This is a genomic window from Microbacterium mitrae, assembly GCF_008017445.1.
GTDB lineage: Bacteria > Actinomycetota > Actinomycetes > Actinomycetales > Microbacteriaceae > Microbacterium > Microbacterium mitrae.
The window spans coordinates 1087686-1145356 of sequence record NZ_VRSW01000001.1 but is presented as its reverse complement, the minus strand read 5'-3'; the positions used below and the strand labels follow the sequence as shown (position 1 = coordinate 1145356).

Sequence of the window (57671 nt, the reverse complement as noted above, 5' to 3'; positions counted from 1 at the left end):
CCTTCGTGGTGATTCGCGTGCGCGCCATGATGAAGGCGCGTCGCGAAGGCCCGCAGACTGTCGTCGAAGACCCCGACGAGACCGCGTCGGCACCGACCGACGAGAACGTCTCAGCACCGGCCGTCGAGAACGCCTCAGCGCCGGCCGTCGAGACCGCTGACTGACCCGCTCCCGGTAAACCCTCAGGGGGTATTCAGATACCTCCAACGTAGACTGATCACGTGCCCGCTGATCGAATTCATCTCGTGCGCCACGGCGAGGTTTTTAACCCCGACGGCGTGCTCTATGGCCGCCTTCCAGGATACCGGTTGAGCGAGAGCGGGCGCGAGATGGCGCAGGCCGCCGCCGACTATCTAGTTGCCGAAGGCCGAAACGTCACGGCGCTGATCTGCTCGCCGCTGCAGCGCACGCAGGAGTCGGCAGAGCCGTGGGCTACGGCCTATCGATTGACCCCTGTGATTGACGAACGCGTCATCGAGCCGACCAACGTTTTTGAGGGCACCCAGATGCGCAAGGCGCTGAAGAACCCGCTCAACTGGCGTCACCTGCTGCGGCCCTCCGTGCCCAGCTGGGGAGAGCCATTCCGCTCCATCGCCGACCGCATGCTTTCTGCCATTGACGATGCCTGGCAGAGCGTCGATGGCGGCGATGTCGTCATCGTTTCGCACCAGGCGCCGATCTGGGTCACCCATCTTGCCGTCGCCGGCGAAAAGCTCGCGCACGACCCGCGCTCGCGCCGGTGCGCGCTGTCGAGCGTGACCTCGTTTGAGCGCCGCGGAACCACGTGGCGCGAAGTTGCATATGCGGAACCTGCGGCGACGGGTTCGGCTGTGGATGTAGGAGCGGTATGACCTCGCGCATGAAGAAGACGTTCGCCTCGATCATGGTGGCGGGCGTCGCGTTAGCGTTGAGCGCGTGCGCGCCAGCAGACCCCGCGACCGAGCAGTTCTTGAACGGCGAAAACTCCGGGTACATCTCTGACACGTACCAGGTGGTTCCCATCGACGAAGCCGACCGTGGCGAGCCGATTGTCTTCGAGGGTGAGACCGAATACGGTGACGCGCTCGCCTCAGAAGACCTGCTCGGCGAGGTTGTCGTCGTAAACTTCTGGTACGCGGCGTGCGGACCATGCCGGGTCGAGGCGCCGATTCTGGAAGAGATCTACCAGGAGTACAAAGACGCCGGCGCGACCTTTGTCGGCGTGAACACGAGCGATCTGGCCGACACCGCCATCTCGTTCGCCGACACCTACGGCGTGACCTACCCGAGCATCATGGACGTGAAGTCAGGTGAGGTTGAGCTGGCGTTTGCCGCGGCCGCGCCGATGACAGCGACGCCGACCACCATCATTCTCGACAAGCAGGGCCGCGCCGCCGTGCGCATTATCGGCGCTGTTCCGGAGGCTTCCATCCTCGGCACGCTCGTGCGCGAGCTGACGGAAGAATCGTGACTCCCGAGGGGATCGTCCTCACCGGAACGCTGTGGGCGGCACTGCCACTCGCGCTTCTTGCCGGGCTGATCTCGTTTCTCTCTCCGTGCGTGCTGCCTATTGTTCCCGGCTATCTCGGCTACATTTCCGGTGCCGTTGCCGCCGATGACGATGGCAAGACCCGGCGGGGGCGGTTGCTGCTCGGTGTGATGCTATTCATTCTTGGCTTCACCGTCGTGTTCGTCGCTCTCGTCACGCTCACCGGCGTCGCCGCACAAAACTTCGTGCGCTACGCCGATATCGCGACCCGCATTCTTGGCGTCGTGGTCATCATCATGGGCCTGGTGTTTATCGGGTTCTTCGGGCTGTTCCAGCGCACGGTCAAGCCGATGCCGCAAAAGCAGATGGGGTTGTGGGGAGCGCCGCTGCTGGGTGTTGCTATCGGCGTCGGTTGGTCACCGTGCATGGGGCCGACGCTGGGTGCGATCATGGCGCTGTCATGGAACGTTGGTGACCCTGGTCGCGCAGCGCTGCTTGGCGTGGTGTACTCGCTCGGCCTCGGCATCCCGTTCATTCTGTTGGCGCTCGGCTTTGGCTGGGCGACCAAGGTGGTCGGCTTCTTCCGCCGCCACATTCGCGCCGTCAACATTGCGGGCGGCGTGCTCCTCATCATCATGGGTGTGCTCATGGTCTCTGGCCTGTGGACGCTCTTGATGACTCGACTCGGATCGGTGATGGAAAGTGTCCAGCTCCCCCTCTAACGCCAGCGCGACGGATCCGCTCCGTCCTGCTGACCACATTGACTCAGACGGAACCATTGCGGCGCCCGCGCTGGGCTTTGTCGGTTGGATGCGGTGGGGTTGGCGGCAGCTAACCAGCATGCGAACGGCCATCGTGCTGCTGCTGATGATGGCGCTCGCCGCGATTCCGGGCTCAATCTTCCCGCAGCGTTCGGCTGACCCCAACGGCGTGGTGCAGTACCAGCAAAACGACCCGCAGCTCTTTGCGGTGCTCGATTGGTTCCAACTCTTTGACGTGTACGCGTCGCCGTGGTTCTCGGCGATCTACATTCTGCTGTTTGTGTCGCTGATCGGCTGCATCATTCCGCGCATGAAGCACCACGCCAAGGCGTTGCGTGCCCGCCCGCCGCGCACTCCGGTGCGCCTGGCGCGCCTGGAAGACTATCGCGAAGACCTGTTTGAGGCACCGGGTGAGCCGTCACAGGCAGCGGCCGAGGCGGTCGATCTCGCCGAGAAGCAGCTGAAGTCCTCCGGCTATCGCGTTGAGCGCTACGACGGTAAGGGCTCGTTCTCCGTCTCGGCCGAGCGCGGATACATGCGTGAGACCGGCAACCTGCTGTTTCACCTGTCGCTGGTTGGCGTGCTCATCGCCGTTGGCATTGGCGGCGGGGTGACCTACAACGGCCAGACCGTGATTCGCGAGGGGGAGACGTTTGTCAACTCCCTGCTGAGCTACAACACCATGACCAAGGGTCGGTTCGTCAACGACGAGGCGCTGACGCCCTACGCCATGACTCTCGAGTCGTTTGACGTGACGTACCACGACAGCGGAATGGCCGGTGATTTTGCCGCCAACCTCAGCGTGAAGCGCCCGGGTGAAGAGCCGACGCAGCAGACCATTCGCGTCAACCATCCGCTCGGCTTCGAGGGCGACCGCATCTTCTTGATGGGTAACGGCTATGCGCCCACCATCACGGTGCGAAATGCCGATGGCGATGTCATCTTCACCGACGATGTTCCGTTCTTGCCGCAAGACAACAACATGACCTCTACCGGGGTCGTGAAAATCACCGACGGGCTTGATGAACAGCTCGGCCTGCAGGGATTCTTCTATCCGACCGTCGCGCAGCTCGACTCGGGTGCGCTCACCTCGGGATTCCCCGACCTGTACGCACCGGTTCTTACCCTCGACGTCTACCAGGGCGATCTCGGTATCGACGACGGCACCCCGCGCAATGTCTACACCCTCAACGTCGAAGAAATGGTGAAGCTGACAGGCCGCAACAGCGAATTCGGTGTCGAGTCCATTCAGCTGATGCCGGGCGAGACGGCAGATCTGCCCAATGGGCTCGGAACCATCAGCTTTGATGCGAAAGACCCGGCGGCTGTGGCGGCGGGAGACTACTCAGAGTCGGTCACCCGCTATGTGTCGCTGTCCACGCATCACGACCCCACCACCACCTACGTGCTGTTGTTTGCGCTGCTTGCGCTGACCGGCCTCGGTATGGCGCTGTTCATTCCGCGACGCCGCGTGTGGGTTAAGGCCACACCCGACGGTGAGCACGTGAAGCTGGAATACGCGGGACTTGCCCGAGGCGAAGACCCGCAACTTGCCTCCGTTGTCACCCAGCTTGCCGAAAAGCACCAAACCGCCCTGACCTCGTCGAAAGTAAACTGAGACCATGCCGTCGACCGTTGTAGAACTGGACAACTATTCCGTCCTGATGATTTGGACCGCTATCGCGATTTATGCGGCGGCGTTCCTGGTCTACGTTTTTGACCTCGCGCGTCGCGCACAGGTCTCGGCCGACGCACAGCTGGCGCGCACCAAGCAACGCGAAGCCGTGCTGGTTGGTGCTGGCGGCGACGCGCTCGCAGACGCTGGGTCAGAAGATGCTGGTTCCGCAGCCCGTGGTTCCGCAGCCCCTGGTTCCACCGCTGAGGCGAAGCCCGCCGTCAACCGCCTTGCGCGCGTTGCGACGGCGTTGACGACGCTGGCCGTGCTGTTTCACATTGCCGGTGTCGTGCTGCGCGGTATCGCCGCCGAGCGCGTGCCGTGGTCGAACATGTATGAGTTCGCGATGACCGGCACCGTGCTGATCACCATCGTGTATCTGCTGGTCAACATCAAGTACGACCTGAAGTTTCTCGGAACCTTCATCACGGGCCTGGTGGTCGTGTTGCTTGGTGGCTCGGCCGTCGCGTTCTACGTGACGGTTGCGCCGCTTGCTGACCCGCTGCGCTCGGTATGGCTCGTCATTCACGTGTTTGTCGCGACGCTGGCGACGGCCTTTCTCGCGCTGGCCTGCAGCCTGTCGATTCTGCAGCTGATGCAGTCTCGTCGCGAAACCAAGAAGCTCAACCCCGACGCCACGCTCAAGAAGTCCTTCCTTGACACGCTGCCGTCGGCAGAAAACCTGGAGGGCCTCGCCTACCGCTTCTCGATCATCGGGTTCATCCTCTGGACCTTCACGCTGATCGCCGGCTCTATCTGGGCAAACGACGCGTGGGGCCGCTACTGGGGCTTTGACACGAAGGAAGTGTGGACCTTCGTGATTTGGGTGCTGTACGCGGGCTACATTCACGCTCGCGCAACGCGCGGCTGGCGTGGCAACCGCTCCGCCTGGCTCTCGATCGTCGGCTTCAGCGCAGTGCTGTTCAACTTCACGATCGTGAACATTTTCTTCAAGGGTCTACACGCCTACTCCGGTCTCACGACCGCAGGCTGATCCTGATCGGCTCGGCCGGCTGATCCCGCCCGATGGTCTGCTTAGCCGCCGCCGTTGGAGCACGCGTTGTCGGCGGGGGTGAAGCCGGTGACCGTTTGCGGTAGCAGTACCGCGGCGCCTGGCTCATCCGCAGGCGCTGCCGATGGCGTCGGAACCTCGGTGCCGGTAGTCGAGTCGTCGGGTTCGGCATCGATGACCGCGCCGCCGTAGTCGCCGCCGTCGTTCTGCACGATCAACGGTCGGTTCTCGGTGATCGCTTGAAACAAGATCGCGGCGTCGTCTTCGAGCGGAACGAGGCGGTCAGAGTCCCATTGCGCGTCGGCGACCGGATACTTCACGAAGGTGAAGTCTTGAAGCGGTACGTCTTTCATCGCAAGCGCCAGCTGCACGATGGTGGCAGGATTTGCCAGCGCCGTCGTTGGTGTGACCGCGTCAATCGTGGTCTGCGCGAGACGAAGCAGGGTCGGTAGGTCGCCCAGCACCTGTTCGCTCATGATCTTGCGCACCAGCGCCGACATGTAGACCTGCTGGTTGCCGACGCGCGCCACATCGCTCTCACCGACGAGGCCATGCCGGGTGCGCAAGAATTGCAGCGCTTCGTATCCGGCAAGGGTGTGGGTTCCGGCGGGAATATCGAGGCCCGTGTGCGGGTCTCGAATGCGCTCGGCAACGCACACTTCAACGCCGCCGACCGCGCTCGTCAGCTCAATGACCCCTTGCCACGTGATCATGGCGCCGAACTGAATATCGAGTGCGCCGCCGGAGAGCGACTCGATGGTTTGCGCAACGCACGAGATGCCGCCGTACTCGTAAAGCGAGTTGATCATGACGCCGTCTTGAGCGGGCAACACGTCACCGCGCGGAGTCGTGCACTCGGGGGAGTCGATCACCAGGTCGCGCGGAAAGGTAATCACCACAACCCGTCGCGGCGGCTCACTAATGTGCACGACGATATTCACGTCGTTGAGCGTCGCCTCCGACTCGGGGTTCTTGCAGCGATCACCAAACAGGTCTTTGATTTCGTCTTCGCACGCGTCGACGCCCATCAATAGAATGTTGGCGCCGCCCTCGAGCTGAGCGATATCGGGCGCGACTTCGGGTTCGCCCGCGAGCACGACCGCGCTCGTGCTCAGTTTGGTGACCCACGTGCTCGCAATGGTGGCCGCGACGCCGCCCGCCGCAACGAGCACCGTCACGATCACGACCGCCAGCAGTCGAAACAGCCGCGGAACCACGGTGCGGCGAGCGAAGTGCGTGTGCTGTGCGAGGGGAGCGCGCCGTCGCCGTCGGCGTCGCTTCGGTGCCGCGGCGATGGTTCCGCGGTCAACGATGTCACTCCACTCGGCGGCCACCGGCGCTAACTCTCGGTGCCAGCACCCTCGAGCACGCGGTAGCAGCGCTCGATTCGTGCCCGCCACCAGGCGGCGCGGTCATCGTCGGCGGCATGAGTTTCGAGCGCTGCTGCGTCAGGAACCAGACGTTCGGCGGAGAGCATTCCGCCGCGGGGGCGCGAGTCGCCCACATCGGCGCGGAACAATGATGCGGTGCCAAGGCCGCAGTCGTAGTCGAGTTGGGGGAGGGAGGCGGCGAGCGCCGCGCCCATGCGCAGGCCGATGGCGGTGTCGAGCGCCGAGGAGACGACGGCCGCCAACCCCGTCTCGGCAACGATGTCAAGGGCGCGATGCACGCCGCCGAGGGGCTGCGCCTTGATGATGATGAGGTCGGCGGCGCCCGCGCGCGCGACCGCGAGAGTGTCGGCGGCCTTGCGCACGCTCTCATCGGCGGCAATCGGGATTCCGGCGTACTTTACGCGCTTACGAATGTCTTTCAACTCGTCGACGGTGGCGCAGGGCTGCTCCACATACTCCAGGTCGTACTCGGCGAGGGCGTGAATGGCGCGTTCGGCCTGGTCAACGTTCCATCCGGCGTTGGCGTCGATGCGGATACGACCGTCTGGGCCCATCTCCTCGCGCACCGCCCGCACTCGGGCGATATCGTCGGCGAGAGTTTGGCCTGCCTCGGCGACCTTCACCTTCGCCGTGCGGCAGCCGTCGAAGCGGGCAAGCACCGCCGCAACCTGGTCGGCTGAAACCGCGGGCACCGTCGCGTTGACCGGCACCTGGTTCCGTCGTTGCGGCGGCAATACCCGCCACCCGTAGTCGATCGCCCCGGCCAGCCACGTTGCCGACTCATCGTCGTCGTATTCGACGAACGGGCTGAACTCGGTCCACCCCTGCGGCCCCTCAAATAGTGCGGCTTCTCGCACATCAACGCCGCGAAACCGCACGGCCAGGGGCAGGGCGACGACGCGCAGCGAGCCGAGAATGTCGTCGAGCGGTGGCAGAGTCATGGCTCCATTGTGTCGCTCGCGGTGGTGATTCGGTGAGAACTCGTCAGAGTCGCCGTTTCGTCAGGCAATAGGCTGGAGATGGCGCACATGCCGTGGGAGGTAGAGATGACGAATAACGTGTCAGACCTGTTTGATGCAGACCAGTGGCGGCTTGCGCCCGGGGCGGAGAACTTCACCGACATCACGGCGCATGTGTCAAACGACGGAACCATCGCGCGCATCGCGTTTAATCGGCCCGAGGTGCGCAACGCGTTTCGTCCGCACACGGTCGATGAGTTGTACCGTGCCCTCGACAGTGCAAGGCAAGACCCGCGCATCGGCGCGGTGCTACTCACCGGCAACGGCCCCAGCCCCAAAGACGGTGGCTGGGCGTTTTGCTCGGGTGGCGACCAACGCATTCGCGGCCGCGACGGGTACAAGTACTCAGACGACGAAACCACGGTGCAAGACTCAGCGCGCGCCGGACGCCTACACATTCTTGAGGTACAGCGACTGATTCGCTTCATGCCGAAGGTCGTCATCGCCGTGATTCCGGGTTGGGCTGCCGGCGGCGGCCACTCCCTGCACATCGTGTGCGACCTGTCGATCGCCTCGGCTGAGCACGGCAAGTTCAAGCAGACCGATGCCGATGTTGGCTCGTTCGATGCCGGTTACGGATCGGCGTATATGGCGCGGCAAGTGGGGCAGAAAGTTGCTCGCGAGGTGTTCTTCTTGGCGGAGGAGTATTCGGCACAGCGCGCCTACGACATGGGCGCCGTCAACAAGGTCGTGCCGCACGCCGAGCTTGAGGTCGAGGCCATCAAGATGGCTCGCACGATTCTCACCAAGTCGCCCACCGCGATTCGTATGCTGAAGTTCGCCTTCAACGCGGTTGATGATGGCATGGTCGGCCAGCAGGTGTTCGCCGGCGAGGCCACGCGGCTGGCCTACGGAACCGACGAGGCCGTTGAGGGGCGCGACAGCTTCTTGCAGAAGCGCGAACCCGACTGGTCTGCCTACCCGTACCACTTCTGACGTGCCCCGCTGTGACGTGGCGGATCCTGGTTCCGGGGCGGTGATGAGATGACCGTTGAGGTTTTCGACACGGGTGCTGACCCCCGTGCGGTGTATGCCGCTGTGAAGTGCGCGTTCAACGGGTCTGGCGGGCCGGTGGCGCTGGGCGGTGCGATTGAGCATGCCGAGGAGTTGCCGGCCGGAACCATCGCGGTCGTCACGACGTCGGGGTCGACGGGGGTGCCGAAGAGCGTGGTGCTGTCACGCGCCGCGCTCACCGCGTCGGCGATGGCGACTATGGCGCGGGTGGGTGAAGGGGCATGGCTGTTGGCATTGCCTGCCACCTACGTTGCCGGACTTCAGGTGCTGGCGCGATCGGTGATCGCCGGCCACGAGCCGACGTATTTGGATGGGCGTTTCACCACAGACGCGTTTATTCGCGCGGCAGCGCAGATGTCACTCGTCGCTCCGGGCGTTGCCCGCTATACCTCGTTGGTTCCGGCGCAGTTGCTGACACTGTTGGATGAGGCCGAAGACCCGGCCGTTGTCGGCGCCGCACGATCGTTTGCCGCGATTCTCGTAGGCGGGCAGGCGCTGCCGGAGGCGGTTCTCGTGCGAGCGACCGAGTTGGGGCTTCGTATCGTTACGACTTATGGCTCATCGGAGACAGCCGGCGGCTGCGTGTACGACAACGTGCCGCTGCCGCACGTTCGGGTGCGCACGGTCGAGGGTGAATTGCAGATTTCAGGGCCGGTGCTGGCCGACGGGTATTGGGGTCAGCAGGCGCTGACCGACGCGACGTTCGTGCGTGATGACGACGGCACCCGCTGGTACCGCACCGGAGATGCCGGCGATGTGATCGACGACCTCGTTACCGTGACGGGGCGCATCGACAATGTGCTGATCTCGGGCGGCGTCAACGTGTCGCTTGACGCGGTTGAGCGCGCGGTTCGCGGCGTTACTGGCGGCGAAGGTGGCGTGATTGTTGCCGTCGCTGACCCCCGCTGGGGGCAGGTTCCGGTGCTGGTGGTGGAGGCCGATCGCGACGGCCTGCTTGCCGAAGCGCGCGCCGCTGCCGAAGCCGCGGTCGGCGTTGCCGGCCGCCCCGCGCGCGTGGTGGTGATGGTTCCGCTGCCGACCCTGGCGTCTGGCAAGCCCGACCGCCGCGCAATAGCCGCCCGCCTGTAACGGGGCTTCCGGGTTCTGGGGTTTCTGGGCTTTGGGGCTTTGGGGCTTCGGGGCTTCGGGGCTTCTGGGTCGGGTTCCCGGTTGCGGGCTTGGGGGTCTTGGTGTGGTTGATGTTCCGCTACCGGAGCTCCTCGCGACCGTTCTGCACGATCGAAAACGATGTGCACGCAATATTCGCCTCATGAGCCACATGAGTCACTCCAGTCACAGCACTGCGTGCATAACGGCTGTGTCTGGTGGGAACCAGGAACCAGGAACCAGGAACCGGGAACCGGGAACCGGGAACTTCGGAACCGGGGTTGCGCCGCTATACACTCGGTGTATACGCTGAGTGTATGGATAGCGCGAAGGCTCTGTTGGGGCTCTTGGGGGTGCGGGCCAGCTACGGGTATGACCTGAAGCATGACTACGACCGCCTGTTCGGTGCCCGCAAGCCCCTCGCGTTTGGGCAGGTGTACGCGACGCTCGCGCGACTGCTGCGCGACGGCAAGATCGAACCCGTTGGCGATGAGGCGGGCGATGGGCCCGACCGTAAAAAGTACGCGGTGACCGACGCCGGGCGCGAGACGATTCGCGAATGGATCAGCACCCCGGATGTACCCAACGAGTCGATGCAGTCCAACCTGTTCGCCAAGACCGTCATCGCAATCATCAACGGTGACGACGCGCAACAGATTCTTGACGCGCAGCGCGTGGCACACATGGCCCGCATGCGCGACCTCACCAGGGCCAAGCTCGGCGCCGATATCGGCACCACGCTGCTGGCCGACTACACGCTCTTTCACATCGAAGCGGATCTCCGCTGGATCGACATCACCACCGCCCGACTGGGCGAACTTCGCATGGAGGTAACGGCATGAACCGCGTTCCGCTTCTCACGGCCACGGGCATCACGAAATCGTTCGGCCCGCAGCCGGCACTGCAGGGCGTCGACCTCACGATCTACGCGGGCGAGGCGGTTGCCATCATGGGGCCGAGCGGATCGGGCAAGTCCACGCTGCTTCACGCGCTCGCCGGGGTTGTCGGAATCGACGGCGGCGAGGTGCGCTTTCACGGCAATCGCATCGATAACCTGCCGGAGTCTGACCGCGCCAAGCTGCGCTTGGATGCGTTCGGTTTTGTGTTTCAGTTTGGCCAGCTGATTCCTGACGTGACGGCGTTGGAGAATGTTGCCCTCCCGCTGTTGCTTCGTGGCGCGAGCCGCGCAGAGGCCGAGGCGCAAGCCCTCATCCACCTCGAAATGCTGGACGTTGCCGACAACAGCCACGAGGTTCCGGCGTTGCTGTCTGGCGGCCAGGCGCAGCGCGTCGCGATCGCTCGTGCGATGGCTGGATCGCCCGGCGTCATCTTCGCTGATGAGCCCACCGGCGCCCTCGACACCCTCACCTCAGAGAAGGTGATGACGGCGCTTATGCAGGTGGTGCGCGACGCCGGAACCACGCTGATTATTGTCACGCACGACCCGCGTACCGCGGCGTTTGCGGATCGCGAGGTCATCGTGCGCGACGGCCGCGTGGCGAGCGACTCGGGCGGAGACCAAGCATGACCGTGCGTTCTGCGCTGCGGATTGCCGTGGCACCTGGTCCTGCCGATCGCCGCCGACTGCTCGGCATGGCGGCCGGCGTCGCCGTAGGCGTCATGCTTGCGGCGCTGCTGTGGGCGGGCTTCACCGGCCTCGGTGATCGTAGTGAGCGTTCCACGTGGGTTCAGCCTCAAACCATGTCGAGCGGACAGATGTGGGAACCGGGGCGCACCCTCGCGGATGACGAGATTGCCGCCCGCGGGCTGAGCACAGTCTTTGCCGGCCACGCCATTGACGTGCTCTATGTCTACGGGGCGGAGAGCCCCGCCATGGACATCCCGGGAACCCGCGAGGGCGTGCCTGCCGGAACCTCGTGGGTTTCGCCCGCGCTGGCGTCGCTGATCGAGCAGTACCCCCGTGATGAACTCGGGGACCGGTTTGGTACGGTGCGCGGCGAACTGCCCGATCGGGTACTCGCAGGCCCCGACGCGTTGGTCGCGGTCGTTGGCGTCGATGAGAGTCAGGTCAACGAGCAGTTCATCGTCGTCTCTGAGCTCACCGGATACCGGTACACCTCCGAGACCTACGAGATTCTTGCGGTGCTGGGAGCCGTCGCGGTGCTAATTCCAGTGGCCATGCTGCTGGGCGTCGTCACGTCTTTCGGGTCGGTTGACCGTAGCGCCCGCATGCGTGCGTTTCACCTACTGGGGGCGACCGCCGCCGACCGCGCGCGTTTCGCCGCGGTCGAAGCGGGAGGGGTGGGGCTTGTCGGAACCATCGTCGGGCTACTGCTGGCGTGGGTTGCGGCAATTCCCGTCTCGTTCGTGACCATCAATGGTTCGCGCCTATTCCCGAGTGACCTTCGTCTCGAACCGGGGGAGCTCCTGGTAGCCGTAGTCGTGGTTCCGCTCATCTTCGCCGCGGTCGCCGCGATCCGCGCGGCGCGTGCCGACGCGCAACCCTCCTCGGTGCGTGACCGGCAGGAGAAGCCCCTCGGGGTGTGGCGCGTGTTCGTCCTTGCTGCCGGGGTGTTGCTGTTATGGGCATCCTTCAGCGGTATTGTGCCGATGTTTTACGGGCTCGTCGCCGGCTTCGTTCTGACCGCGATGGGAATCGTGGCGGTGGGGCCGATGATCACGCACGGCATCGCGCGCATCGCGCACAAGCGTGCCCGAAGCGCCGAAGGACTCATGGCGTATGCGCGAATTCAGCGCCACCCGCGTCAGATTTTTCGCGCGGTGAGTGGTGTCGTCATCGCGGTCTTTCTGGTCTCGCTGTTCATGGCCGGGGTGACGTCGGTACGTGAGGGCGCTGTCGTGCGGGGCGAGGGTGAACTCGCCAGCGATGTGCTGATCGTCGGACTCGACAATCCGGCAACGACCGGAACCATCAGCGCTGCGCAAGAGGCGGCGCTCGTCGATGCGGTGGCGGCTGTTGAGCAGGTGCCCGGTGTGACCGGGCTCGCACGCATCTACCTCGGCAGCGAATATCAGGGGCTGAGCACCAAAGCCGACCTCGCCTCCGTGGGCGTGGAGTCGACGGCTGACGTTTCGGTTGTGAAGGCTTTTCCGAGCGATGGGCCGGTGGTAATGGGGGCGAGTGACGAATCCGTCGCCGGGCTCCTCCCCAGTAGCCTGTTCGTCGCAACGGCCGATGCCACCGCGCGCGAGCGGGTGCGCACCGTGCTTTCTGAGCACGCCAATGTGGTGAATTCCGGCGTGACGCTCACAGAGTTTGAGGCGATCAGCGATACCCAAGCCCGCGAATATCGAACGCTCGCGATCCTCGGTGTTCTGGTGGCAGCGGGAGTCTCGGCGGTCGCGCTCGCGGCAGCCACCGTGTCTGCGGTGCGCGACCGTCGCCGAACCCTCGGGCTCATGCGCCTGACGGGCATGCCATTTCGAACGCTCAAGGGCATCATGTTTCGCGAGGCCGTGGTTCCGCTCGCCGCAGCCGTCGCCCTTGCGGCCATCATCGGATACGGCGTCGGCGCCATGATCATCTTCGGGTTGAGTTCGGGTGGGCGCAGCGTCACGCCGCCCCCGCTCGAGTACTACGTCGTGATTGTCGCGACGCTGGCGATGTCACTGCTCGCCGTCGTTGCCGCATTCCCCGCCGCCCGCCGCGCCACCTCCGGCGAGGTGACCCGCTTCGAGTAGCCCACCCCTTCACCCTTTCACCATCACCAGGGCGAGACACATTCTGGTCGGCGAGACACACCCCGGGAGCGTGTGTCTCGCCGACCAAAGTGTGTTTCACGGGAAACACGCCACAAGCGCCGTAGGATCATCGATTGTGAGCACCCAGAAGAAGACCCGTAAGCCGCGCTCCGGAGTTTCCGGAAACCCCGCCAAGCGCGGCGTAATGCGGGCGCACACCGCACACCTGGAGCAGCGTCGTGCAACGCCGCGCGACTGGATCGCGGGTGCTCGGCTTCGTACCCTGCCGCTGAGCATCGCGCCGGTCGTTGCAGGTAGCGGTGCGGCCATGCTGGTGAGCCGCGAATTTCACTGGGTTATCGCGCTGGCGTGCCTCGCGGTCGCGGTGTTTTTGCAGATCGGTGTCAACTACGCCAACGATTACAGCGACGGCATCCGCGGCACGGATCGGTTTCGGGTTGGGCCCGGCCGCCTCGTCGGCTCTGGCAAGGCGACGGCGAAGAGCGTGCTGACGGTCGCGCTGGTGTTCTTTGCGCTCGCCGCCATCGCGGGCCTCGCGATCACGATTCGCACGCAGCAGTGGTGGTTCCTTGCCATCGGCGCGGTCGCCATCATTGCGGCCTGGTTCTACACCGGCGGCAAGCGCCCCTACGGCTACAACGCGTTGGGCGAAGTGTTCGTCTTCATCTTCTTCGGGCTGGTCGCGACGCTCGGAACCACGTGGGCGCAAGTGCAATACCTGCCGCAGGAGGCGTGGTTCTCAGCAATCGCCATCGGCTTCTTGGCGTGCGCGGTGCTGCTCGCCAACAACCTGCGCGACATCGATCAGGATCGTGAGGCGGGCAAGCGCACCCTCACCGTGCTGATCGGCAAACTGCCGACGCAGATTCTGTTCACGCTGTTCTTGCTGCTGCCGTTTGGTCTGAGCGTCTGGTTTGCGGTGTTCTATCCGGTCGCGTGGCTCTCGCTCATGGCGCTGCTGTCGGCGCTGCCGGCACTGCTCATCATGTGGACGTACCGCACCCCGCGTGAACTGGTCACGTGCCTCGCGCTGACGTCACTGACCGCGCTTATTTGGGCGATCTTCATCGCATGGGCCTTCTTCGGTGGCCCGATCGCCGTCGTCGGCTAGCGGCTAGCTGGGCCTTGCGGCTAGCGCTGGGCGTTAGGGCTTGCGCTGGGCCTTGAGGCCAGCCGGGCCTTGCGGCTAGCGCTGGGCGTTAGGGCTTGGGCTGGGCGTCAGCGGTCGATGCGTTTGATGCCTCGACGGCCTCGTCTTCAATGTCTTCGTCGCGCACGACCGCGTGCTTGCGGCGGGCGCCGAGTTGGGCCGAAGCCTCGGCGAGCGGCTTACGCAAGAACAGAATTGACAGCGCCAGGCCGATCAGGGTCGCGAAGATCGCGGTGAGCCACCACAGCTCCCGGAACACCGCAAATTGCCACATGATCACAAACGGAACCACAAACGCGGCGAGACGGAGCAGGGAGTACACGAGCAGCTTCACATCACCAGTCTACTTTCGTGGCTGTTGGCGCGCTGTGAGTGACCGGGGCGACCTACCAGGGTATGCGCCTAGGATGGTGCCATGAGGTTTCTCCTGATCGGTATCGTGATCGCGGTCATCTTCTGGGTGATCAGCATCGTCGATTGCGCGGTCCAGCCGGAGAACCGTCACCGTGGCGTGGGCAAGAAGGCGTGGATGGCGATTGTCGTTCTGCTGCCGGTCATCGGCGGTGCGCTGTGGTTTGCCGTGGGTCGCACCTCGAAACATGCGGGCCGCGCGCCGGTGGCGCCCGACGACAACCCGGAGTTCTTGTCGACCCTCGGTGCGACCTACGACCAGAACGAGCGCATCCGTCGCATCGAAGAGGAGCTTGCTCGTCTCGACGCAGAAGACACCGAGGCGCCAACCCCGAAGCCCGACACCAAGCCTCAGGCCGATCCCGATCTCCCGGTTGACGGTGACGACTCGGCTCCGCGCGGCTCCACCGGCGCCACTAGCTAAAGTGTCTGACTCGCGTCGCCTGGCGTCGGCGGCAACCGACGCCGCTCACGCCCTGCTTGACGAACTCATCGCACTCGGTGTGCGTGACATCGTGGTGTGCCCGGGTTCACGCTCGCAGGCGCTCGCTCTCGCCGCCGCGACCGAAGCGCGCGCAGACCGCATCCGCTTGCATGTGCGCATCGACGAGCGCGTTGCCGGATTCACGGCCCTGGGCCTTGCGCGAGAAACCGGAGTGCCGGCAGCCGTCGTTGTTACCAGTGGCACCGGCGTTGCCAACCTTGCCCCCGCGGTGTGGGAGGCGCATCACAGCGCTGTTGGGTTGCTTTTGCTCACCGCCGATCGCCCCGATGAGCTACGCGGAATCGGTGCCAACCAGGCGACCGTGCAACCCGGCGCGTTTGCCGGATTTGTGCGCGGCGAGTGGGATGCGCCCACCCCCACCGATCTCGACAACGATGGTGCTGGTTCCGCAGCGGTGCGCGCACTCGCCCGTGCCGCCTTCGCCGCAGCGACCGGCACGACCACGCAAGAAGCTGCCGCCGACGCAACCACGGGTATCGCGGGTGACGGAACCACGGGTTCCGCGGGTGACGGAACCACGAGTGCTGATGCCGCAGGCGATGCGCCACAGGCGCCCGCTGGTTCCGCGCCGCAAAGCCCGGCCACCCAGCTGCCGACGCCCGGCCCCGTGCACCTCAACCTGCCGTACCGTGACCCGCTGTCTGGCGAGCCACCCGCGTGGGTGCGTGAGGCGCGCGTGAGTGCCGACGTTGCGCCCGCCGAGCGCGCGCCGCGCCATCTGATGGAGCTGGCACGCGGGCCGCGAACCGTCGTCATCGCCGGTGCCGGGGCGGGGGCCGAGGCTGAGGAGATTTCTCACGCGGGTTCGTGGCCGCTTATTGCGGAGGTCGTCAGCGGCGCTCGATTCGGGCGCTTGCTGGTGCACGGCTACCGCGCGGTGCTGCGCGACCCCGAGCTGGGTGGGCGCATCGAGCGGGCGGTGGTGTTTGGGCACCCGACCCTGTCGCGTGAAGTTTCGCGCCTGCTGAGCGATCCGAACGTCGAGGTGATTGCCGTGCGCAGCGGCGGCGTGCCCCTCAATCTCAACGGCCGCACGCGTCACGCCGATGCCGTCCGCGTTGCCGCGGGGGATGCCGACCGCGACTGGCTTGGCGCGGTCATGACGACCTCGCGCGAGCAGATCGTTGACCTGTCGACGCCCGCCCCCGACGTTGACGGGCTCTCCTCCCTCAGCGGCAGCGCCCGACGCCAGGCACTCGATGCCGAACTCGCCGCCGTGCGCGAGCCGCTCACCCGTGAGCTCATCGCCGACGCGGTGTGGCGGGCGACATGGCCCCACGACCGCCTCGTGTTCGGCTCGTCACGACTCGTGCGAGTGGCTGATGCTGTGCTTGGCGGCAAAAAGGTTCCGGTGCACGCCAATCGAGGGCTCGCCGGAATCGACGGAACCATCGCGACCGCACTCGGCATCGCGATCGCCAGCCAAGCGGAGGGTGCGCGCGGCATCACGCGGGTATTGCTTGGCGACCTGACGTTTTTGCACGACGTCGGCGCGCTGCTGATGCCGGCTGATGAGGCGCAACCGCGCATTCAATTGATCGTCGGTAATGACGGCGGCGGAACCATCTTTGACGGCCTTGAGGTCGCCTCGGTTGCGAGCGCGGACGACATGACCCGCGTGCAGTACACCCCGCAGCATGTCAGCCTGGAGCATCTGGCCGCAGCGTACGGCTGGGGTTACCAGCGGGTGGCAACCCGGTCGGAGATCGACCAGGCACTGACCACCCACACCACCAACCGTCAGATCATCGAAGTGGTTCTGCCCCGAGCCTAGGCATGGGAGCTCGTCGATGCCAGAATGGGCGCCATGACGAGGACGACACAACCTTCTTGGACAGCCGAACCCGCCACGTGCCTACGCGTTACCGACGGGTTTCGTCTGGCCGACGTTGACCCGCGGGCAACGACCGGATTCGACGGCGACAAGGAGACGGGTGAGGTTGCGCTGAAGTCGGGATTGGTCGAGCTCAGCCATCTGCAAGAGCGACTGTTCGCCGCGAGCCGTGGCGGTGATTCGCGCGACTCGGTCTTGCTCGTGCTGCAGGCAATGGACTCCGCGGGCAAGGGTGGCATTGTTCGGCACGTCGTCGGCGGAGTTGACCCGCAGGGCGTACTGATCACCTCGTTCAAGAAGCCAACACCGCTGGAATTAGAGCACGACTTTCTGTGGCGCATCGAGCGCCGCCTGCCGGGCGCCGGCATGATCGGCGTGTTTGATCGCTCCCACTATGAAGACGTCTTGGTTGGCAAGGTTCGCGCCCTCGCGACTCCCGACGAAATTGAGCGTCGCTTTTCGGCCATCAACGATTTTGAACGACGCATCGCGCAGCACGGCACCCGCATTCTGAAGGTGATGCTGCACATCTCATACGAAGAACAGCGTGAACGGCTGATGGAGCGACTGGATCGCACCGACAAACACTGGAAGTACAACCCGGGAGATGTTGATGAACGTCAGCTGTGGCCCGAGTATCAGGATGCCTACCAAACCGTTTTCGAGCGCACCGCTACCGACATTGCGCCCTGGTACGTGGTTCCGGCTGATCGCAAATGGTTCGCACGATTGGCTGTTCAGGAGCTGCTTTTGAACGTCTTGGAAGGCATCAACCCGCAGTGGCCCGTTGCACAATTTGATGTTGCTGAAGAAAAGCAGCGTCTCGCCGCCACCTGATCTGCGGCCACGTAGGCTTGAGGTATGGCCACCACTTCACGCGCCAGCGTCGAGGCGCTCCGCACCCGCCCCACGGCTGACTACGTTGTGATCGGCGGTGGTATCAACGGCGTCGGTATCTTCCGCGATCTCGTGCTGCAGGGTGCCGACGTCGTGCTTGTTGAGCGTGCCGATTACGCGTCGGGGGCGTCGAGCGCGTCGAGCCACATGATTCACGGCGGCGTTCGCTACCTCGAAAACGGCGAGCTGCGCCTGGTGAAAGAGTCGGTCGTTGAGCGCAACGGGCTGTTGAAGATCGCCGCGCACGTGGTCAAGCCGCTGCCGACGGTCATTCCGATTTTCTCCACCTTCTCCGGCCTGTTTTCGGCACCACTGCGGTTGCTCACCCACAAGGCAGGCAAGCCGAAGGAGCGCGGCGCGTTTCTCATCAAGGTGGGCCTGATCATTTACGACTTTTTCTCGCGCGATGGTGGTTCCGTGCCCCGTCACGTGTTTCACGGTCGTAAGAAGTCGCTCGCCGCGCGCCCCGATTTTCCGCCGAACATTAAGTACACGGCGACCTATTACGACGCCTCGGTGCACGACCCCGAGCGGCTGGTGATCGATGCGCTCTCGGACGGCATCGACCACGGCGGGCGCGCGAGCAACTACCTCGCGGCCGTCGGCTTTGCCGATGGTTCCGTCACGGTGCGCGACGAGGTGACCGGCGACACGTTTGACATCGCCGCGAAGACAGTGATCAACGTGTCTGGCTCGTGGACCGACCTCACCAACGATGCACTCGGCACCCCGACCGCCTACATGGGCGGCACGAAGGGCTCGCACATCATTCTCGACAATCCCGAGTTGCTTAAGGCCACCGGCAAGAGCGAGATTTTCTTCGAGAACAGCGATGGCCGCATCGTGTTGATCTATCCGTTCCGTGATCGGGTGATGGTGGGCACCACCGATCTCGACGCCGACCCGCGCGAGGTCATGCGCTGCACCGAGGCCGAGGTTGACTACTTCATCGGACTCGTTGCCAAGGTGTTTCCCACCATCGCGGTTGATCGCTCGCAAATTGTGTACCGCTTCAGCGGCATTCGTCCGTTGCCCCGTCACGGCGATCTGGAGCCCGGCTTCGTCTCTCGCGACTATCGCGTCGTCGAATCAGCCCTTGGTTCCGTGCCCCTGCTCAGTGTTGTCGGCGGCAAGCTGACGACCTTCCGCGCGCTTGCCGAGCACGTTTCGCGCGATGCGCTGGCGCTGCAGGGCAAGGAGCGCGTCGTCACGACCACCCGCATGCCCATCGGTGGCGCACGCGATTTTCCGCGTGACGACGAGGGCAAGGCGCAGTGGGCGCGGCAGCATGGTTCCGTTGTGGGCGAAGCGCGCGCCGACCGGCTGTTGCGTCGCTACGGAACCACGGCCGCGGCGTTTATTGCGACCGTGACGGCGCCCGAGACGATGCTGACCTCGACCGACAAGTATTCGCGCGAAGAGCTGGCGTGGCTCGCGCGCACCTACCAGGTGGTGCGGCTGGTTGACATGATTCAGCGGCGCACCTCGATCGCGATGGCGGGGCGCGCCACCGATGACGTGCTTGTTGAGGTTGCCGACGTTGTCGCCGAGGCGCTGGGCTGGAGCGACGGTGAGCGCGAGGCGCAGCTCGCATTTGCGCGCGACTATCTCGCCGATGTGCACGGGCTGACCGCCCTCGTCTCAGTGTCGTAACCCTCAGGTATTTCTCACCCGGCGTGACACCCCGGTGGGGGCGGACGCAACCGCCCGGTCTTTCTGACGTTCCGTGCCCGTGGTTCCGGAACCACGAGGCCCTGGCGAGCGAGCCGAGGGCTGAGCGAATTGGAGCCGGGTCCCGGGCGCACGGCGCTGGCTGTGGGGGCGGCGCGCTGCCCAAATGTCGGAGCATTTGGAGCGACACGCCGGTGGCGGCGCGAGTGGGGCGGCATCTGATGCCGAGGTTCCGACATTTGGGAACGGTCCGCCCGGGTGCCGTCGGCCCGCGCACCGACATATTTGCGGCCGCCCGGCTGTTCCGACGTGCGGTGCTCGTGGTTCCGGAACCACGAGGCCCTGGCGAGCGAGCCGAGGGCTGAGCGAATTGGAGCCGGGTCCCGGGCGCACGGCGCCGGCGATGGGGGCTGCGGGCTTCCCAAATGTCGGACAGTTTGGGGTGACACGCCGGTGAGGGTGCCGGTGGGGCGGCTGCTGGTGGCGAGGTTCCGACATTTGGGAACGCTTCGCCGAGTGCCGTCGGCCCGCGCACCGACTTATTTGCGGCCGCCCGGCTGTTCCGACGTGCGGTGCACGTGGTTCCGGAACCACGTGGCCGTGGCCGTGGCGAAGGCGAGGCGGGTTGTGCGAATTGGAGCCGGTGCCGGGTAATTGGTGTCGGGAGCCGGCGATGGGGGCTGCGGGCTTCCCAAATGTCGGACAGTTTGGGGTGACACGCCGGTGAGGGTGCCGGTGGGGCGGCTGCTGGCGCCGGGGCTCCGACATTTGGGAACGCTCCGCGGGTTGGGGCGGGTTATGAGGGCTGCCCCCGAACCCCGACGTGCGGGAGCACGAGAAGCCGGAACCAGGGTGCGGGACAGTCACGCTGGTTCCGGATTCGCCGTCGCGGGCATCGCGGCCGCCGAACGAAGCACCACGGCCGAACGAAGCACCACGGCCGAACGCTCCGCGGCCGCCGAACGAACCACCTCCGCCGTGCGGCCGCGGAAGGGCGAGTGCTAGCTGACGGCCTTTTTCACGAGGGCGATGAGCTTCTCTTCGACCTCTGGGGTGATTTCGGTCACGGCGTAGCTGGTGGCCCAGAACGTTCCGTCATCGAGGTTGGTGTTGTCTTGAAACCCGAGGGTCGCGTAGCGGGCCTCGAACTTCGCGGCGGGTTGGAAGAAGATCATGACCTTGCCGTCGCGGGCGTACGCCGGAAACGAGTACCACGTCTTCGGGTCGAGTTCGGGGGGCATGCTCCGACACGATCTCGTGAATCTTCTCGGCGAGAACGCGGTCCGGCGGTGGCATCTCCGCGACCTTCTCAAGCAGATCCTTCAGACCAGCTTCACGCTTGCCGGCGTTGCGGGCCTGACGCTTGAGCTCGGCGGCGCGCTCTTTGAGAGCCTGCTTTTCGAAGTCACTGAGCACGTCGCTCGATTTCTTGTCAGCCATGACTAGCCTTTCTGCTGCATGCGGATGAGGTTGCCCGCGGGGTCACGAAATGCCGCGTCGCGCACGCCGTAATCCTGATCGATGGGTTCTTGTACGACCTCGGCGCCGAGTCCCGCGATGCGCTCGAAGTCGGCATCAAGGTCGGAGCTTTGGAGGTTAATGGCGAAGTAGCTGCCCTTCGCGATGATCTGCTCGAGCACGGCAGACTCTTCGTCGGTGAGTCCGGTGCCAGAGACGGTTGCCGGGTGCAGCACGATCGCGGTGTCTTGACCGCGTGCGCCAACGGTGATCCAACGCATATCGGCGTACCCCACATCGAGGCGCACCTCGAACCCGAGCACATCGCGGTAGAACGCGAGCGACGCCTCGGCGTCGGTGTGCGGCAGGAAACTGGTGTGAATGCTGATGGTCATGATCACACGCTACGACCCCGTGACCGGCGTCGCTTCTTGATTTCTGATCGGTCTGCTGACGTGCTTCGCAATGCAGGGCAGCATGCCCGGAACCACGCTCGCGCCGCGCTCGCGATACGCGCTCGGAGACACGCCAACCAGTTCGGTAAACCGCGTGCTGAACGTGCCAAGCGACGACGAACCGACAGCGAAACAAATCTCCGTCACGGTGAGATCGGTGGTGCGCAACAGGCTCATCGCCCGCTCAATGCGCCGCGTCATCAGGTACGAGTACGGGCTCTCGCCAAACGCCAGCTTGAACTGACGACTGAAATGCCCGGACGACATCAGCGCGCCCCGCGCCAACTGCTCAACGTCGAGCGGCTGCGCAAACTCCCGATCGATGCGATCGCGAGCACGACGCAGCAACACCAGAGTTCCGAGGTCACCGCTCACGTCGGCCATCGTCCCACGCGCGCCGCCACCGTGGCTAGCGGAACACCGCAGAGGGTGACGAGCGGAACCACCGGCACAGAACCGACGCACCCGCGCGATGACAGAATCTACGCGATGGCGTCGATGATGGGGCGAAACTTCACCCGGGTCTCGAGCATTTCTTTTTCGGGATCGCTGCCGGCCACAATGCCCGCACCGGCGTGCGCCGTCACCGCGATGTGATCGTCGGCCGGCTCGAACTGTGCGCATCGCAGGGCGATGGCCCATTCGCCGTCGCCGGCGGCATCGATCCACCCGACCGGCCCGGCATATCGGTGGCGATCAAACGGCTCGATGTCTCGAATGACCTGCAATGCGGCGGCCGTTGGCGTGCCCGCCACCGCGGCCGTCGGGTGCAGCACCGCCACCAGGTCAAGGCTGGACTCGCTCTCGCCGAGGGTCGCCTCAATATCGGTAGCAAGGTGCCACACATTGGGCAGTTTGAGCATGAACGGCTGCTCGCTCGCCGCGAGCGCCGTCGTGTGCGCGGCGAGCGCTGTCGTGACGCTGGCTACCGCGTAGCGATGCTCGTCCTGATCTTTTTGTGACGTCGCCAGCGCGGTGGCAGCTGCGGTATCGGCGTCGGCGTCAGCGCCGCGCGACGCGGTTCCGGCAAGCACGCGCGCCGTCAACCGCCCCTTCGACACGGTCACGAGCGTCTCGGGTGATGCGCCGATGAGGCCATCGACGGCAAAGTTCCAGCAGTCCGGGTACCCAGCCTGCAACGCGCGCGACAGGCGGCGAAGGTCTGCGTCCGCGGGGATGGTTCCAACGATGTCTCGCGCCAATACGACCTTGCCAACAACGCCTTCGGCGATGGCGGTGAGCCCATCGCGCACGGCTTGCTGATAGCCCTCGGGGGTGAGTAGGCCCGGGCCGAGCGTCGCTGGCCAGTAGTCGCCAAATGGCGTCTCGACCGGAACCTGTGCTGCAGCGCCGTGGGGAGTGACGGTGGTGATCCACGCGATGTCACCGCGCTGGCCGACGATCACGCGCGGGACAATGAGCGTGCTCTGCGCCGCTGATTCATCGTCAAACGCAATCGCACCAAATGCGACGAGGCCAGAACCGGCAACCCCGACAGCGTCGTCAACCTCGGCCGTCGCGACGTACTCGCGCCACAGCCGTGCGAGCTCACGCGTGCGCTGCGGTCCGGTGGCGGTGAGCGTCGCAGCCACCCCGAACCCCACGAAGCCGTCGCCGCGCCGCCACCATGAGAGCGGCGCGTCGGGGGCGGTCAGGGTGAGCAGTTCATCTACCCGCATCGTCGGTCGAGAAACGACGCGCACGAGGGCAGGCGAATCCGCAGCAGTCACCCCACCAGCCTACCGCCGTGCGCTGCACAGGCCGCCGAACGATCAGCCCGGCCTATGCGTCGCCGCGTTAGCGCCAGGAAGCAATCAGATCGGTCAGCTCCGTCACAAACTGGGGCGTCTCGGCGCCGCATGTTTCGGTCTGCAACAGCTCCCTGGTTCCGTCTGACCATTCCAGCTCCAGGCGTGTGCTGATGCCGCCCGGGCAGGGCTCGCCCGAGGCCGCGGCCGGGTCGTACTTCTCCAGCAGAGTTTGCAACTCGGCTAGTCTCCCCGGGTCGGTCTCGACCTGTTCCGAGTCATCGAAGTCGGGAAGAGCCTGGTACTGCGTGTGCGTGGCTTGCGTGAGGGTGGCTGGTGGGGATGGCTGCGCGCATCCGCCCAACGTCACCACCGAAAGAACTGCGCAGACCGCCAAAAGCCTTTTCATGGTGTCCCCTTTGTGTGGCTGTATTTAGCGTGTGTTCGCAGACTCGATGTGCTCTCGCGGGCGGCAACGCCTTGGAGCAAACTCCCGGTTAGCGCCACGAACCAACCAGATCGGTCAGCTTCACCACAAACTCGGGAACCTCGTCGCACCGGTACGTGCTCCACTGATCCGTGGTTCCGTCAGACCACTCAAGCTGCAGCTCGGTGCCCGTGCCGCCCGTGCACCCTGGACTGTCTTGCTTCTGCGAGCCATCCCACTCGTATTCCGCGATCAGGGCCTGCAACTCGGCCAGGCGCTCCGGGTCGGTCTCGACCTGCTCAGACGAATCGAAGTTCGGGATCGCCTTCGACTGCGAATGCGTGACTTCAACCAGTGTGGGTGCCGGGGTGGGTGTCTGCTGCGTGCACCCGCCAAGTGCCACGGCCGAACCCAACACCAAGACCGCCAAGAACGTGCGCATAATGTCCCCTTTTCGCTGCGTGGCATCAGCGTACGACTCCGCGCCGCCTGGCGCTCGCGGCGGGCGCAACTGCGCAGGAAATTCCCGTACTCGTCGCAGGAAGGTCTCACCAACAACCCGAGCGAGACACCAACAACAGCAGAGAAACCCGGCGTTCAGGCGCCCGGCAGGCGTGGGCAATAGACTCGATGGGTGACTCCAGAACCCAACCGCGCCGACCTCGGCAAGGATCCCGCCCGCGTCAGCGGCATGTTCGATCAGGTCGCAGCCAACTATGACCGCACCAATTCGGTGCTGAGTCTGGGGCAAGACAAGCTGTGGCGCATGGCGACGGTGAAGGCCATCGATCCGCGCCCTGGCCAGAAGATTCTCGACCTCGCCGCCGGCACTGGCGCCTCCTCCGTTGTGCTCGCGCGCAGCGGGGCCGAGGTTGTCGCCGGCGATTTCTCCCGCGGCATGATCGCGGAGGGCAAGCGTCGCCACGGTGATATCGCCAACCTCACCTTCGTCGAGGCAGACGCCATGAAGTTGCCGTTCGCCGATGACGAGTTCGACACCGTCACCATCTCCTACGGTCTTCGAAACGTCGCGGAACCACGCATTGCGCTGCAAGAAATGCTGCGAGTGACGAAGCCCGGCGGCATGCTCGTCATCAGCGAGTTTTCTACGCCGCGCAACCCCATGTTCCGTGCGCTCTACCGCTTCTACAACGACAAGATTCTGCCCACGGTGGCGCGTGTGGTGTCGTCGAACGCCGACGCTTACGACTACCTCAACGAGTCGATCGCAACGTGGCCCGATCAGCAGAAGCTGTCGGCCTGGATTCGCACCGCAGGGTGGGTCAACGTCGCACACCGCGACCTGACTTTCGGAATCGTCGCGCTGCACCGTGCAACCAAGCCGTTCGCTGAGCACGACGCGAACGAAGCCTCCCGCAACGGGTAGTCTGGTTTCGTGACTCCGAGCCCTTCCGTGCCCGGTTCCCGTATGGCGAACCGCCTTGGCCTGAGCGACCGCATTTTCGTAGGACCGCGCTCGCGTAAGCTGCTCGCGGCCATCGAAGACGGCCTCGATCGTGTTGAAGACGAGCTGGCCATTGATTTGCGGATGACCGACCGGCTGGCCGACTCGGCGAGCCGCTACCTGCTGGAGGCGGGTGGTAAGCGTCTGCGCCCGATGCTCGTGCTGCTGACAGCGCAGTTGGGCGACGGAACCACAGATGGCGTGATCGACTCCGCCAAGGCTTTGGAGATGACCCACCTGGGTTCGCTGTACCACGACGATGTCATGGACTCTTCTGACAAGCGCCGCGGGGTGCCGAGCGCACACCAGGTGTGGGGCAATAACATCGCCATTCTCACCGGAGATCTGCTGTTTTCTCGCGCCAGCCAGCTCATGTCCAAGCGCGGTGAACGCGCCATGCAGCTGCAGGCCGACACCTTTGAACGCCTCGTCATCGGTCAGATGCATGAGACGGTCGGCCCGCAGGAGGGCGACGACGAGATCGCGTTCTACCTGCAGGTGCTTGCCGACAAGACCGGCTCGCTGATCGCGGCCGCCGCGCAGTGCGGTGTGATCTTCTCCAACGCCCCCGAGGCGTACGAAGCGGCCGTCGTGGAGTTTGGTGAAAAGGTTGGTGTGGCCTTTCAGCTCCAAGACGATGTCATTGACCTCTCGGCCGATCCGGAGAAGACGGGCAAGGTTCCCGGTACCGACCTCCGGGCCGGCGTCGTCACCATGCCGTACCTACTGCTCGGGACGGCTACCGATGATGCTTCTCGCGCCCTGAAATCGCGCATCGATGCCGGAGTGGCAGAGATTGCCGCAGGTGCAGACCCAGCAATTCTTGATGAGGCTCTGGAAGAATTGCGTATGCACGATGTCACTCTCCAGACCACCGCGCTTGCGCGGGCATGGTCCAATGAGGCCGTCGCAGCGCTGAGCGTACTTCCCTCTGGGGCCGTGCGCGAAGCGCTCACTCGATTTGCCGACGCCGTCGTAGACCGTTCGGCCTAGCAAGACTCCGGGGCGAGAAGTACTCTCGCGCTCAGAATTCGTGAGCAACGCTCACCGCAGGAAGGAACCGAATGACCAAGCTCAGGCTTGCGATCGTGGGCGCTGGCCCCGCTGGCATTTACGCTGCTGACATTCTGCTGAAGGCCGAGCGTAAGTTCGACGTCTCGATTGACCTCTTCGAGGGTCTTCCGGCGCCGTACGGTCTGGTTCGCTACGGCGTCGCCCCCGATCACCCGCGCATCAAGGGCATCATCAATGCGCTGCGCGACGTGCTCGACCGCGGCGACATTCGCCTGTTCGGCAACGTCCACTTCGGCACCGACATCACGCTCGATGACCTGAAGAAGCACTACAACGCGGTGATCTTCGCGACCGGTGCGGTGCGCGACACCTCGCTCAACATCCCCGGCATCGACGCCGCCGGCTCATACGGTGCCGCAGACTTCGTGAGCTGGTTTGATGGCCACCCCGATGTTCCGCGGGAGTGGACCCTCGACGGCGAATCCGTTGCCGTCGTCGGCAACGGCAACGTCGCGCTTGATGTCGCCCGCATGCTCGCAAAGCATGCCGAAGATCTTCTGGTCACCGAGGTTCCGGACAACGTCTACCAGGGGCTTGCGAAGAGCCCGATCACCGACGTACACGTCTTCGGTCGCCGCGGACCGACATCGGTCAAGTTCACGCCTCTTGAGCTGCGCGAACTGGGCGAGCTGCGCGATGTCGACATGGTCGTCTACGACGAAGACTTCGAGTACGACGAAGCCGCCAAGACCGCCGTTGCTAGCAACAAGCAGGTCATGGTCATCGACCGCGTGCTGCAGTCGTGGCGTCAGCGTCCGGGTGCGAACAACGCCGGAGGCGAGGCCTCACGCCGTTTGCACCTGCACTTCTACGCCAAGCCCATCGAGGTCAAGACCGACGAGAACGGCCGGGTCTCCGGTTTCGTCTACGAGCGCACCCGTCCAGACGGCGAGGGCGGCGTTGTCGGCACCGGCGAGCTTCGCGAGGTTCCGATTCAGCAGCTGTACCGCGCCATCGGCTACTTCGGATCCCCCTTGGAGGGCGTTCCGTTCGACAAGAAGCACGGCGTGATCCCCAACCACGAGGGTCAGGTGCTGCGCAAAGACTCGAACGAGCGCGTTCCCGGTTTGTACGCAACGGGCTGGATCAAGCGTGGCCCCGTTGGCCTGATCGGTCACACCAAGTCAGACGCGATGGAGACGGTTCGTCACCTCATCAACGACCAGGGCTCGTGGTGGCACCCGGAACACCCGGAAGAAGAAGCCGTCACCGCGCTGCTGGAAAGCCGCGGAGTGCAGTGGACCGACCTTGACGGTTGGCACCGTCTCGACGCGCACGAAGTGAGCCTCGGCGAACCGCACGAGCGTGCCCGAGTCAAGGTGGTTCCGCGCGAAGAAATGGTGAGCGTCTCGCGCGATCTCACCCGCCCCGCGAAGTAGCCCGCACCGCCGTCGGAGATCACGGCGAGCCGTGAATCTCGTGTCGGCTTCGCACTTGACGGGTTCTCTCGTATGGTCGAAGGCATGTGGGACTGGAAGCCGGATATTCTCGGCGCGCCATTTGAGCAGACGACACTGCCGCTGGGCGAAGACAACGAGGGCGAGGTCGTTGCGACGCTCGTGCGCTCGCTGGCAGCGCCATCGACCTGGTGGCGACGGCTGGCGGGCGATCAGCGCGAACTGACCGACGTCGATGTGCTCTACGTGCACGGCTGGAGCGACTACTTCTTTCAGCGTCGCCTCGCGCAGTTTTGGACCGACCGTGGCGCCAACTTCTACGCCCTCGATCTGCGCAAATACGGGCGATCGTTGCGGCCCGGGCAAACACCGGGTTTCATCACCGATCTCACCACCTACGACGAAGACATCGCGGCGGCACTGGCGGCGATGGGGTTTAAGACCGACCGTGCCCGCGCCGACCGACGACTGGTGCTGATGGGGCACTCCACCGGCGGTCTCACGCTGTCGCTGTGGGCTGCCCGCCATGCCGGCGTCGCCAGCGCCGTCGTGCTCAACAGCCCCTGGCTGGAATTGCAGATCACCGGAATCACCCGTCAGGCGGTCGCGGCGTTCTTGCAGCTGACCGCGAAGGTGCGCCCGATGGATGTCGGCCCGCAGGTTGACCTCGGCTTTTATTCACGCGCGCAGCGTGAGGTGGCGGTTGCCGACGACGCGTACGAGATCAATCTCGATTGGCGCCCGGAACGCACCATGCCGGTTCATGCCGGATGGCTCAACGCGATCGTGACCGGCCAGCACACCGTTGAGGCGGGCCTCGGCATCGACGTGCCGGTGTGCGTCATGCTGTCGCAGCGCACCTGGATCGGCGTGCGCTGGTCAGCCGAAGCTCTCACCTCAGACACGGTCTTGGTGGTCGACGACATCGCGAAGGCGTCGCTCAAGCTCGGCCGCTCGGTCACCATTGAGCGTATTGACGGCGCGCTGCACGACGTCTTCCTCTCCAACCGAGCGGCCCGCGACGACGCTTACGCGACCCTCGGCCGCTGGGTCGACCACATGCTCCGCCCCTAACGACGCGCACGTGGTTCCGGAACCACGGCGGCGCGGGCTATGCGTGCTCGGCTTCGGCGGCGGCGCGGGCCGCGGCGGGTAGCGCCGAGACGATGTGCTCGATCGCGGCATCGTCGTGCGCGGCGGTCAAGAACCACGCCTCGAAAACGCTTGGCGGTAGCGAGACGCCCTGCTCGCGCATGGCGTGGAAGAACGCCGGGTAGCGCCAGGCTTCTTGCTCGCGTGCTTCGTCGTAGTTGGTGATGGAACCAGAGCGGAACGCGAGCGAGAACAGGTTGCCGGCGTGGGAAATGACGTGCTCGACACCCTCGTCTTCTAACGCCTCGCTGAGCGACGAAGCCACGACGGCAGCCGCGTGATCGACCCGCTCGTAGACGGCGGCGTCGGCCAGACGCAGCGTGGCGATGCCCGCGGCAACGGCGAGCGGGTTTCCGCTGAGGGTTCCGGCCTGATACACGGGCCCGAGGGGCGCGAGCTGGTCCATGATCTCGGCGCGGCCGCCGAGACCGGCAAGAGGCATGCCGCCGCCGATGACCTTGCCGAAGGTCACGATGTCGGGCCGCCAGATGGCGCCGTCGGTACGCTCCAGTCCCCACCAGCCGGCGGTGCTGACGCGGAACCCGGTGAGCACCTCATCCAGAATCACCAGCGCACCATGCGCATGCGCGGTCGCCACCAAGAACTCGTTGAAGCCTGGTTCCGGCGCGAGAATTCCGGCATTGGCGCCGGCTGCCTCGGTGATGATCGCGGCAATCTTGCCCGCGTGCGCGGCGAACGCGGCGTGAACCGCATCGCGATCGTTGTACGGCAACACCAGAGTCTGCGCGGCGATCGGGGCGGGAACACCGGCGGAACCAGGAATAGCGAGCGTGGCAAGACCGGAGCCTGCATCGGCCAACAGGCCGTCGGAGTGACCGTGGTAGTGCCCGGCAAACTTGATGATCAGATCGCGACCGGTCACACCGCGCGCCAGACGCACCGCGGTCATGGTGGCCTCGGTGCCCGTCGAAACCAGGCGAAGCTTGTCGATGCCGCGCACGCCGTTGACCGTGAGGCGGTCGATGACCACTTCGGCGAGTTCGGCTTCTGCGGGCGTTGATGCACCAAACGATAGACCTTGCGCGGCGGCCTGCTGCACGGCCGCGACGACCTCGGGGTGGGCGTGACCGACGAGCGCGGGGCCCCAGGAGGCGACGAGGTCAACATACTCGTTGCCCTCGACATCCCACACCCGCGCACCCTGTGCCCGCGTGATCGCCAGCGGCGTGCCACCCACCGAGGCAAACGCACGCACCGGCGAGTTGACGCCGCCGGGAATCACCGCGCGTGCGCGTGCGGCAGCCTGCTCATTGGTAACAGCCGTTTCGTTCGTGACCGTGGTCATCGTGCCCACCTCTCTGCGACCTCAGCCGCCCAATACGTCAGAATCGCGTCGGCGCCAGCGCGACGGATAGAAATCAGCGACTCATCAATGGCGCGATCGCGGTCGATCCAGCCGTTGGCTGCGGCCGCCTCGATCATCGCGTACTCACCAGACACCTGATACGCCCACACCGGAACGGGGGAGGCAGCGGCCGCGTCGGCCAGCACGTCAAGGTAGGGCAGGGCCGGCTTCACCATCACGATGTCGGCGCCTTCGGCCACATCGAGGGCGACTTCGCGCGCACCCTCGCGCCGATTCGCGGGGTCCATCTGATAGGTCTTGCGGTCGCCGACGAGGCTTGAATCGACCGCCTCGCGGAACGGGCCATAGAACGCCGACGCGTACTTGGCGGCATACGCCAGCAGAGCCACATCGGTGTGCCCTGCGGCATCGAGTGCCGCACGCAGAGCCGCGGTCTGGCCATCCATCATGCCCGACAGTCCGAGCAGCGCCGACCCTGCCTCGGCCTGCGCCAACGCCATCGCAACATAGCGCTCAAGCGTGGCATCGTTATCGACCGCGCCCCGCGCATCCAGCACGCCGCAGTGGCCGTGATCGGTGAACTCGTCAAGACACAGGTCGGTCTGCACGACGAGCGCATCGCCCACCTCGCTCGCCGCGATCCGCGTTGCCACCTGCAAGATGCCGTCTGGATCGCTCGCCCCGGTTCCGGTCGCGTCTTTGTGCAGCGGAACGCCAAACAGCATCACGCCGCCAACGCCCAGCGAGGCCGCGTGCGCGAGCGCCGAACGCAACGAATCCAGGCTGTGCTGCACGACGCCCGGCATCGAAGACACCGGCTTTGGCTCGGTCGCGCCTTCGCGAATGAACATCGGCAGAATCAGCTGCTCCGGCGCGATGTGAGTCTCACTCACCAGTCGACGCCACGCGGGCGTTGCCCGCAACCGGCGCGGACGAATGGGAAGAGTCATGTGCGTTTCTCCAGGCTGGGTTTCGGGGGTGAGGTGGGGCGTTTCGTCTCGCTGCGCTCGCTCAACGGGCGGGGATGGACGTTGAGCGAGTGGCGGAGCCTCGAGTCGAAACGTGGTGGCTGTGTGGAGTTGGGGTGGGGCGGTTCGTCTCGCTGCGCTCGCTCAACGGGCGGGGTTAGGGGCGACGCATGGGGGCGAGGTCGGCAGCGCCCTGCGCGAGAAGATTCTCAGCCACGGCGTCGGCGGCGATATCGGCGGCACCTGGCTCATCGACGGCAACCGCGTGCGACGCCGAGACGGAACGCGTGCCATCAAGGCTGTATACGGTGGCGTCGAGAAAGAGCAGGCCGTCTTCGACGAACGCGTGCGCGCCGAGCGGGGCAGCGCAGCCCGCATCGAGGCGCGCCAACAACCCGCGCTCGGCGTCGGCGGCGATGCGGGATTCGTGATGATCGAGCCTCGCGGCAATAGCCTCGTTGCCGGTCGGAACCTCAACGGCAAGCGCGCCCTGGCCGGGAGCCGTCGGCCACGAGCTCAACGGGAAGTACTCGGTGATGCGGTCGGCGTAGCCAACGCGCTGCAATCCGGCTGCCGCAAGCACGACCGCATCGAGACGACGCTCCTGATCGTCGGTGGTGAGGCGCTCGAGCCTGGTGTCGACGTTGCCGCGAATATCGACCAGTTCGATATCGGGTCGGCGAGCCGCCAGCTGCGCGCGTCGGCGGGGCGATCCGGTGCCGACCTTGGCGCCCGCGGGCAGCTCATCAAGTGTCAACCCATCGCGCGAGCACAGCACGTCGCGGGCGTCAGCGCGCGGCGGCACCGCGGCGATCGACAGCTCGGCAATTACCACGGTCGGCAAATCCTTGTACGAGTGCACCAGCAGATCGACCTCGCCGCGCAGCAAGGCGTCTCGCAACGCGTTCGCAAAGATGCCCTGACCGCCAACCTCCAGCAGCGAACGCGTCGACGTGTCACCCTCGCTGGTGATCGTGACCAGCTCAGCGCCGAGCTGCTCGGCAATCATTCCTGCTTGCGCGACGGCGAGCTTGGAAGCGCGGGTTCCCAACCGGTAGGTCATGATTCTTCTTTCATTTGGATGATGCGAGCATCTCAGTTGCGGTGCGTCGTGCGTGGGCGACGACGGCGGCGAGCCCCGTGCCGGAGGCGGCCTCGCCAACCCAGCGTATGGTTCCGCGATCCGCCTCGGCCAGTGGTGTGGCGCGCGCCCAGCGACGCTCAAGCACCGTGTGGATCGCCTCGGGCGCGGAACCCATGAGCAGGGCCGCGTCGTTGACCCCCTTTGCGAGCGGCTCGGGTGTGGCGCCGTCGTAGGAGAGGCGTACGACCTGCTTGCCCTCGAAGGCGCGAGCCACCCACTCCCACTTGGCGCTCACGTGGGTGAGTGCGCGGGCTGAGACTCCGGGGGCGCCGCGGGTGACGAGCACCCCGGTGCCGCGAGGCGCCGACTGCCAGGCGCGGGCGGAGGCGACCACCGTCACCAGCGTGACGTTGCGGGTGGGGGCGCCTGCTGGCGGCGCCGCCATGACGACCTCGCCGTGATGGGTGCGGCCGTCAAATGTCACGGATGACGCCGAAATCTCGGTGGCGACCGTGCCTCGGTGAAGGTCAACGCCTGCCTCGACGGCGCTCGCGGCAAGCGCGATGGGGAGCGTGTGCATGCCGCCGCAGAGGCTGGCGACGGCGGAACCGGCCGGCGCGATCCGGCGGACCTCGCGAATGGCGCGTGCCAGGGATCGCTTGTCGGTGACGAGCCCGGCGAGCGCGGGGTGTGCCGCGGCGATTGGGAGGGCATCGGGTTCTGCGGAGTGCACGCCGCGGGTGATGGGGCCAACCAGTCGCTCGGTGACGCGGCGCCCCATGCGAGCGGTGACGAGGTCGCCAAACGTGGTGGCGTCGGCGCCAACGCGGCGCGGCAGAACCCGGTCAGCCCAAGCGCGCGCGGCACCGGCAACGCCGATCGACGCGCGCACGTCGGCGGCGAACGGTGAGGAGGGAACGCCCAGCAGTCCCGTCGCTGGCAGCGGCAGCGCGGTTCCGTCTTCGCGGTAAATCCACGCCGGCGCGTCCAGCGGCATGACAACGCGGTCGCTTAGCCCGAGCTCGGCGATCAGCGCGGAAACCGCGGTGGTGCGAGTCGCGAAAGACTCGGCAGCCGCATCGAGCTGGTGGGCTTCAACATCGAGCGCCGTGACCTGACCGCCGGTGCGATCTTCGCGCTCAATGACGTGCACGCGGCGCCCGCCGAGGGCGAGGTCGCGCGCGAGGGTGAGGCCGGCAACGCCGCCCCCAACCACGAAAATGTCAGAGGGCATGAACGTGCTCGACGATGCGCGTGAGCAGCGCCGGCTTGGTGTCTGGCGTCACGCCATGACCGAGGTTGACGATGTGCGAGCGGGCCGCCCGGCCGCGAGCAACAACGTCATCAACGTTGGTGCGGATCGCATCCCAGCCGGCGCCAAGCACGGCGGGGTCGATGTTGCCCTGCACGCCGGCGCGGTCACCCAGCACGGCAGCAGCGTCATCCAACGGCATGCGCCAGTCGATACCGACGGTCGTCGCTCCGAGATCAGGAATGAGATCGAGCATGTCGCGCATGCCGAGACCAAAGTGGATGCGCGGAACATCGAGGTCGCTGAGCGCGGCGAAGATTGACGCCGAGTGCGGGGCGACATGCGTTTGCCAGGTGGCGCGTGACAGCGAGCCCGCCCACGAGTCAAACAGCTGTACGACGCTGGCGCCCGCCTCAACCTGGGCGCGCATGAACTGTGCGGTCGCGTCGGCGCACCACGCCAGCAGAGCGCTGAAGGTCGCGGGCTCGGCCAGCATCATTGCTCGGGCGCGCGCCTGGTCTTTGGAGGGGCCGCCCTCGATGAGGTAAGACGCCAGCGTGAACGGTGCGCCACCGAAGCCGATGAGCGGTGTCGAGCCGAGCTCGGCCGTAATGATCGCGATCGCCTCGCGAATCGGCGTGAAATCGAGACTGTCGAGCGCGGGCAGGGCGGCAACGTCCGCGGCCGTGCGAACCGGCTTTGCGAACACCGGTCCGCGACCGGCAACGATCTCCACGTCGACGCCGGCAATCAGCGGCGGAATGACGATATCGCTGTAGAACACCGCGGCGTCTACGCCGTGACGAAGCACCGGCTGCAGGGTGATTTCTGCCGCCAATTCGGGCGTGAGGCATGCCTGCAACATTCCCGTGGTTCCGCGCACCTGGTGGTACTCCGGCAACGACCGACCCGCCTGGCGCATGAACCAAATGGGAGGTGTCTGCTGCTTCTCGCCGCGAGCGGCAAGAACGAGGGGAGCGGAAGCAGTGCGGCCATCAGAGAGCGGGTGCTCGGGTGCAAGGGGCATACAAATCAGGGTATCGTCTGATGTTGTTCAGAACATCAGATGATTACCAGGAAAGTCTGTGAGGGTAGGCGATCGTGCTGTTATGTCTCACGGCCAATCACCGCAATACGGAGTTCGACGTGCTCGACCGCGTCGCCCGTTCGGTCGATGCCGCCACCGCCTCTGCCTTCACCGCGCACGACCATGTTCGTGGCGCGGTGGTGCTTGCCACGTGCAATCGATTCGAGGCGTACTTGGATGTCTCAGACGACGCCGAGGCGCCCGAGTTGATTGGAACCGCGGCGCTGGCCGGGCTGTTGGAGAACGGTGCCGAGTTGGCGGCTTCGGTGACCGCCCTCAGCGGTGACGACGCGATTCGTCACCTCTTCTCGGTGAGCTCTGGGCTCGAATCGATGGTGATGGGCGAGGACGAAATTTCTGGCCAGGTGCAGCGCGCGCTGGTCTCCTCCCGCGAGGCGGGAGCGGTCACCGGGCATCTGGAACAGGTGTTTCAACGCGCGGCCACCGCGAACCGCGCCGTGCGGGCGCGAACAGACTTGGCAGCTTCCGGCCGCACGCTGGTGCGCACGGTGCTCGACATGTTGGAGCTGCGGGTGTCGGATTGGTCGCCGATTCCGGTGCTGATCGTCGGAACCGGCTCCTACGCTGCCACCACCATTCAGTCGCTGCGGGCGAGAGGCGCCCAGAACCTGCGGGTCTTTTCGGCGACGGGGCGCGCTGCGCGGTTTGCCGAAAAGTTTGACGTGATCGCCGAAGACGATCTGCCCGATGCGATCTCCCGCGCCCGCATCGTGATCACCTGCACCTCGCGCTACACGGTCACCACCGAGCACATCATCAACGACAAGAGGCGCCTGCTCATCGACCTGGGTCTGCCCCGCAACATTGACCCCGCGGTGGGCGAGCTTGCCGGTATTGAGCTCATCGACCTCGCCGTCATCGGCAAACACGCCGAGCTGCCCGAGCTCGCCGACGTTGCTCGCGATGTTGTCGGCAGCCACACGGCTGCCTATCTCGCGCAGCGGGCCGCCGCACCCGCGATCGTGGGGTTCCGCCGTCACATCGCCGACACTCTCGCAACCGAACTTGCCCGTCTGGGCGAGAGCCATGGTTCCGCCAACTCGGGCGAGAATGATGCGGTCGAGCGTGCACTCCGTCATTTCGCGGCCGTGCTTGCTCATGGCCCGTCGGTGCGGGCCCGCGAGTTCGCCGAAGCCGGGCGCCTCGACGAGTTCGAGAAGGCGCTCGAACTGGTCTTTGCCCCCCGGCGTAGAGAGCGACCGCTAACAGAAGGTGACGTGGTTTAACGCATGACGCGTAGCAAGCTCAAGCTGTGGGTTCCGGTGATTATCGTGGTCGTGATTGTCGGCGCGATTTTTGGGTACCTGGGGTATAACGCAATTCCGTTGACGAAAGAGCACGTGATCGGCACGTGGCATGCCGTTGATGGTGAGACGGGCACGGCAACGTTCAACGCCGACGGCACGTTCGAGTTACAGGGCATGTCGTTGAACCCCGTCACGAGTTACGACGCCGCTGGCGAGTTTTACGCAACCGGAACCTGGCCGCTCATTGAGCGCGAAGGACACGACAGCCGCCTGAGTGTGCATGTCGATTCCTTTGGCGAGACGCAGGGCAAGGCGGTTCCTGATGCGGGCAGTATCCCGATTTGGGTGAGCAGTGTCGTGCGCAACTGGCAGCGCGCGCTGTACTTCTCCGACGGCGAAGAGGTTCACACACTCGTCATGGTTAAAGACTGACCCCACCGCATTACGTCGGCGCCGGCGGCAGGGGCGGGTCGCGGAACCATATACACCGATACTCAGCAAACCTTCGGCATTGGGGGTGGACATGTCGAATACCGGTGTGTATTGTTGATAGTTGCGCTCACTTCCCCCTGCCCTCATATGGTGGTCGGCAGAGTCTGTGTCTCCGTTTGCGAGAACGGTTCAGGCTTTGGGAAGAGATGAGCACCCACCTACGACAAGGAATCACGAGACCCGGCTGGGTCCCCTGGAGGTAATTCCCTTGGCAGCTGCGCGCAACGCATCCACCACCACACCCAAGAACGGACGCGGAGCATCCCGCCTCTCGTTCGCCAAGATTTCTGACACCCTGACGGTTCCTGATCTGCTCGCTCTGCAGGTCGAATCGTTTGACTGGCTCGTCGGAAACGAGAACTGGAAGGCCCGCGTCGCTGAGGCGCAGGCTGAGGGGCGCACCGACGTCCCCGAGGTTTCGGGTCTTGAGGAGATCTTCGAGGAGATCAGCCCCATCGAAGACCTGAGCGAGACCATGCAGCTCTCGTTCACGAACCCGTACCTGGAGCCGGAAAAGTACTCGATCGACGAGTGCAAGGAGCGTGGCAAGACCTACGCCGCGCCGCTGTACGTCGAAGCCGAGTTCATGAACCACCAGACCGGTGAGATCAAGACCCAGACGGTCTTCATGGGCGACTTCCCGCTCCAGACCAACAAGGGTACGTTCATCATCAACGGCACCGAGCGCGTCGTCGTTTCGCAGCTCGTCCGTTCGCCCGGTGTCTACTTCGATCGCACGCCCGACAAGACGAGCGACAAAGACATCTTCTCCGCTCGCATCATTCCGAGCCGTGGCGCATGGCTTGAGTTCGAGATCGACAAGCGCGACCAGGTTGGCGTTCGTGTTGACCGCAAGCGTAAGCAGTCGGTCACGGTGTTCCTCAAGGCTCTCGGCCTGACCAGCGAAGACATCCTCGCTGAGTTCGCCGGTTTCGACTCGATCGAAGAGACGCTGTCGAAAGACACGATCCTCACGAAGGAAGATGCGCTTCGCGACATCTACCGCAAGCTCCGTCCGGGCGAGCAGGTTGCTGCCGAGGCTGCCCGCGCGCTGCTGGACAACTTCTACTTCAACGCGAAGCGTTACGACCTGGCTAAGGTCGGTCGCTACAAGATCAACCAGAAGCTCGGCCTGGACGCGCCGTCGACCGAGTCGGTTCTGACGGTTGAAGACATCGTCGCCACCATCAAGTACCTGGTTCGCCTGCACCGCGGCGATGCTTCGTTCGAAGGCATCCGTGGCGGCAAGGCTGCCGACATCACGCTCGCGACCGACGACATCGACAACTTCGGTAACCGTCGTATCCGCGCCGTCGGTGAGCTCATCCAGAACCAGGTTCGCACCGGTCTGTCCCGCATGGAGCGCGTCGTTCGCGAGCGCATGACCACGCAGGACATCGAGGCCATCACGCCGCAGACGCTTATCAACGTGCGTCCGGTTGTGGCAGCGATCAAGGAGTTCTTCGGAACCTCGCAGCTGTCGCAGTTCATGGACCAGAACAACCCGCTCGCCGGCCTGACGCACAAGCGTCGCCTGTCGGCGCTCGGCCCCGGTGGTCTGTCGCGTGAGCGCGCTGGTGTTGAGGTTCGTGACGTTCACCCGTCGCACTACGGCCGTATGTGCCCGATTGAGACTCCGGAAGGCCCGAACATTGGTCTGATCGGTTCGCTCGCATCGTTCGCGCGCATCAACGCTTTCGGTTTCATCGAGACCCCGTACCGCCGCGTTATCGACGGCAAAGTGTCGTCGACGATCGACTACCTCACGGCTGCTGAAGAGCAGGACTTCGTTGTGGCACAGGCAAACGCTGTGCTGAAGAAGGACGGCGCATTCGCCGACGCTCGCGTTCTGGCTCGTTCGGGTCGCGACGGTGAGGTTGACCTCTTCCCGGCTGACGAAATCGGCTACATGGACGTCTCGCCGCGCCAGATGGTGTCGGTGGCAACCTCGCTCATTCCGTTCCTCGAGCACGACGACGCAAACCGCGCCCTCATGGGTGCCAACATGCAGCGTCAGGCTGTTCCGCTGCTTCGCTCGGAGTCGCCGCTGGTCGGTACCGGTATGGAGGGCTTCACCGCTATTGACGCCGGTGACGTGGTCACCGCCGACAAGGCCGGTGTGATCTCCGAGGTCTCCGCAGACCGCGTTGTGATTCAGCTCGACGAGGGTGGAACGCAGGAGTACTACCTGCGCAAGTTCGACCGCTCCAACCAGGGCACGTCGTACAACCAGCGTGTGATCGTCGCACAGGGTGAGCGCATCGAGGCTGGCGAGGTTATCGCCGATGGCCCCGCCACCGAGAACGGTGAGCTCGCACTGGGTAAGAACCTCCTCGTTGGCTTCATGACGTGGGAAGGCTACAACTACGAAGACGCGATCATCCTCAGCCAGGATCTGGTGAAGGACGACACGCTCTCCTCGATTCACATCGAAGAGTACGAAGTTGACGCCCGCGACACGAAGCTCGGCAAGGAAGAGATCACTCGCGACCTGCCCAACGTTTCGCCCGAACTGCTCAAGGACCTCGACGAGCGCGGCATCATCCGCATCGGTGCCGAGGTTCGCCCCGGCGACATCCTCGTCGGTAAGGTCACGCCGAAGGGTGAGACCGAGCTTTCGGCCGAAGAGCGCCTGCTGCGCGCCATCTTCAACGAGAAGAGCCGCGAAGTTCGCGACACCTCGCTGAAGGTTCCGCACGGTGAGCAGGGAACCATCATCGCGGTGAAGGAATTCAACGCAGAAGATGGTGACGACGAGCTCGGCTCGGGCGTTAACCGCCGCGTCGTGGTCTACATCGCTCAGAAGCGTAAGATCACCGCCGGTGACAAGCTCGCTGGTCGCCACGGAAACAAGGGTGTTATCGCCAAGATTCTCCCCGTGGAAGACATGCCGTTCCTCGCCGACGGAACCCCGCTTGACGTGGTTCTGAACCCGCTCGGTATTCCGGGTCGAATGAACTTCGGTCAGGTTCTCGAGACCCACCTCGGTTGGATCGCCAGCCGTGGCTGGAAGGTTGAGGGCAACCCGGAGTGGGCAGTTCGCCTGCCGGAAGAGGCTTTTGAAGCGGCTCCCGGAACCAAGGTTGCAACCCCGGTGTTCGACGGTGCGGAAGAGCAGGAGATCGCAGGTCTCCTCGACTCGACGCTCGTCAACCGTGACGGCGTTCGTCTGATCGACTCCACCGGTAAGGCCCAGCTGTTCGATGGTCGTTCGGGCGAGCCGTTCCCGGCTCCGATCTCGGTCGGCTACATGTACATCCTGAAGCTGCACCACCTTGTCGACGACAAGATCCACGCGCGTTCCACGGGTCCCTACTCGATGATCACGCAGCAGCCCCTCGGTGGTAAGGCGCAGTTCGGTGGACAGCGCTTCGGTGAGATGGAAGTGTGGGCCCTCGAGGCCTACGGTGCGGCATACGCACTCCAGGAGCTCCTCACGATCAAGTCCGACGACATCCTCGGTCGCGTCAAGGTGTACGAGGCCATCGTCAAGGGCGAGAACATCCAGGAGCCTGGCATCCCCGAGTCGTTCAAGGTCCTCATGAAGGAAATGCAGTCGCTCTGCCTGAACGTCGAGGCTCTCGGCGCAGACGGACAGCCTGTCAACCTCCGTGAATCGGACGATGAGGCCTTCCGCGCAGCGGAAGAGCTCGGCATCAACATTTCGACCCGCTTCGAGTCGGCATCGATCGACGAGATTTAATCTCGCCGACCGTCCACACGATTTAAAGAACCGACACAGGAGAAGACGTGCTCGACGCACCTACTTTTGAAGAGCTTCGTATTGCACTGGCGACCGCGGACGACATCCGTAAGTGGTCGTTCGGTGAGGTCAAGAAGCCCGAAACGATTAACTACCGCACCCTGAAGCCGGAGAAGGACGGTCTGTTCGGTGAGCAGATCTTCGGACCTTCCCGCGACTGGGAGTGCGCATGTGGCAAGTACAAGCGTGTCCGCTTTAAGGGCATCGTTTGTGAGCGCTGTGGCGTGGAGGTCACCAAGAGCTCCGTTCGTCGCGAGCGCATGGGTCACATTGAACTCGCTGCCCCCGTTACGCACATCTGGTACTTCAAGGGCGTTCCGTCGCGCTTGGGCTACCTGCTGGACATGGCGCCGAAGGACCTTGAGAAGGTCATCTACTTCGCCGCATACATGGTCATCTCGGTTGACGAGGATGCTCGTCACCGCGACATGGCAACCCACGAGGGTGGCATTCGTCTTGAAATGAAGACGATTGCCGACCGCCGTGACGCCACGGTCAACGACCGTCTGGCCAAGCTGGAAGAGGAGCTTGCTGCTCTCGAGGCTGAAGGCGCAAAGGCTGACGCCAAGAAGAAGGTCAAGGACGCTGCCGAGAAGGAAATGGCGCTCGTTCGCAAGCGTTCCGACGAGCAGATCGCTCGCCTGGAGCGCGTGTGGGAAGAGTTCCGTACCCTCGAGGTCGGCCAGCTCAAGCCCGAAGACGATGTCTTCCAGGAGCTGCAGGACCGTTTCGGTCAGTACTTCGAGGCCTACATGGGCGCGGAGTCGATCCAGAAGCGTCTGCAGTCGTTTGACCTGCAGGCCGAGGCTGAGAGCCTGCACCTGCAGATCTCCGAGGGCAAGGGTCAGCGCAAGATCCGCGCGATCAAGCGCCTGAAGGTTGTCAACTCGTTCCTGATGACCGGCATGACGCCGGCCGCGATGGTGCTTGACGTGGTTCCGGTTATTCCGCCGGAGCTGCGCCCGATGGTTCAGCTTGACGGTGGCCGCTTCGCAACGAGCGACCTGAACGACCTGTACCGCCGTGTCATCAACCGCAACAACCGCCTGCGTCGTCTGATCGACCTCGGTGCTCCCGAGATCATCGTCAACAACGAGAAGCGCATGCTGCAGGAAGCTGTTGACGCGCTGTTCGACAACGGTCGTCGTGGCCGCCCGGTTACGGGTACCGGCAACCGTGCCCTGAAGTCCCTGAGCGACATGCTCAAGGGTAAGCAGGGTCGCTTCCGTCAGAACCTGCTCGGAAAGCGTGTTGACTACTCCGGCCGTTCGGTCATCATCGTTGGTCCGCAGCTGCAGCTGCACCAGTGTGGTCTGCCCAAGCAGATGGCTCTGGAGCTGTTCAAGCCGTTCGTGATCAAGCGTCTGATCGACCTGAACCACGCGCAGAACATCAAGGCAGCTAAGCGTGCCGTTGAGCGCACGCGCCCCGAGGTGTGGGACGTTCTCGAAGAGATCATCCGCGAGCGCCCCGTGCTGCTGAACCGCGCACCGACGCTTCACCGCCTCGGTATCCAGGCGTTCGAGCCGCAGCTCGTTGAGGGTAAGGCTATTCAGCTTCACCCGCTCGTGTGTGCAGCCTTCAACGCTGACTTCGACGGTGACCAGATGGCTGTTCACCTGCCGCTGTCGGTTGAGGCTCAGGCCGAGGCTCGCGTTCTGATGCTCGCATCGAACAACATCCTGAAGCCGTCTGACGGACGCCCGGTCACCCTGCCTTCGCAGGACATGATCATCGGTCTGCACCACCTGACCACGGTCAAGGCTGGCGCTGCCGGTGAGGGTCGCGCGTTTGGTTCCGTTGCTGAGGCGATCCTGGCTAAGGACGAGGGAACCCTCGACCTGCAGGCCAAGGTCCGCATCCGCATTCCGGGCATGACCTTCCTTGAGGGCGAAGCTCCCGAGGGCTACGACGCACACGGCCTGATCGATGCATCGCTCGGTCAGATCATGTTCAACGACACGCTTCCCAAGGGCTACCCGTTCGTTCGCGAGCAGGCAGACAAGGGCAAGCTGAGCCAGATCGTCAACAAGCTCGCCGAGGAATACCCCAAGGTTGAGGTTGCTGCGTCGCTTGACCGCATCAAGGACGCCGGTTTCTACTGGGCCACCCGTTCGGGTGTCACCGTGGCACTGAGCGACGTTCTTACGCCTCCGCGTAAGAAGGAGATCGTTGCGGAGTACGAGAAGAAGGCTGCGAAGATCACCAGCCAGTTCGAAAAGGGTCTGCTGACCGACGATGAGCGTAAGAAGGAGCTCATCGAGAACTGGACGAAGGCTACCGACGAAGTTCAGGCCGCTATGCGCGAGAACTTCCCGGAAGACAACACCATCAACCGCATGGTGTCTTCGGGTGCTCGTGGTAACTGGCTGCAGATTCGTAACATCGCCGGTATGCGTGGTCTGGTCAACAACCCGAAGGGTGAGATTATCCCTCGCCCGATCATCTCGTCCTACCGCGAGGGCCTGTCGGTTGCTGAGTACTTCATTGCAACCCACGGTGCTCGTAAGGGTCTGGCTGACACCGCTCTGCGTACCGCAGACTCGGGTTACCTCACGCGTCGTCTCGTCGATGTTTCGCAGGACGTCATCATTCGTGAAGAGGACTGCGGAACCACGAAGGGCCTCGAGTTCGTCATCGCAAAGACCGACGCAACGGGCACCCTGGTGCGCGACGAGAACGTCGAGAACTCGGTGTTCGCTCGTACCCTGTCGGCTCCGGTTGTCACGGCAGATGGCACGACCATCGCCGAGGCTGGCGACGACGTCGGAGACGTTCTCATCGACAAGCTCGTTGAGGCTGGCGTTGAGACGATCAAGGTTCGCTCCGTGCTGACGTGTGACTCGGCTGTTGGTGTGTGTGCACAGTGCTACGGTCGCTCGCTCGCAACGGGCAAGATCGTTGACATCGGTGAGGCCGTCGGCATCATCGCTGCTCAGTCGATTGGTGAGCCCGGTACCCAGCTGACGATGCGTACCTTCCACACCGGTGGTTCCGCTTCTGCTGACGACATCACGCAGGGTCTGCCCCGCGTGCAGGAGCTCTTCGAAGCTCGTACCCCGAAGGGTGCATCGCCCATTGCTGAGGCAGATGGACGCATCACCATCGAGGAGACCGAGAAGCAGAAGAAGGTCATCCTGACGCCCGACAACGGCGACGAGCCGGTCGTATACCCGGTGCTGAAGCGTGCAACGCTTCTCGTCGAAGACGGCCAGCACATTGCTGTCGGTCAGCCGCTGCAGCTCGGCACGCTTGACCCCAAGGAGGTCATGCGTGTTCAGGGCGCTCGCGCGGCGCAGAAGTACCTCGTTGGTGGCGTGCAGGGCGTTTACCGCTCGCAGGGTGTGCCGATTCACGACAAGCACATTGAGGTCATCGTGCGTCAGATGATGCGCAAGGTCACGGTTGTTGACCACGGCGACACCGATCTGCTGCCCGGTGAGCTCGTTGACTCGCGTCGTTACCGCGACCTCAACCGTGCGGCCGTCGGTGAGGGCAAGCGCCCCGCATCGGGTCGTCCGGAGCTGATGGGTATCACGAAGGCGTCGCTTGCGACCGAGTCGTGGCTGTCGGCTGCGTCGTTCCAGGAGACGACCCGCGTGCTTACGCAGGCCGCCATGGAGGGCAAGAGCGACCCGCTCGTTGGCCTCAAGGAGAACGTCATCATCGGTAAGCTCATCCCGGCTGGTACGGGTCTGTCGAAGTACCGCAACATCACTGTTGAGGCGACGGAAGAGGCAAAGAGCGAGCGCTACCCGAACCGGATCTTCGCATCCGACGGCGCGTACAGCGAAGCTGACCTGAGCTACACCGAGTTTGACGGTTTCTCGACCGACGGATTCACGACCTACAACTAAGCCCTACTGACTCAGTAGAGCTGGGCCCCCGCCTGCGGAACCTTCCGCAGGCGGGGGCCTTTGTTTTGCCCGGGTGGCGTGCGTGCCCGGGGTGGTTGTCGTTCCCGGGGCCTTTGTTGCGCCTGGGGCTCTATTGTGCCCGGGCCTTTGTCGCGCCCGGGCGCCTTTGTCGTGCTCGGGGGCCTTGAGTCCAGTACCGCATCGCGCCCGCGCCGGTCCCTTTGGTTCCGTTATCAGCTGCATCGACTGAGGACCTGCGTTGCGCACGCGAAAGCCCTGTTCTGCACGATGGATTTCCTGTTCTGCACGAGCATCTTCCTGAGGAGGGCCAAAATCGCGGCGTGTCGCGATTTTTGTCGGCTTTCATCGTGCATAACAGGGGAAATGGGGGCTGGTGGAGCGGCGCAGTTGGTATGCGGCTGCCGGGAACCAGGCGGGTTGAGAATACGTCGAGGAGACGCGCGTTTCAGGTAACGAGGACCTTGTACTCCTGTTCTGCACGATGGAGTCTCTGAGGAGGGGCGAATTCCCGGCGTGTCGCGAGCATCGTCGTATTTCATCGTGCACAACAGGAGAGGCGGGGCGGAGAGGCCACCGCGGAACCACAAGAGTCACCGCGGGGCATCGCGGAACCACAGGAACCACAGGAACCACCGGAACCACCGGAGGCGCGGTGCCCGAGCCTCAACACCCCAAAACCGGGCCCCCGAACCAACCGGATTCCCGCACCCACATAACCGCAGAACGGGGGAGTGTGCGAGTGTCGCGGCGGAAATTGCGGCGGCGGGCGTAGCGTTGCGTCATGGCACGGGTGTCAGGACGCAATGTCACCGCAGCGTGGGTGGTGGGGGTGCTGTGCGCGGCTATTCTCGTGGCGACGATCGTGGTTTCGATGCCGGTGTGGGGCGATCTTGCGATGATGGTCTCCGACTGGTGGAGCAACAACGCGCCATTCCGCGGGGACTAGCCCGATTCGTTTCGGGGAGACTAGCCCGAAACCGGGAATCTGCCGTCTTTGCCGGTGAAGTCGCGGCATGGCTCCGCGGCGCCCGCGCATCGCGGGGCTACTCTGGGCACGCACATTCATGCGCGCAAGGAGATTCTCATGAGCGACAACAAGACCCCTGAGCCGGAGTTCGGCGAACCGGTTGCGGAGCCTACCAGCGAGGACAACGTCGTCGACCGTGCGCACGAGGCGCTCGCCGACGCCCAGGCTGCACGCGCCGAGGTCTCGGCCAACGATGAGACCGCCGCCGATGTGCCCGCCGCGTCAACCGCCGACAACGCGGCCACACCTGCCAATGAGCAGCCTGCCGAGGACGAACCCGATTGGGCTGCCCTCGACGAGGTCATGGCTGCCGAAGCCGCGAAGAACGGCGGAACCACGGGTGCCGCCGAAAGCGCCGCTACGGCTGGCAACACGGCAGAGCAGACATCCGCCGACGCCACCGCATCGGCAAGTGCCGCCACAGACGCCAACAACACCGCCACCGACGTCAAGACCGAAGCGACCGCTGGGGCCCCCGAAACCGCGGCCAAGCCCGCCTGGTACGACAGCCCCGAGGTTGCCTCGGCCACCGCCAACCTGCCGCAAGAGGTTCAGGGCGTCACCGAGGTTCCGCTCACCCCTCCCGTCATCGAGGTCGATGAGGTGCTCGTCGGCACCGCCCCCGCGCAGCCGATCTTTGTGCAGGCGCCGGAGCCGCCGCTGGTGCGCGGCAATCGCGGTGCCGCAGGCCTCATCGGCTTGCTCGCTGCCGTTGTGTTCGCCATCGTCTACCTCGCGGCACGCCTGCTGTTCAGCGGCATCAATGTGCTCGACCCGGCTGCCCTGCTTGACGAAACGCTCGCGCAGGTTTCTAGCTTTGCGCTGTGGGTTCCGGTCGTGGTGTTCTACCTCGCCTTCTGGTTGCTCGGTGCCTTCGTCAACCGTGGTCGGTGGGCATACTGGGTGATTTTCGGTCTCTTCGTTGGCCTCGCGGCCTACGCTGGCCACGTGCTCGGCGCCGTCATCCAGGCCGGCCCGTGGCAAACCGAATGGTCCGAGGCCGTCGAGATCATGGGCCAAGAGATCGTTGCCCCCGCGGCCATCGTCGCGCTGATCATTGGGCGCGAACTGCCGATTTGGTTTGGCGGATGGATTGCCAAGCGCGGTCGCCGCGTCACCGAGTGGAACAACGAGGCACAGGCCGAGTACGAGCGCACGCTGGAGGCGGGCCCCCAGCTCGGCTAACGTGACAACTTCTGACGGCCCCCAGCGTTCGACGAGCCTTGTGCTCGCGGCCCTGGGGGCCGTCGTTTTTGTCTCCCTCATCATCACGGGCGATGCCATCACGAGCGTGCTGACCAAAACCGACGTGATTGAAATTGCCGGCGCTAGCCCCCTGGTTCCGGTCGTCGGAATTGCCGCTGCGACCGCGGCGTGGGCCGTCATTGTGATCCGCGGCATCGCGAAGCGGGGGAGCATCGGAACCGCGACAGCGGCGGGCGTGCTGGCCAGCCTCGCGTATCTGGCCGGCATGTTTGTGGCGAGTTTGGGCTCAGGAATCGCAGCGGCGACGGTCGCAACGCACCTCATCATGGCGGGATACGTACTGGTTGTGCTGATCGCCGGGGTGGCGACCGCGGCGGGCACGCTGGCGCTGAGCCGCGCCTCCGGCAAGACGCCGCAGTGGCCGTGGGAAGACGAGAACGGCGACGAATAACGCCCAATCGGCCAAATTTGGCTTACGGTGTGAACGTGGAGCGATCGCTGGAAACCCAGGTGGGTCAGGCCGTTGATGCGTGGCTCGCATGGTTGCCCCGCTGGCAACCGGCAACCCATCGCGGCCGGGTCGCCCCGTGCCGCCGGTGTTTCGGATCCCCGGTGCTTGCCGCAGCCGGTCTCGGCGCCGATGTGCCGCATGCCGTGCAGCACGGCCTCTCCACCCGCATGAAGACCATCATCGACCGCGCCGTGTCGACCTACACCGAGCGCAATCTGCCCATGCTGCAAGCCGAGCTTGACCACCAGGCGGCCCGCAACCGCGCCCGACGGTATCGGCCAACCGACGATCTCGACCCCGAATTCGACGGCCTGCCGCTTGATCCAGACCCCGAGCCCGGTGCACCCTTTCTATTCACCATCGCGGGCCTCGCCGACGAAGCCGACCAAGAGGTTCCCGCCCTTCCGCCGCTGTCTGCCGAAGCCAAACAGGCGTTGCGGCAAGAAGTCGGGTTGGCCGATGACTACGCCAACATGATCGGGCGCGAGATCTGCACCCTGCTCTACGCGCACCGGCTGCGCATGCGCACCGCCGTCGTGCAATACGTGGAACCACAGATTGAGGCGATGCTGGCAGAACTGTCGTTGACGCTGGATGCGCCGTTTGATCCGGGCGAGGGTAACACCCCGCTCACCTGAAGCGACAGGCGCGCTTGCCCTGCTGACCTGAAGCCTAAGTGCGCTTGCCCCTGGCGCCGGAGTCACCGAATCTGTCGGCTTGCCTGAGATTTCTCGTCTCTCGGCGTGTCTGGCGGCTGTTACGATTGCTCACGTTCTCGTGTTTTTTGCAGCGCCGAGAACAGTGCTGACCGGAGGGGAGACTGTTGGCCAAGCGAGTCGTGTCTGCGCCGCCCGTATTGGCGGGGCTGACCTTTGTGCGCCCACTGGGCTCTGGCGGCTTTGCCGATGTCTTTCTTTACGAGCAGGCGATGCCGCGACGTGAGGTTGCCGTCAAGGTGTTGCCAAGCAACGTCGCCGACGTCGAGCTGGTGCGCATGTTCAACGCCGAAGCCGATGTGCTCGCCCGCCTCTCCGCGCACCCCTCCATCGTGACGGTCTACCAGGCCGGTATCTCGGCCGACGGTCGCGCCTACATTGTGATGGAGAATTGCCCGGGTGCGCTGTCGCCTCGCTACCGCACCGAGAAGATTCCGGTCGCCGAAGCGCTGTCGATCGGCATCAAGATGGCCGGCGCCATTGAAACCGCGCACCGAGCAGGGCTCGTACACCGAGACATCAAGCCGGGCAATATCTTGACCACCGCCTTCGGGGTTCCGGTGCTCGCAGACTTTGGTATCTCCTCCTCCCTTGCACGGGCAACGCCCGACGGCATGATGGCAATGAGCGTGCCGTGGACAGCTCCTGAGGTGATCGCCGAGCAAACCAGCGGTGACATCCTGTCTGAGGTGTGGAGCCTCGGCGCCACCGTCTACTCGTTGCTTGCCGGGCACAGCCCGTTTGAAAAGACCGAGCAAGGGCAGAACACTCGCGAGCAGTTGCGAAAGCGCATTCTGCGCGCCAACTATGTTCCGATCACCCGTGCCGATGTTCCGCCCGCCCTGCAGCAGGTGCTCGAAGCATCGATGCGTCGCAATCCGCGCGAGCGCTATACGAGCGCGCTCGCCTTCGCCGAGGCGTTGCGGCACGTGGAACAGTCGATGGGGTTGCCCTCAACGCCGCTGGAAGTCGCCGATGATGTGTGGGCGGCACCACCCGTCGATTTTGCCAACGACACCGCGCGCGATCATGTGCGGGTGCAGGTTGCTGCGCCGATTGCGCGCAAGGTGCGCCAGAGCACCGGAATGCGCGGTCACCAGCGGTCTGAAGACAGCGAGTTTGTGCCGACGCGTAACCGCGGATCCCGCACCGCCGTGTGGATCGCGGTGGGCGCAGTCGCGCTCGTGGCCGTTGGTGTGACGGCCGGCATTGTGATTGCAGGTCTGTTCTAACATGAAGCGCAAGACAGTCTTTGGCTCGATCGCGGCGATTGCCGCGGCGGGTGTTATCGCGGGCATCAGCGTGGTGTGGCCGGGCCTTGATGCCCAAGACGCGCCGCCGGCCGAAACCGCTGTCTGGGCGTTGCAAACCGGTGACGGACACCGCTACGCCCGAGTGAATACCGCCGTCGGCGAGCTTGACACCGTGCGCCGTGTGACGAACCCTTCGTCGATCGCGCAAGCCAGTGGTTCCGCCTTCGTCTTCGCCGACGGCAAGGTCGCGCGCATTGACGAAGCCATGCCCGCAAACCTCGACGAAGAGGCGCTTGCGCAGGCGGGAATGATGCCGCCGGGCACTCAGGATGCCTTCACTTCGGGGCCATGGGTGGCCTACCGCACCGACGCCGGCGAGGTGCTCGCGGGTACCCTGTCGACGGGAATCGTCGAAGAGGTCTCGCCCTACGTTGGCCAGGAGGAGACCCCGTCGCCGACGCCGTCCGCCACCACCGATAGCGCGACCGATGAGGCAGATGCTGAGGCAGATGCCGAGGCAGAAGAAGACGGCCCCGAGTACAAGGCAGACGCGATCGCGCTGAACGAAGAGGGTCTGATCTTCTCGTATTCGCGCACCGACTCGGCCGTGCTCACCTTCGACGCTGATGAGCGCGAAGTCGTGTCGATTGACCCGGTCGAAGACGCGGGTGAGACGCCGTTGCTGACCGCCGTCGGCTCTGACTGGTTCTTGTATAACCCCGAGACCGACGAGGTGTTCCGCTCTGGCGGCAGCACTCTCACGGTTGAAACTCTCGGCGACGCGGTGCTGTCGCGCTCCATGCTCACCGGAACCACCGCCTACATCGCAGACCAGGGCGGACTCATCAGCCTGCCGGTTGAAGAGGGCGACGCCGAGCGTGTTGTCGGTGGCGCTGATCGTGATCTTGGCGTGCCCGCTCGCCCGGTGGAGCGGGATGGCGTTGTCTATGCCGCGTGGCTGGGGCTTGACTCCGGAACGCTGTGGCAGTCGGGCGAGGGCGAGATCACGCTCGACTACAACGGTGCAACGCTTGACGAACAGCGCCGCCCGACGTTCCTGTCCAGCGCCGACGCGATGATTCTTAACGAGACTCGCAAGGGGTGGGTCTGGACCGTGCCAGACGGCGCGCTCATTGAGTCCAGCCAAGACTGGTCGCTCGGCGCCGACGACGCGCAGAACACCGTAGAAAGCGACGAGCAGGCAACGGTTGTCGTTGATCCGAAGCCGCCCGTCGCCGTGAACGACTCGTTCGGTGTGCGCGCCGCAACGTTGACCGCGCTGCCGATCATTCTCAACGACCACGACCCCAACGAAGACGTGTTGAGCGTTGATCCGTCGAGCATCGTGCAACCCGATCCATCGTTCGGCACGGTCTCGCTGACCGATGATGGCGGGCGTCTCGTCGTCAAGACCACGGCCGAAGCGAGTGGCAGCGCGACCGTCAGCTACCGTCTCACCGACGGCACAGCCGCCGACGGCCTGTACTCCAACGTCGCAACCGTCACGCTGAACATCGTCGATGACGAGGTCAACGCCGCTCCCGAGTTCTGCGGTGTCGAGGAGTGCCTTGCCACGTGGGCGGAACCAGAGGTTGCGCCCGGCGGCACGGTCGCCGTTCCGGTGCTGAACGGTTGGGTTGACCCCGAGGGCGACCCGCTGCTGGTGCTCGCCGTCAACAACCCTTCGGGTGTGGGTGCTGCGGCCATCACGCCCGCGGGTGAGGTGGTTTACCAGCACCACGATTCGTCGTCGGCTGAGACCGTTGACGTTGACCTAGAGGTCATCGTTTCTGACACCCGCGGCGCGACCTCCTCGAAGATCATGACCGTGCGCGTGGCGCCATCGCCGAAGCTCATTGCCGAGTCGTTCACCACGATCGACACGTTCGGGTACGACATTTCTGTCGACGTCGCACGCCACGTAACCGGAACCGTCGGCAAGCTCGCCCTCACCGACGTGCGCGTGATGGACAGCGACACCGCCACCGTCAGCACCTCCACGAGCGGTACCGGTTTCGACTTCACAGCCCCCGAGCCCGGCACCTACCGCGTCTCGTACACCGTGACAGACGGGCAAACCACGGCCAGCGCAACCGCACGCATCACGATGCTGCCGCCCGACGCCCCCGCACAGCTCGCATCCGCGCCCGTCGTTGCCTTCGTGCGCGCTCAAGAAGACACCACCGTCGACGTGTTCGCCGCCGTCTCCAACCCCACCCGTCGCGTGCTGTTGCTCAACGATGTCGTTGGGGAGCCGGCCCTCGGCTCTCGCCTCCAGGTCGACACCGTCGCGCAGCACTATCTGCGCGTCTCCGGAACCACCGCCTCGGGTGAAGCGGGAATGCTCGGTAAGGTCACGTACACGGTTGGTGACGGTACCGAAGACATCGGCGCCAGCATTCAGGGCGAGGCGACCGTCTTCTTGCTGCCCCCGGCCGTTGACGTCGCCCCCATCGCGGTGGATGACGCCGTGGTGGTACGCGCCGGCTCCCAAATCGACATTCCGGTGATGGAAAACGATGTGGCAGCCGCGGGCGCCGGCATCTCGCTTGACCCGGGCAGCACGACGTCATCGACCGATGCCGCGCTCGCTTTTGCCTCGGGATCACACATTCGCTACCTGGCACCAAAGCAGCCGGGCACGTATGGCATCACCTACACCGTCTACAGCACCGGATCGCCCTCGCTGGCCGATACGGCAACGGTGACGGTCACGGTATTGAGCGATGACCTCAACCGTGCGCCGCGACCCAAAATGCTTGAGGGCCGCGTGCTGGCAGGCTCCACCGTCACGATCCCGTTCGACACCTTTGGTGTCGACCCGGATGGCGACACCGTGATGCTCGCGAAGATTCTCACCCAGCCAGCGGCAGGCACCGCCTCCATTGCCGCCGATGGCGCGGGCATCACGTACACCAGTGCGCTGGGCAAGCCCGGTCAGTACTCCTTCACCTACAGCGTCGTTGATGCGGCAGGCGAGTCCAGCTCTGGCATCGCCCGCGTCGGCGTGCTCGATGACCGCGCCAACCCGAGCCCCATCACCTACACCGACTATGTGCAGGTGCAGGCGGGCGAGGCATCGCAGGTGTTCGTCAGCCCGCTGCAAAACGACCTCGATCCCACCGGCGGCACGATGACCGTCACCAACGTGATTCCGAACTTGGCGGAGAATCTCGAAGACGGCTCACCCAACCCGGAATACGACCGCTGGTCGTCGCAGATTTTGTCGCAGACCGATGGTTCGATCGAAATCGCTGCCGGCATCAACCCCGGCACGATGTCGTACATCTACAGCGTGGAGAGCGCGTCGGGCAACACCGGCCGCGGCCTCATCGTGGTCAAGGTGGTGCGCGAACAGGTGCCGTCGTACCCCGTGGTGTCAGACACCGTGCTCACCGCCGAAACGCGCGACAAGTTTCCCGAGGGCGTCGACGTTTTGACCGGCCGCGTCAACTGGGGCGGTGGCGACACCGGGAGCCTCGACGTCTCGCTGTGGGGCAAGCCGAGTGGCGTCTCCCTGTCGGGTCGTGAAATTCGCGGTGAGCTGCCCGAGAAGTCGCGCATCATCCCGTTTGCGGTGACCGGAACCACGAGCGACGGCACCGAAGTCACCACCTACGCGTTCTTGCGGGTTCCCGGTAAGAAAGACACCCCGCTGACCCTACGCGCGAGCGCAGCCGCGCAGGTGGTTGAAGAGGGCTCGTCCGTCTCGTTCAACATGGTTGACCTGGTCGGTGTGCCGCGAGATGCGACGCTCGAGGTCGACACGCAGGTTGCCGCCAGCGGCGCTCGTGCCGAGGGCGTTTGCCGGCTGACCGGCGGAACCACGGTGGAGTACACGGCGGGCAAGGGTGCGCCCTTCGCAGACTCCTGCACGGTTCCGGTGCGTCTTGAGGGCGATGACGACTGGACCTTCTTGTCGGTGCCGATCATCGTCACACCCCTTGCCCCGGTTCCGGAGTTGCGCCCTGGCGCGCTGACGGTGAGCCCCGGCGAGACAGCCACCTACGACCTCACCTCCATGACGGTGTGGCAGGGTGACAACGACAACGCCAATACGGTGTGGCAGATCGATGGCGTCTCCGCCGACTTTGTGATTCGTCAGTCCGGCTCGTCGGTGAGCGTCACGGCCGCAGACGCCGCCGTTCCCGGTCGCGAGTCTGCCGTGTTGGTGCTGATCACCAGTCACGAATCCGTGGCGCCCGCGCGCCTCGTGCTGCGCGTCGGTCCGGCTCCGGAGACCGCGCCGCGAGGCGGAACCACCTCGGTGCTGTGTTCGCAGGCCGAAGGTAACTCGTGCTCCGTAAACGTCGTCGGCGCTCCCGGTGAGGTGAACCCGCTGCCGCGCACCCCGCTCACACTGGTCAGTGTCTCGTCTTCGGCCGCGTGCACCGGCGTGACCTTCAGCGTCGCGTCGGCCACCTCGGTCACGGCAAGCTGGACCGGTGACGCACCCGGCGCCACGTGCCGCGCGACCTTCACTCTGCAAGATGCGCAGGGCCGTCTCACCAGCGGTGAGCGCAACGGCTCGGTGACCCTCGACCTGCAGGGTTACCCGCTGGCACCCGCGGCCATCACTCAGACCGGCTATGACGACGGCCAGGTGCAATTGCGAGTCGACCCAGGTGGAGCCCGCGCGGCATACCCCGCCATCAGCGGCTTCACGGTCACGTGGAACGGCGCGGTCGTTGCCTCGTGCGCCGCCGATGGTACGTGCCCGGTTATCGCCGCCCCCAACGGTGAGGCTCGTGTGTACGAGGTCGTTTCGGTGAACGCCGTCGGCTCATCGAAGACCTCGGTGTCGACGACCGCGTGGGCATACAACCCGCCGGACCGCCCCGCCACGTTCACGGCCACCGCCGTTCCGACGCAGGGCCAGGGGCACATGGTGCGCCTGGACTTCACCGGAGTTGACCCAGAAACCGGTCACCTCGAGGTCACGAGCCCGCAGGGTGACAAGGTGACGATTCCGGTCTCCGGCGGCGGAACCGTGTCGCTGGGAAGCTACCGCGTTGGCACCAACGAGTCTTCGCAAATCACGGCGAAGCCGTTCTCGCGCTTCCCGATTCCCGCAGGGCTCGCTGGTTCCACCTCGGGTGCCGAGATCACCACCAACGGCAACGGTATTGGCGCGCCGGTGAACCCCACCATCACGGCGAGCAGCACCGCGACGGCCAATGACACGGCAACCATCACGGCCGAGGTTTCGGCCCAGCCCAACGGTGCCCCCTCGAATGTCTGGTACGGCGTTTCGTGGACGAACCAACCCTGCGTACCGTCGCAAACCGCCCGCACCTTCAGCATCCCCAATCTGCAGGGCGGCGCCGAGTACACGGTTCAGATGTGTGCGCAGGCGCGCGTGGGAGACACCGTATTCGGAACCACCACCGCGTCGACGACGTTGGTCACGAAGCAGTCAACCGCGGCGCCCGTCGGATTCGAGTTCTATGTCGACTCACGCGGTGACATTCAAGATGATGATCACAGCGCGGTCTGGACGATCAAGAGCGAGCCGACGTCGTCGTCAGCGACCCCGTACCGCAACACGGTGCAGTTCTCCGGTTACCCGAGCAGCATCATCGGCGCCGACCCGAACATCGCGGTCTACTACCAGCACGAATCCACCGGCGCACGAACCGATGCGGCGCTGGCAACGCCGGCCGCTGGTTCCGCTCCCTACCAGGTCTCGGCGCGATGGGACATTACCTCCTGCGTCGGCGACACGACGCTGGGGTGGTCGTCGAGCTCGACCGACGGCAAGGCAACGACCGTCATCACGGGCCTCACGTTCTACGACGAAGACGGTCGCCGCATCCGCCCGACCCCCGCAGACAACATGGTGCCGCCCGATGCGCATTCGGTGCGAGTCGATCAGCAGACCAACTGGGATTCTGCCGGATGGGGTCTGGGGAGCGTCTCGAACTCGATCACCGCGAGCTGCACACCAGCGCCGGATCCGACACCGACCTCCACGGAACCGAGTCCATCCGGGTCGGCGAGCCCGCCGTCGACCGGAAACAACGCAGCCTCTGCCCCGTCGGCTGACGCACCCGTTTTCCCGACCGCGCGACAGAGTGCTCCCGCCGCGCTGCCGAGCGCGCCGAACGCGGCGGCGGCCGAACCGGTCGTGCCGGAGAGTGCCCCCACCGATGCGGTCAACGCTCCCGCGCCCGTGGTGCCTCCGGCGCCGCCGGCGGAGCCCGAACCGATCACGACAAGCGCGCCGGCCGATGCCGACACGATTGTGTCTGATGCCTCCAGCGGTCAGTCCTCGACCGGCGGGGCCTCCGCCAGCGTGATTGCACCCGACGAGTCTCCGCCAGAGCCTCCACCGCGCCCGTAGCTTGGCCCCCGTTTTCTGATCCACACAGCAAGGACAAACATGACCATCTCGCAAGAGCAGGCCACCTGGTTCGCCCAGTCGTTTGCGCAGCTCGGCGATAACGTCGAGCACGCCGTGCTCGGCAAGCGCCCCGTCATTGACCTCGTGCTCGTCGCGATGCTGAGCGAAGGGCACGTGCTTCTCGAAGACGTACCCGGAACCGGTAAGACGTCGCTGGCGCGCGCCCTGGCGCAGTCGGTGCAGGGCACGAACACGCGTATTCAGTTCACGCCTGACCTGCTGCCTGGCGACATCACGGGTATCACCGTGTACGACCAGAAGTCGGGCGAGTTTGAGTTTCACGCGGGGCCGATCTTCGCAAACATTGTGCTTGCCGATGAGATCAACCGTGCCAGCCCGAAGACGCAGGCGGCTCTTCTCGAGGTCATGGAGGAGAGCAACGTCACGGTCGATGGAATTTCCCGCGCCGTTGGTGTTCCGTTCCTCGTTATTGCGACCCAGAACCCCGTGGAGCAGGCGGGTACGTACCGTCTGCCTGAGGCGCAGCTGGACCGCTTCTTGATGAAGACGTCGCTGGGTTACCCCGACCACGCCTCTACGCTGCGCATTTTGGGCGGCGGTGCGATGGCCACGAAGCAGATCAACCCCGTGGTGACCCCGCAGACGCTGGTGTCGATGACGGATCTGGCTAAAGACATCTACGTCGATGCGCTGGTGCTCGACTACATCGCACGCGTGGTTGACGCGACGCGCTCGGCCGACCAGGTGCGCCTGGGTGTTTCGATTCGTGGTGCCCTCGCGCTGACCCGCGCAACGCGCGCCCGCGCTGCCTCACAGGGTCGCACCTATGCGACGCCGGACGATGTGAAGGCGCTCGTGATTCCCACGCTCGCGCACCGTCTCATCCTGCAGGCTGAGGCCGAATTCGACGGCGTGACCGCCGAAGCCGTGCTTGGTCAGGTGCTGCTGGAGGTGCCGCCGCCCACGCAGCGCGAAGCCGTATGACCAACGAACTCAGCGGATCCCACTCTCACTCCCGCACCTCCACGCACACTCGCACGAAGGTTCGCACCACCAAGCGAAGCCCCTTCGTGCGGTTCGTGCTGGGCGTCACCCGGTTCGGCCAGCGCGTTAGCGAGGTTTTCACCACCGCCCGTGATGAGGTCAGCCGTTCGGTAACCACCGCCGGCTGGCTGGTGCTTGCCGTGGCTCTCGGTGGCACGCTGTTTGGGTGGATCTTCGGGTGGGTCGAGTGGGTGATCGCGGGCGTCATCGCTCTCGTGCTGCTGGTGCTGAGTGTTCCGTTCTTGTTCGGGGCGCGCGCCTACGATGTTGCTCTCCACCTTGAGCATGAGCGTGTGGTGGCAGGCGGCAGCGTTCCGGGTCAGCTGACGGTGCGCAACCAGAGCACGCGAATCGCGCTGCCAGGCAAGCTTGATCTGCCGGTGGGTGATGGCTTGGTGGAGCTGGAGATTCCACTGCTTCGCGCGGAACATCACATGGTTCACGCGGTAGACATTCCCACCCCCAAGCGCGGCATCATCACGGTCGGCCCAGCAACCGCCGTGCGCACCGACCCCATTGGTCTGCTGCGCCGCGAGCACGAATGGGAAGACCGTCACCAGGTGTACGTGCACCCGCGAATCGTGAGCATGCCGTCGACGAGCGCGGGTCTCGTACGCGATCTGGAGGGCAACCCCACCACGCGCCTCGTCGATGCCGACATGTCATTTCACGCCATCCGCGAGTACATGCCGGGCGACTCCCGCCGCCAGGTGCACTGGAAGTCAACGGCCAAGACCGGCAAGCTCATGGTGCGCCAGTTTGAAGAGTCGCGCCGTTCGCGCATGGCGGTGGCCGTTTCTGTCGCGAAGAGCGACTACGCCACCGAAGAAGAGTACGAGATTGCGATCTCGCTCGCGGCCTCGTTGGGAGTGCAAGCGCTGCGCGACGGACGTGACCTCGATGTCGTCGCCGGTGCCGAAATTCCCCGCGTCGTCCGTGGCCGCCTGCGGGCAATTCGCCAGATCGGCGCCTTCACTCCGCGCGGACTCCTCGATGAGTTCTGCGCGGTCGACAGCCTTGATAACACTATGTCGCTCGAAGACGTGTGCGCCCTACAGGCCGAATCGAACACCGGTCTATCTGTCGCCTTCGTCATCTGCGGATCCCAGACCGGGCTCGAGCGGTTGCGGCGGGCGGCCCTTGCCTACGACGCGGCCACCGCGGTTATCGGCGTCGTGTGCGACGAATCCGCGCACCCCCGGGTGCGCCCGGTCAGCGGCCTCACCATCATGACCGTTGGTCTGCGTGAAGACATGCCCCAGCTGCTCAGTCGAGGAATGAAATCGTGACGAAGCAGAGCATTCTCGTCGGCTCCCTCTACGTGACCGCCATGGTGGCGCTCGCGGGCCTCGCCGCGTGGCCGATCTACGCGACACCCTGGTACATCGTGGTCGTCGCCGCCAGCGCGCTGGTGGGGGCAGGAATTGCGGTTCTCTCGCTGCTGGTGAAGTGGAACGGGTGGCTCATCACCCTGCTCCTGCTTGCCGCGTGCCTCGCGCTCGCCGTCACCCTCGCGGTTCCCGAGCACTGGGCGTCTGGCACCGTCATTCCCGACGGATTACGCGAATCGGCCCTGGGCTTCGTCACCGGCTTCAAAGACCTGGCCACCTCGCCCCTGCCCGTCGGCACCTACCGCAACCTGCTGGTTCCGGCGAT

The 57671-nt window shown here is 64.9% G+C and carries 49 protein-coding genes (2 of these 49 cut by a window edge); 35 read left to right on the top strand and 14 right to left on the bottom strand.

Features of this window, described 5'->3' with window-relative positions; all coding sequences use genetic code 11:
- The 6 genes in view from FVP60_RS05310 to ccsB are tightly spaced (at most 57 nt apart) and all read left to right on the top strand, a layout consistent with a single transcriptional unit that may run on beyond the window.
- Nucleotides 1-164, top strand: the 3' portion of a protein-coding gene (locus FVP60_RS05310) for a DedA family protein (RefSeq protein ID WP_147825180.1). It extends 589 nt beyond the left edge of the window; the window shows 164 of its 753 coding nt (coding positions 590-753); its start codon lies beyond the left edge, outside the window; the stop codon is at nt 162-164.
- 57 nt (nt 165-221) lie between these two features.
- Entirely contained in the window at nt 222-851 is a 630-nt protein-coding gene (locus FVP60_RS05305; protein ID WP_147825179.1) for a histidine phosphatase family protein, read from the top strand.
- Nucleotides 848-1450: a TlpA family protein disulfide reductase gene (locus FVP60_RS05300; protein ID WP_147825178.1), complete on the top strand. Its 603-nt coding sequence runs from the start codon at nt 848-850 to the stop codon at nt 1448-1450. Before FVP60_RS05305 ends, FVP60_RS05300 begins: the two co-directional genes overlap by 4 nt.
- Nucleotides 1447-2190, top strand: coding sequence for a cytochrome c biogenesis CcdA family protein (locus FVP60_RS05295; RefSeq protein WP_147825177.1), 744 nt, complete (start codon nt 1447-1449; stop codon nt 2188-2190). Before FVP60_RS05300 ends, FVP60_RS05295 begins: the two co-directional genes overlap by 4 nt.
- Nucleotides 2171-3847, top strand: coding sequence for a cytochrome c biogenesis protein ResB (resB, locus tag FVP60_RS05290; protein WP_147825176.1), 1677 nt, complete (start codon nt 2171-2173; stop codon nt 3845-3847). The genes FVP60_RS05295 and resB overlap by 20 nt, the downstream gene beginning before the upstream one ends.
- Nucleotides 3848-3851: 4 nt before the next feature.
- The gene (gene ccsB / locus FVP60_RS05285; protein ID WP_147825175.1) at nt 3852-4898 is read left to right on the top strand and encodes a c-type cytochrome biogenesis protein CcsB; all 1047 of its coding nucleotides are present in this window, start codon (nt 3852-3854) and stop codon (nt 4896-4898) included.
- Between the two features lie 41 nt (nt 4899-4939).
- Here the strand turns inward: ccsB and FVP60_RS05280 are convergent, their stop codons facing one another.
- Both FVP60_RS05280 and FVP60_RS05275 read right to left on the bottom strand, forming a co-directional pair.
- Nucleotides 4940-6250, bottom strand: a complete 1311-nt coding sequence (locus FVP60_RS05280) for an LCP family protein (protein WP_147825174.1) — start codon at nt 6248-6250, stop codon at nt 4940-4942.
- A gap of 5 nt (nt 6251-6255) precedes the next feature.
- Nucleotides 6256-7248 carry an o-succinylbenzoate synthase gene (locus FVP60_RS05275; RefSeq protein ID WP_147825173.1) on the bottom strand — a complete coding sequence of 331 codons (993 nt, stop codon included), beginning with the start codon at nt 7246-7248 and terminating at the stop codon, nt 6256-6258.
- Between the two features lie 105 nt (nt 7249-7353).
- On the opposite strand from FVP60_RS05275, the gene FVP60_RS05270 reads away from it, so the two are divergent.
- From FVP60_RS05270 to FVP60_RS05245, 6 genes are all read left to right on the top strand, one after another.
- Nucleotides 7354-8262 carry a 1,4-dihydroxy-2-naphthoyl-CoA synthase gene (locus tag FVP60_RS05270; RefSeq protein ID WP_147825172.1) on the top strand — a complete coding sequence of 303 codons (909 nt, stop codon included), beginning with the start codon at nt 7354-7356 and terminating at the stop codon, nt 8260-8262.
- Between the two features lie 48 nt (nt 8263-8310).
- Nucleotides 8311-9429 carry an AMP-binding protein gene (locus FVP60_RS05265; protein WP_147825171.1) on the top strand — a complete coding sequence of 373 codons (1119 nt, stop codon included), beginning with the start codon at nt 8311-8313 and terminating at the stop codon, nt 9427-9429.
- A 335-nt stretch (nt 9430-9764) separates the two neighbouring features.
- A complete protein-coding gene (locus FVP60_RS05260; RefSeq protein ID WP_147825170.1) occupies nt 9765-10289 on the top strand; it encodes a PadR family transcriptional regulator in 525 nt (174 codons plus the stop codon).
- Nucleotides 10286-10975 (top strand): ABC transporter ATP-binding protein, encoded by a 690-nt coding sequence (locus FVP60_RS05255; RefSeq protein WP_147825169.1) that lies wholly within the window; start codon nt 10286-10288, stop codon nt 10973-10975. The genes FVP60_RS05260 and FVP60_RS05255 overlap by 4 nt, the downstream gene beginning before the upstream one ends.
- Nucleotides 10972-13110, top strand: coding sequence for an FtsX-like permease family protein (locus FVP60_RS05250; protein WP_147825168.1), 2139 nt, complete (start codon nt 10972-10974; stop codon nt 13108-13110). Before FVP60_RS05255 ends, FVP60_RS05250 begins: the two co-directional genes overlap by 4 nt.
- A 133-nt stretch (nt 13111-13243) precedes the next feature.
- Nucleotides 13244-14242, top strand: a complete 999-nt coding sequence (locus tag FVP60_RS05245; protein ID WP_425463450.1) for a 1,4-dihydroxy-2-naphthoate polyprenyltransferase — start codon at nt 13244-13246, stop codon at nt 14240-14242.
- 88 nt (nt 14243-14330) lie between these two features.
- Here the strand turns inward: FVP60_RS05245 and FVP60_RS05240 are convergent, their stop codons facing one another.
- A complete protein-coding gene (locus tag FVP60_RS05240; RefSeq protein ID WP_147825167.1) occupies nt 14331-14615 on the bottom strand; it encodes a DUF4229 domain-containing protein in 285 nt (94 codons plus the stop codon).
- 81 nt (nt 14616-14696) lie between these two features.
- On the opposite strand from FVP60_RS05240, the gene FVP60_RS13210 reads away from it, so the two are divergent.
- The 5 genes from FVP60_RS13210 to FVP60_RS13130 all read left to right on the top strand — a co-directional run bounded on the left by FVP60_RS13210 (nt 14697) and on the right by FVP60_RS13130 (nt 20604).
- The gene (locus tag FVP60_RS13210) at nt 14697-15116 is read left to right on the top strand and encodes a PLD nuclease N-terminal domain-containing protein (RefSeq protein WP_147825166.1); all 420 of its coding nucleotides are present in this window, start codon (nt 14697-14699) and stop codon (nt 15114-15116) included.
- Between the two features lies 1 nt (nt 15117).
- The gene (locus FVP60_RS05230) at nt 15118-16971 is read left to right on the top strand and encodes a thiamine pyrophosphate-binding protein (RefSeq protein WP_147825165.1); all 1854 of its coding nucleotides are present in this window, start codon (nt 15118-15120) and stop codon (nt 16969-16971) included.
- A gap of 33 nt (nt 16972-17004) precedes the next feature.
- On the top strand, nt 17005-17868 hold the full coding sequence (locus tag FVP60_RS05225) for a PPK2 family polyphosphate kinase (RefSeq protein WP_147825164.1): 864 nt from the start codon (nt 17005-17007) through the stop codon (nt 17866-17868).
- A 24-nt stretch (nt 17869-17892) separates the two neighbouring features.
- Complete coding sequence (locus FVP60_RS05220; protein WP_147825163.1) at nt 17893-19581, top strand: glycerol-3-phosphate dehydrogenase/oxidase; 1689 nt, start codon at nt 17893-17895, stop codon at nt 19579-19581.
- 816 nt (nt 19582-20397) lie between these two features.
- Nucleotides 20398-20604: a hypothetical protein gene (locus tag FVP60_RS13130; RefSeq protein ID WP_222705889.1), complete on the top strand. Its 207-nt coding sequence runs from the start codon at nt 20398-20400 to the stop codon at nt 20602-20604.
- Here FVP60_RS13130 and FVP60_RS13305 read toward each other — a convergent pair.
- Complete coding sequence (locus FVP60_RS13305; RefSeq protein WP_342779439.1) at nt 20601-20840, bottom strand: hypothetical protein; 240 nt, start codon at nt 20838-20840, stop codon at nt 20601-20603. The two genes, FVP60_RS13130 and FVP60_RS13305, sit on opposite strands and share 4 nt — an antisense overlap.
- On the opposite strand from FVP60_RS13305, the gene FVP60_RS13300 reads away from it, so the two are divergent.
- Nucleotides 20839-21045 (top strand): hypothetical protein, encoded by a 207-nt coding sequence (locus tag FVP60_RS13300; RefSeq protein ID WP_342779438.1) that lies wholly within the window; start codon nt 20839-20841, stop codon nt 21043-21045. The genes FVP60_RS13305 and FVP60_RS13300 overlap by 2 nt on opposite strands.
- On the opposite strand, the gene FVP60_RS05210 is transcribed toward FVP60_RS13300, so the two are convergent.
- The 5 genes from FVP60_RS05210 to FVP60_RS05190 all read right to left on the bottom strand — a co-directional run bounded on the left by FVP60_RS05210 (nt 21042) and on the right by FVP60_RS05190 (nt 24129).
- Nucleotides 21042-21452: a VOC family protein gene (locus FVP60_RS05210; RefSeq protein ID WP_147825162.1), complete on the bottom strand. Its 411-nt coding sequence runs from the start codon at nt 21450-21452 to the stop codon at nt 21042-21044. The genes FVP60_RS13300 and FVP60_RS05210 overlap by 4 nt on opposite strands.
- 9 nt (nt 21453-21461) lie before the next feature.
- Nucleotides 21462-21896 (bottom strand): helix-turn-helix domain-containing protein, encoded by a 435-nt coding sequence (locus tag FVP60_RS05205; protein WP_147825161.1) that lies wholly within the window; start codon nt 21894-21896, stop codon nt 21462-21464.
- 98 nt (nt 21897-21994) lie between these two features.
- On the bottom strand, nt 21995-23191 hold the full coding sequence (locus FVP60_RS05200) for an isochorismate synthase (protein ID WP_147825516.1): 1197 nt from the start codon (nt 23189-23191) through the stop codon (nt 21995-21997).
- A gap of 118 nt (nt 23192-23309) precedes the next feature.
- A complete protein-coding gene (locus tag FVP60_RS05195) occupies nt 23310-23669 on the bottom strand; it encodes a hypothetical protein (RefSeq protein WP_147825160.1) in 360 nt (119 codons plus the stop codon).
- Nucleotides 23670-23757: 88 nt separating this feature from the next.
- The gene (locus tag FVP60_RS05190; protein ID WP_147825159.1) at nt 23758-24129 is read right to left on the bottom strand and encodes a hypothetical protein; all 372 of its coding nucleotides are present in this window, start codon (nt 24127-24129) and stop codon (nt 23758-23760) included.
- Between the two features lie 192 nt (nt 24130-24321).
- On the opposite strand from FVP60_RS05190, the gene FVP60_RS05185 reads away from it, so the two are divergent.
- From FVP60_RS05185 to FVP60_RS05170, 4 genes are all read left to right on the top strand, one after another.
- Nucleotides 24322-25074, top strand: a complete 753-nt coding sequence (locus FVP60_RS05185) for a demethylmenaquinone methyltransferase (protein WP_147825158.1) — start codon at nt 24322-24324, stop codon at nt 25072-25074.
- Between the two features lie 9 nt (nt 25075-25083).
- Nucleotides 25084-26145 carry a polyprenyl synthetase family protein gene (locus FVP60_RS05180; protein WP_147825157.1) on the top strand — a complete coding sequence of 354 codons (1062 nt, stop codon included), beginning with the start codon at nt 25084-25086 and terminating at the stop codon, nt 26143-26145.
- A 71-nt stretch (nt 26146-26216) separates the two neighbouring features.
- Entirely contained in the window at nt 26217-27605 is a 1389-nt protein-coding gene (locus FVP60_RS05175) for an FAD-dependent oxidoreductase (RefSeq protein WP_147825156.1), read from the top strand.
- 72 nt (nt 27606-27677) lie between these two features.
- A complete protein-coding gene (locus tag FVP60_RS05170) occupies nt 27678-28697 on the top strand; it encodes an alpha/beta hydrolase (protein WP_246132460.1) in 1020 nt (339 codons plus the stop codon).
- Nucleotides 28698-28734: 37 nt separating this feature from the next.
- Here FVP60_RS05170 and FVP60_RS05165 read toward each other — a convergent pair whose 3' ends face one another.
- The 5 genes from FVP60_RS05165 to hemE all read right to left on the bottom strand — a co-directional run bounded on the left by FVP60_RS05165 (nt 28735) and on the right by hemE (nt 34433).
- The gene (locus tag FVP60_RS05165; RefSeq protein ID WP_147825155.1) at nt 28735-30081 is read right to left on the bottom strand and encodes a glutamate-1-semialdehyde 2,1-aminomutase; all 1347 of its coding nucleotides are present in this window, start codon (nt 30079-30081) and stop codon (nt 28735-28737) included.
- Complete coding sequence (gene hemB, locus FVP60_RS05160; protein WP_147825154.1) at nt 30078-31052, bottom strand: porphobilinogen synthase; 975 nt, start codon at nt 31050-31052, stop codon at nt 30078-30080. The genes FVP60_RS05165 and hemB overlap by 4 nt, the downstream gene beginning before the upstream one ends.
- A gap of 175 nt (nt 31053-31227) precedes the next feature.
- Nucleotides 31228-32133, bottom strand: coding sequence for a hydroxymethylbilane synthase (hemC, locus tag FVP60_RS05155; RefSeq protein WP_147825153.1), 906 nt, complete (start codon nt 32131-32133; stop codon nt 31228-31230).
- A gap of 10 nt (nt 32134-32143) precedes the next feature.
- Nucleotides 32144-33388: a protoporphyrinogen/coproporphyrinogen oxidase gene (locus FVP60_RS05150; protein ID WP_147825152.1), complete on the bottom strand. Its 1245-nt coding sequence runs from the start codon at nt 33386-33388 to the stop codon at nt 32144-32146.
- Nucleotides 33378-34433: a uroporphyrinogen decarboxylase gene (gene hemE, locus FVP60_RS05145; protein WP_147825151.1), complete on the bottom strand. Its 1056-nt coding sequence runs from the start codon at nt 34431-34433 to the stop codon at nt 33378-33380. Before hemE ends, FVP60_RS05150 begins: the two co-directional genes overlap by 11 nt.
- Nucleotides 34434-34507: 74 nt before the next feature.
- Here hemE and FVP60_RS05140 point away from each other — a divergent pair, with 74 nt between their 5' ends.
- The 13 genes from FVP60_RS05140 to FVP60_RS05080 form a co-directional block, all read left to right on the top strand.
- Nucleotides 34508-35740 carry a glutamyl-tRNA reductase gene (locus FVP60_RS05140; protein WP_187240570.1) on the top strand — a complete coding sequence of 411 codons (1233 nt, stop codon included), beginning with the start codon at nt 34508-34510 and terminating at the stop codon, nt 35738-35740.
- Between the two features lie 3 nt (nt 35741-35743).
- Nucleotides 35744-36193: a hypothetical protein gene (locus tag FVP60_RS05135; RefSeq protein WP_147825149.1), complete on the top strand. Its 450-nt coding sequence runs from the start codon at nt 35744-35746 to the stop codon at nt 36191-36193.
- 268 nt (nt 36194-36461) lie between these two features.
- A complete protein-coding gene (rpoB, locus tag FVP60_RS05130) occupies nt 36462-39956 on the top strand; it encodes a DNA-directed RNA polymerase subunit beta (RefSeq protein ID WP_147825148.1) in 3495 nt (1164 codons plus the stop codon).
- A 47-nt stretch (nt 39957-40003) separates the two neighbouring features.
- Complete coding sequence (gene rpoC, locus FVP60_RS05125; protein ID WP_147825147.1) at nt 40004-43873, top strand: DNA-directed RNA polymerase subunit beta'; 3870 nt, start codon at nt 40004-40006, stop codon at nt 43871-43873.
- Nucleotides 43874-44675: 802 nt separating this feature from the next.
- Nucleotides 44676-44840, top strand: a complete 165-nt coding sequence (locus tag FVP60_RS12990) for a hypothetical protein (protein ID WP_187240569.1) — start codon at nt 44676-44678, stop codon at nt 44838-44840.
- A 138-nt stretch (nt 44841-44978) separates the two neighbouring features.
- Nucleotides 44979-46106 (top strand): ABC transporter, encoded by a 1128-nt coding sequence (locus FVP60_RS05115; protein WP_147825146.1) that lies wholly within the window; start codon nt 44979-44981, stop codon nt 46104-46106.
- A 1-nt stretch (nt 46107) separates the two neighbouring features.
- Nucleotides 46108-46578 carry a hypothetical protein gene (locus FVP60_RS05110; protein WP_147825145.1) on the top strand — a complete coding sequence of 157 codons (471 nt, stop codon included), beginning with the start codon at nt 46108-46110 and terminating at the stop codon, nt 46576-46578.
- Between the two features lie 35 nt (nt 46579-46613).
- Entirely contained in the window at nt 46614-47276 is a 663-nt protein-coding gene (locus FVP60_RS05105; protein ID WP_147825144.1) for a spermidine/putrescine ABC transporter substrate-binding protein, read from the top strand.
- Nucleotides 47277-47461: 185 nt separating this feature from the next.
- Entirely contained in the window at nt 47462-48586 is a 1125-nt protein-coding gene (locus FVP60_RS05100; protein ID WP_147825143.1) for a serine/threonine-protein kinase, read from the top strand.
- 1 nt (nt 48587) lies between these two features.
- Nucleotides 48588-54950 (top strand): Ig-like domain-containing protein, encoded by a 6363-nt coding sequence (locus tag FVP60_RS05095; RefSeq protein ID WP_187240568.1) that lies wholly within the window; start codon nt 48588-48590, stop codon nt 54948-54950.
- 39 nt (nt 54951-54989) lie between these two features.
- Nucleotides 54990-55955, top strand: coding sequence for an AAA family ATPase (locus tag FVP60_RS05090; RefSeq protein WP_147825142.1), 966 nt, complete (start codon nt 54990-54992; stop codon nt 55953-55955).
- Nucleotides 55952-57304, top strand: coding sequence for a DUF58 domain-containing protein (locus tag FVP60_RS05085; protein ID WP_147825141.1), 1353 nt, complete (start codon nt 55952-55954; stop codon nt 57302-57304). The genes FVP60_RS05090 and FVP60_RS05085 overlap by 4 nt, the downstream gene beginning before the upstream one ends.
- Nucleotides 57301-57671 carry the start of a transglutaminase-like domain-containing protein gene (locus FVP60_RS05080; protein ID WP_147825140.1) on the top strand. It continues 2074 nt past the right edge of the window, so only the first 371 of its 2445 coding nucleotides appear in the window; the start codon lies at nt 57301-57303; its stop codon lies off the right edge, out of view. Before FVP60_RS05085 ends, FVP60_RS05080 begins: the two co-directional genes overlap by 4 nt.

Excerpts from the sequence above, each read along its gene's own strand:
- FVP60_RS05150 (WP_147825152.1), bottom strand. The coding sequence starts at position 33,388 with ATGCCCTCTGACATTTTCGTGGTTGGGGGCGGCGTTGCCGGCCTCACC.
- FVP60_RS05255 (WP_147825169.1), top strand. The coding sequence starts at position 10,286 with ATGAACCGCGTTCCGCTTCTCACGGCCACGGGCATCACGAAATCGTTC.
- FVP60_RS12990 (WP_187240569.1), top strand. The coding sequence starts at position 44,676 with ATGGCACGGGTGTCAGGACGCAATGTCACCGCAGCGTGGGTGGTGGGG.
- FVP60_RS13300 (WP_342779438.1), top strand. The coding sequence starts at position 20,839 with ATGCTCCGACACGATCTCGTGAATCTTCTCGGCGAGAACGCGGTCCGG.
- FVP60_RS05085 (WP_147825141.1), top strand. The coding sequence starts at position 55,952 with ATGACCAACGAACTCAGCGGATCCCACTCTCACTCCCGCACCTCCACG.
- FVP60_RS05090 (WP_147825142.1), top strand. The coding sequence starts at position 54,990 with ATGACCATCTCGCAAGAGCAGGCCACCTGGTTCGCCCAGTCGTTTGCG.
- FVP60_RS13305 (WP_342779439.1), bottom strand. The coding sequence starts at position 20,840 with ATGCCCCCCGAACTCGACCCGAAGACGTGGTACTCGTTTCCGGCGTAC.
- FVP60_RS05175 (WP_147825156.1), top strand. The coding sequence starts at position 26,217 with ATGACCAAGCTCAGGCTTGCGATCGTGGGCGCTGGCCCCGCTGGCATT.
- FVP60_RS05275 (WP_147825173.1), bottom strand. The coding sequence starts at position 7,248 with ATGACTCTGCCACCGCTCGACGACATTCTCGGCTCGCTGCGCGTCGTC.
- FVP60_RS05190 (WP_147825159.1), bottom strand. The coding sequence starts at position 24,129 with ATGCGCACGTTCTTGGCGGTCTTGGTGTTGGGTTCGGCCGTGGCACTT.
- FVP60_RS05260 (WP_147825170.1), top strand. The coding sequence starts at position 9,765 with ATGGATAGCGCGAAGGCTCTGTTGGGGCTCTTGGGGGTGCGGGCCAGC.
- FVP60_RS05095 (WP_187240568.1), top strand. The coding sequence starts at position 48,588 with ATGAAGCGCAAGACAGTCTTTGGCTCGATCGCGGCGATTGCCGCGGCG.
- FVP60_RS05270 (WP_147825172.1), top strand. The coding sequence starts at position 7,354 with ATGACGAATAACGTGTCAGACCTGTTTGATGCAGACCAGTGGCGGCTT.
- FVP60_RS05205 (WP_147825161.1), bottom strand. The coding sequence starts at position 21,896 with ATGGCCGACGTGAGCGGTGACCTCGGAACTCTGGTGTTGCTGCGTCGT.
- FVP60_RS05250 (WP_147825168.1), top strand. The coding sequence starts at position 10,972 with ATGACCGTGCGTTCTGCGCTGCGGATTGCCGTGGCACCTGGTCCTGCC.
- FVP60_RS05225 (WP_147825164.1), top strand. The coding sequence starts at position 17,005 with ATGACGAGGACGACACAACCTTCTTGGACAGCCGAACCCGCCACGTGC.
- FVP60_RS05210 (WP_147825162.1), bottom strand. The coding sequence starts at position 21,452 with ATGACCATCAGCATTCACACCAGTTTCCTGCCGCACACCGACGCCGAG.
- ccsB (WP_147825175.1), top strand. The coding sequence starts at position 3,852 with ATGCCGTCGACCGTTGTAGAACTGGACAACTATTCCGTCCTGATGATT.
- FVP60_RS05165 (WP_147825155.1), bottom strand. The coding sequence starts at position 30,081 with ATGACCACGGTCACGAACGAAACGGCTGTTACCAATGAGCAGGCTGCC.
- FVP60_RS05135 (WP_147825149.1), top strand. The coding sequence starts at position 35,744 with ATGACGCGTAGCAAGCTCAAGCTGTGGGTTCCGGTGATTATCGTGGTC.
- FVP60_RS13210 (WP_147825166.1), top strand. The coding sequence starts at position 14,697 with ATGAGGTTTCTCCTGATCGGTATCGTGATCGCGGTCATCTTCTGGGTG.
- FVP60_RS05170 (WP_246132460.1), top strand. The coding sequence starts at position 27,678 with ATGGTCGAAGGCATGTGGGACTGGAAGCCGGATATTCTCGGCGCGCCA.
- FVP60_RS05265 (WP_147825171.1), top strand. The coding sequence starts at position 8,311 with ATGACCGTTGAGGTTTTCGACACGGGTGCTGACCCCCGTGCGGTGTAT.
- FVP60_RS05220 (WP_147825163.1), top strand. The coding sequence starts at position 17,893 with ATGGCCACCACTTCACGCGCCAGCGTCGAGGCGCTCCGCACCCGCCCC.
- hemE (WP_147825151.1), bottom strand. The coding sequence starts at position 34,433 with ATGCCCCTTGCACCCGAGCACCCGCTCTCTGATGGCCGCACTGCTTCC.
- FVP60_RS05200 (WP_147825516.1), bottom strand. The coding sequence starts at position 23,191 with ATGCGGGTAGATGAACTGCTCACCCTGACCGCCCCCGACGCGCCGCTC.
- FVP60_RS13130 (WP_222705889.1), top strand. The coding sequence starts at position 20,398 with ATGAGGGCTGCCCCCGAACCCCGACGTGCGGGAGCACGAGAAGCCGGA.
- hemC (WP_147825153.1), bottom strand. The coding sequence starts at position 32,133 with ATGACCTACCGGTTGGGAACCCGCGCTTCCAAGCTCGCCGTCGCGCAA.
- hemB (WP_147825154.1), bottom strand. The coding sequence starts at position 31,052 with ATGACTCTTCCCATTCGTCCGCGCCGGTTGCGGGCAACGCCCGCGTGG.
- FVP60_RS05115 (WP_147825146.1), top strand. The coding sequence starts at position 44,979 with ATGAGCGACAACAAGACCCCTGAGCCGGAGTTCGGCGAACCGGTTGCG.
- FVP60_RS05300 (WP_147825178.1), top strand. The coding sequence starts at position 848 with ATGACCTCGCGCATGAAGAAGACGTTCGCCTCGATCATGGTGGCGGGC.
- FVP60_RS05195 (WP_147825160.1), bottom strand. The coding sequence starts at position 23,669 with ATGAAAAGGCTTTTGGCGGTCTGCGCAGTTCTTTCGGTGGTGACGTTG.